Below are 57,671 nucleotides of genomic sequence, written 5' to 3' on the forward strand. Positions count from 1 at the left end.
TTCAAGGCGAAGGTCAAAGTGATCACTCGCAAGAACAGCCCGGTGAACTTGGAGAAGGTCATTGCTGACCTGAATCCGGTGCTTCGCGGCTGGGGCAGCTACTTCCGGATGGCGAACTGCAAAGGTCTGTATCGCGAGTTGGCTAGATGGATTCGGCGACGATTACGGGCCAAGCAACTCGCGTTGTGGAAGAAACCGACGCGTCTGATTCGCCGCTTGCGGCAGGTCGGCGTACGTGGTGACCTCCAGAAGATGCGAATGACCGCGTGGCGTACGTCGCGTAGTTCTTACGCCAGCATGGCCATCAGCAATGGCTTCCTGGCGGAACTTGGCCTGTTTGACTTGACCGAATTGGAGACCGGAGTCCTTCCTGGATTAACCTAGGCAAGTAAAACAGGAGCCGTATACGGACCCGTACGTACGGTTCTGTGAGAGGGCTGAGTCAGCGGTCGCTCCGCTGGCTCACCCTACTCGATTGCTCAAACCTGTCCGTCGACGCATGCCCGGCTCGCGACGATCCGTCCGAGATGCGTGACTGTTGCCGCAGCGCCGGTTGTCGAGGTCGTTTGAAATTCGTGATCACGGCAAAGCCTCGTTATTGTCCAGGTTCATGCAGAGAAGCGTGCCCGCCGTCGGTGACCTTGTAATAATAGGAATTGGGGACAGCCCAAGTTGGCAGTCCTACACCCGCTGGAATATCATGGCGCACCCAACCACGTTCTCAGTCCACGCAAGGTATGACTCTATGTTCCGTCAAATCAGGCTCGATCTGTTTTTCCTCTCGACGGCGACTCTGATCCTTTGCGGTTCGACGCGTACGTTGGCCGAGGACTGGCCGCAGTTTCGTGGTCCCGAATCGCGAGGTGTCTCCGAAGCGATGGAGCTACCGGACCGATGGAGCGAAAGCGAAAATGTCGTTTGGAAAACGCCGATTGCCGGTCGCGGTTGGTCATCGCCAATCGTGGTAGGTGAGCGTGTCTTTTTGACCACAGTGACTCGAAACACGGGTAAGCCGGAGGACGCGAAACCGGGACTTTACTTCGGCGGTAATCGCGAGAAGCCAGCTGACGTGCCGCATGCATGGAAGGCGATCTGCTTGGACCGGAAATCCGGGAAGCCATTATGGGAGAAAACTCTTCACCAGGGAAAACCTGCTACTTCGCGTCATATTAAGAACAGTTACGCATCGGAAACGCCAGTCAGTGATGGCGAACATCTCTATGTGTTATTTGGCGATGTGGGGCTGTACTGCCTGAGTGTCGACGGTGATTTGGTTTGGCAGAAGGAACTGCCGCCATGCAAAACTCGCTTCGACTGGGGTACCGCCGCTTCTCCCGTACTGCACGAAGGACGCCTGTATTTGATAAGCGATAATGAAGATGCGTCCTACCTGGCGGCGTTCGACGCAAAGACGGGAGAGCAAGTCTGGCGGGTCGACCGCGACGAAAAGAGCAACTGGTCCACACCTTTCATCTGGAAGAACGAATTGCGGACCGAGATCATCACGCCTGGAACCGGCCGGATCCGATCGTATGACCTGGACGGCAAGCTGCTTTACGAGCTGAGTGGATGTTCGAGTATCACAATTGCGATGCCATACGCGGCGCATGGACTACTGTATATTTCGTCGGGTTACGTCAATGACGACATGCGGCCCATCTTTGCGATTCGTCCAGGCGCATCGGGCGATATTTCTCTTCGTGGCGAGGCAACGTCCAATGAGTTTATTGCGTGGTGTCAGCCCAAGGCGGCGCCGTACAACCCATCGACCATCGTCTACGGCGACCAGTTGTATGTTCTGCACGATCGGGGCCTGATGGCTTCTTATGATGCGCTCACGGGTGAAGTGATCTACGAAAAGAAACGGATCCCTGGCGGCAGATCATTTACATCATCGCCATGGGCTTATGAGGGAAAGATCTTCTGTCTGAATGAGTTTGGAAAAACGCTGGCCATTGCCGCCGGTCCTGAATTCAAACTTCTGCAGACCAATGAACTCGACAGCACCGAACTTTGCATGACCACGCCCGCGATTGCCGACGGTCAGCTAATTCTGCGCACCGGAGACGCGGTCTATTGCATTGCGAAGCCATAGGTCCCGCGGGGCTTGAGGCTCCGTCGCTGGCTTGTTGATGCAACCTCCCCTGCCCCGGTTCGCAGCGAACCGACGCCAACTAGCAAGACATCGCTGCCGCGCGGCGACGCGATTCGTCGTGCCGTTGGTGGCGAAGGGCTTGGGAACAGTTCAGTCGTTCGCTCGGTACCCGCCAGCGTATTTGCTTGAAACACCGATCCAGCACGGGTACCATTTGCCTACCCACTGGTTGTTTGGGAGTATCCAAACTGGCAGGTTCTGCATCAGCCAGCTAGTTGCCCGTCGATGCGTGCTAGGCAATCGGGGCTGCTTGGCACATGCAGCGTGTCGAGTCGATCGAACTCGCGATCCAAACACTGCTGAAGAACAAACATGATCCGTGCATTCACCAAAGTGATCGAGCAGGCTCGGCAGCGTCTCGCCATGCGGCAATGGGGGATCGCTGCGTTGACGACCTGCTTGTTGGGCGTCGCGTCGGTGAGTCGCGCAGAGAGCGATGAGGACTTCTTCGAAACACACGTCCGGCCGCTGCTGGTCCAGCATTGCATCGAATGCCACGGGACGAAAAAAGAGGAAGGCGGACTGCGACTCGATTCACGCGACGGCTGGATGCGAGGCGGTGATCGCGGGGCAGCGATCGTTGCGGGACAGCCTGATGACAGCCTGCTGATTCAGGCGGTGCGATGCACTGATCCCGATCTGGAAATGCCTCCCACGAAAAAGCTGACAGCGGAGGAGATCGCGGTTCTCGAAGCGTGGATAAAACGGGGCGCGTTTGATCCGCGACGTGAATCCGTTTCGCAAACGACAGTGAAAATGGACCTGCAGTCGGCTCGCAAGTTCTGGTCGTTTCAGCCACTGACAAATCCCGAGCCACCGCAAGACATGGCGGACAACTGGTCGCGAACTGAGATCGATGCGTTCGTCGTTGCTCGGATGAATGAAAACGGCTTGTCCCCCGTGGCCGACACCGATCGCCGGACCCTGATCCGCCGCGCGACGTTTGATCTAACTGGACTGCCACCGACACCAAGCGAGATCGACGCTTTCTTGAGCGATGAATCTCCCGGTGCGTTCGATACGCTTGTAAACCGGCTGCTTGAATCGCCAGCGTACGGGGAGCGTTGGGGACGCCACTGGCTCGACGTGGCTCGGTATGCCGATACCGCGGGGGATGGAGCCGACTATCCAGTCCGCGAGGCCGGTAAGTATCGCGATTGGGTGATCGACGCTTTTAACCATGACAAACCGTTTGATGAATTCATCCGCGAACAGATCGCTGGCGACATCCTCGCACATCACGGTCCGGCGGATGAATACGCCAGTCGTGTGATCGCAACGGGATTTCTCGCGATCGGTAAACGTTACGGATACAAGGCGTCGCCCGATTATCAGTATCTCGACTTCGCCGATGTGATCGATTCGCTGGGCCGTTCTCTCCTGGGGCTCTCGGTGGGTTGCGCACGCTGCCACGATCACAAATACGACCCCATATCCGCCGCAGATTATTATGCCCTTTACGGAATTATGGAAAGCACGAAATGGGCATTTCCTGGCGGCGAATCGCAGAAACGACCGGCTCACTTTCCGGCGCTCGTTCTTCCCGATGAAGTCGCGAAACGGGAGAAGGCGAAAGCGGAAACGCTAGCTCAACTGGACAGTCAAATCGCCGTGTTGAAAGGCAAGAGAGCGGAGTTCGATCCGAACGTCAGAGCCGGTGGCGTCGACCTTGGTTTCGAGGCCCAGAAGTCAGGCAAGTCCCTTGGCAAGCCCTGGGCCGGTGCGGGGCCGATCGAATTGACCGCGGATGCGCAAAGCCCCTTCGAACACATTCATCCCAAAGGGACGTTGGGTGTGCGTCTTGGAAGCGGTAAGGCGTCGGATGGTTTGCGATACGTTTTTGAAAGTGGCTTGCGGGCGACGCCTGGAAAGCAGATGCACTTCACCATCGATTTCCGGCCCGTCGAATCGTCGCAAGAAAGAGGGGCGTTTCGATTCTTCCTCGGTCGCGGTGTTGCCCAGTCGCTGGCCGTCGACTGCAGCGCAACATCGACGGAATTTGCGATCCGCAACGGCTCAAAGTGGGAGACGATTCGAAAGCTCACGCCGGGGACCTGGTACACGCTGCGACTAACGATCGACCCCGACACAAAGACCTTCTCCGGAACCGTTGGCACGCCGGATGACCTCACCGAATTCGATAACAAAGCGACAGGACCAAACTGGGACGGTATCCTCAATTGCTTCATCTGTGATGGCCACGGGCACGTTGAGGGAAGCGCATGTGCCCGAGATCTCGACAACCTCGGACTCCAGGAAACTGCATTCGCCGCCCCGGGAACCGGCCCCGTCGCCCCCGCGATTGTGGACAAGGCTTCACAAGAACAGTTGGCGAAGGTCGATGCGGAGCTCAAGACGCTGGCGGCTCGCCGATTGTCGGTTTCGACTGAGGTTGGTTACCCTGTGGCCTACGCAGTTTCCGAAGGCTCGCCGGTTAACACGCGGTTGCAGTTGCGAGGAGAGCCGCATCGGCTGGGGGACGAAATCCCGCGTCGAAACTTGGAACTGCTGGGGGCCGACGAGGTTGCTGACGGAACCGGCAGCGGGCGGCTCGACCTGGCGAACTGGATCACTCGGCCCACGAACCCGTTGACGGCCCGCGTCTTCGTGAATCGCGTCTGGCAGTGGCATTTCGGTCAAGGGATCGTAGCGACGCCCAGTGACTTCGGATCGCGCGGCGAGCCACCGACGCATCCGGAATTGCTCGACTGGCTGGCATCGGAGTTCATCGCGTCGGGCTGGTCGGTGAAGTCGCTGCATCGATTGATCATGAAGTCGCGGACGTATCAGTTGGCGAGCGTCGATGACGATGCGAGCCTCGCAGCGGACCCGGGCAATCGCTGGCACTGGCGTTACGCACGGCGGTCGCTGGATGCCGAATCGGTCCGCGACGCGATGCTGGCCGCCAGCGGCAAGCTGGACCGAAACGTTCCGCAATCGCACCCGTTTCCGCCGGTGAATACCTGGGCCTTCACCATCCATAGGCCGTTTCACGCCGTCTACGATTCGAATCATCGCAGCGTCTATTTGATGGTGCAGCGGAACCGACGCCATCCTTTCCTGGCTCTGTTTGATGCCGCCGATCCGAACCAGAGCGTCGCTCAGCGTCAACCGACAACAACGCCGACACAGGCACTGTTCCTCATGAATTCACCCTTCGTGCATCAGCAGGCAAGAGGCTTTGCACAGCGAATCATGGCGGTTTCGTCGGACGATCGCGATAGGGCGTTGTGGGCATTCGAAACGGCGCATGGCCGAATTCCAGAACAAGCCATCGTCGACGATGCCGTCGCTTTCGTAGCCTCCTATCAGCAAAAGCTCGCCGACAACGACGCCGATGCTGACAGCGACAATCAGCTTGCGGCATGGTCCGCGCTCGCGCGTGTTCTGTTGACGAGCAATGCGTTTCTCTATGTCGATTAGTAAATGGTCTTGAAGCAATGAATCGATTCCCCACAACGCGTCGCGAGTTCCTGAGCCGTGCGTCGGGCGGCTTTGCAGCCACCGCGCTGGCCGGTCTGTGCGGCGATCTTCAAGCCGCGTCGGACGATCCACTGGCACCGCGCAGCGGTCACCACGCTGCCAAAGCCGAGCGGGTGATCTTCCTCTATTCGACCGGCGGCACCTCGCACGTCGACTCTTTCAACCATCGGCCACAGTTGATCGCGGATCATGGGAAATCGATCACCGCCTCGCGGTGGCTCAACAAATCGGGCGATTTCAAACGGTTCTTGATCAAGCCGCGTTACGCATTCAAGCAATATGGCGAAAGTGGAACGTGGGTCAGCGACCTGTTCCCGCATCTCGGTTCGGTCATCGATGACGTTTGTGTGCTCAACGCGATGCACTGCGAAAGCGACGGTCATGACAAAGCGACTCTTGCGGCCCACACCGGGTCGGCACAATTCGCTCGACCGAGCGCAGGTTCCTGGGTCAGTTACGGCCTAGGAACGGTGAATCAGAACCTGCCATCGTTTATGGTGCTCGCCCCCGCGGCGCCGTATGCCGGCGCGCAAACATGGGCCAGCGATTTTCTGCCCGCCTGTCATCAGGGAACTCACGTAATCCCTGGCAGCGAACCGCTGCCCAATATCCGGCCGCAGGATACCGATGACGCTCTGCAGCAGATGGAACTTGCCCTCCGCCGTAATCTGAATCAAACGCATCTACAGCAACGGGCCGCCGATCAAGCGCTCGACGCTCGCATCCGTTCGTTCGAGACGGCGTTTGGCATGCAACGCGAAGCCCCCGAGGCGTTTGACCTTTCCGATGAGACCCAGGCGACGCTGGAGCTCTATGGAACAGAGCGTGACGCGACTGCGGGGTTCGGCTGGCAATGCCTTGTCGCTCGCCGGCTCGCCGAGCGAGGTGTACGGTTTCTGGAACTGATCGACGTCGGGTCAAACAGCAACTGGGACTCGCACGGCAACATGGGCGATCACCAGCGGCTTGCCAAAGCGATCGACAAACCGATTGCCGGCCTGCTGACCGACCTCAAACAACGAGGCATGTTGGAATCGACGCTTGTCGTTTGGACGACCGAATTCGGTCGCACTCCCTTCCACCAGAACGCAAACCATGCGGGACGCGAACACCACAATCTGTGCTTCTCGTCGTGGATGGCGGGAGGAGGCGTGAAGGGAGGCATCGTTCACGGGCATTCGGATGAATACGGCATTCGAACCGCCGAAGACGCCGTTCACACGCACGACCTGCACGCTACAATGTTGCACTTGTTAGGACTCGACCACGAGCGGTTGACGTATCGCCACGCCGGTCGCGACTACCGCCTGACCGACGTGCATGGCCGCGTGGTCCAAGAGATCCTCACGTAGCGGTGTCTGTTGATTTAATCGCATCCGAGCTTCTTGTATTAGCCGTTTAGGCGTTAGCCTCGGTTCAAGCACTACGGAGTCGGGCTAAGCAGGTTGTGTTGTGTTGTTTCGTTTAACCGCGAGCCCATCGGGCCGCGCGGCCCTCAAAAACGCGGGGCGATGCCCACGCGGTTAAACTGAAAAATCTTGCTCGGGTGTTTGGTTGGTGCTGGTGTTCTCTCTCGCGGTGGTCTGTGGGGTGGGTTGTGCGCGTGGGAATCAGCTAATATGGGAGGCCGATATGTGTGCTGTCTGTTCGACTGCCGGGCTCCTTTTATCTGGATTGCAAGAACGCTTTGACCTCCTTCGCTGACTCCGCTCCCTCTGTGCCGCGCGACGCTGCCGATCGTTTGATCGATCGGTTCGGACGCGCCCATCGTTCGCTGCGGATCAGCGTGATCGATCGCTGCAACATCCGCTGCTTCTATTGCATGCCCGAGCATGTCGACAACTTTCTGCCCCGAGCTGATCTGCTCTCGTTCGATGAGATCGTTCGCGTCGTCGGGCTCTTGGCTACGGCTGGCGTTTCTAAAATTCGGCTGACCGGCGGCGAACCGCTACTGCGACCGAACCTCGACGCGCTGATTGCCCGAATCGCGGCGGTCTCGGGAGTCGAAGAGATCGCCCTGACGACCAATGGGATCCTGTTGCCGTCGTTTGCTCAGTCGTTAAAGGCGGCCGGGCTGCAACGCTTAAACATCAGCCTCGATACGCTGAACGAAGCGACCTTTCAAAGGATCAGTCGACGCAGCGGAGTCGACCGCGTGATCGCTGGGATCGACCACGCGATCGATCTCGGGTTTGAACAGATTCGGCTGAACGCATTGGCGATTCGCGGACTGACCGAAACGGAGATCGTGCCACTTGTCGATTTCGCCCGCCGCCGAAATTTAACGCTACGGTTCATCGAATACATGCCGTTGGATGCCGATCGGGCGTGGCGCGATGGCGATGTTTTAACAGGCGACGCGATTCGCCAACGATTGGAGTCACAATACGGTCCGCTGCTGGAAACCGGCCGCGACGATCCCGCTCAACCGGCGATCGATTACCGATTCGCAGACGGCAGTGGCCGCGTCGGCTTTATCAATCCGGTCTCGAAGCCGTTTTGCATCGCCTGCGATCGGCTGCGGTTAACGGCTGACGGCGGCCTGCGGAACTGTCTGTTCTCCGATCGCAACTGGGATCTTCGATCGCTATTGCGGTCGGGCGCTAGCGACGCAGATCTAATCAACTTGATCACCGAAAGCGTCGCCGCCAAAGAGGCTGGCCATTTGATCTCGCGTCCCGGATTTCAGCAGCCCCAGCGGGCGATGTACCAGATCGGCGGATAACCAGCCGCGGATCATTGGTCTCGGCGGCGATGCGTTTTAGTGCGTCATCGCGTAGGTAACGATATTGATCCCCAGCGGGTAAGCGTATTTGACCGACATCTCTTCGAAATAGTCGGGGCTTTCGGCTTCGCGTTCCCAGCCGTCGCCGAGGTCGGTGTTGTGGCAGATGAAGACCATGATCCGCCCCGCGTCGTCGGTGATCGATCGATAGTTGGGCGTCCGCGTGTCGGGTCCGCGTTCCCAAGTTCGGCTGCCTCGGCCGCCCCAGGCACCGATCGATGGCACCTGCGGTTTGATCTTAAGCGGATAGACGCACTGAAAGATCTCGTGCGACAGCGGCACATCCTCGGGCTCGCGATCGGGAAAGACCCGCTTCATTTGGAAGTAGAGGTTCTGCCATTCCTCATCGCCCCAGAAGTCGTCGATCATTAGGAAGCCGCCGTTTTCCAGGTAGCGCCGCAGCGCGACGACCTCCGGCTGCGTGAACATCAACCGCCCCGGTTCGATGATGTAGATCCAGGGATAATCGAACAGCCGGGGATCGGTCAGTTCCAAGACGATCGGTTCGGGGTTTACGTTCAGCGAGGTCAGTTGATGCAGCCGCAGCGAAAAATTCAGATCGCTGTCGCGGTAGTCGGTATCCCAACCGCCGCCGCGGCCCCAACCCGCCGATTGGTATTTGATCCGTACGAAGGTAAACATGTCGTTCGGGAAATCGGCGTTTGTCTCCCAATCGGGAACATCGCCGCGGCCTGCGCTTTGCCAGTCGCGATTGCGATCGCGACGCCAACGTTGAGCTATCGCCAGCGACGTCACCGCGATCGCCAGCAACAGTCCAGCGATGATCATCGGTTTGCGATTCACGGGGCTTTCTCCTGTTGCGTGTCGACATCGGCCTGGGCGTCCGCTTCCGCGGGATCGTCGTTTGCCGCTGGTTCATCCGGTTCGGCGGGCGGATCGGGATCCGATCGCTTTTCGGCTTCGGCTTCCGATTCGGTTGGCTCGTCGTTTTTTGGTTCTTCTGCCGCGGGCGAAGGTTCGCTGGCAGGCGGCTGGTTCAGCTGTAACAGCAACCGATGGGCGTCGCGGAATCGGGGAGCTTGTTCCAAGGCGATCAGCAGCTGGCGGCGAGCGGACGACGTTTCGCCGACCTCCGCCATCGACTTGGCCAAGCGAAATCGCAGCCCCGCCGGATCGATAGGTTCCATTTCGGTTAGGGCCTGCAACGCGCGAACACTTCGCTGATAGGTCCCCGTCTGTTCCGCAGCACGAGCGATCTGCTCTTGCACTTCGGCGGTCAGCGGATTGACGGCGGCCAGTTGATCGGCGTAGCGAGCGACAGCTTCCCAGTCCTGCTGCTGTTCCGTTAGTTCGATCAACCGGCGATAACTGGCGACGGAATCGGACGACCGGTTGGCGATCGATGTCAGCACCTGCAGCTCCTGATCGGTCGCCTGTTGCTGGCGGTAGACTTCCGCTTCCAGCGACAGCAACGCGATCGGAACGTCGGGCTCTTCGAACAGGTCCCGCGTCTCAGCGATCGTGTCGAGCGCTTCGCTCCAGTTTTTCGCAGCCACCTGAGCCGCGGCTTCCTTTAACTGGACTTCAAATCGCGTCGGCGATGGCTCGTCGACCAAACCGGAAAACGGATCGTCGGGATCGAGCTCGGCAGCTTCCGGTGTCTCTCGTTCCCAGGCTTCCGGCTTGCCGTAATCGTTGGCCAATGTTTTAGCAAAGTCGGCAAACTGTTGGTCGATCACGTCGAGCGACCCGATCGATCGGGTGAGCGCATCGTTGATCGACAGCCCGATCGCTAGGTCCGACAAGATCTTCTTGAGCGTATCGAAGCCGTGCTGTTCGACGATGTAGCGGACCGCCAGCGACGATTCGTAGTAGGCAAACTGCAGATGCATCGCCGATTTGGGCTGCATAAACGCACTGCTCAGATCGCTCATCGGCGTGAAGGAGTCGCCGAGGATCATCTCGCGATAGGTCGGCGTCATCGACTGGCCCCAGCGCCCGTCGCGTTGTAATTCCTCGTAGACCGAGATCCCTTCGCTGAGCCATCGCGGCATCCGGTTCTTTGTTTTTTGCAGCGTGACCACGTGGCAGAACTCATGCCACAGCACCGCCTGCCAATTTGCCGGCGTCTGCGTTTGCGAAGCCGGACTGTTGGCGGTGATCAAGCGACCGAAACAGACGCCCAGGAAACCTGCACCGCCGGGGACGCCGAAGGTCCGGATGGCGAAGTCCTTCTGCTGTGGAAAGATCTCGATGATCGTCGGTTCATCCAATTCGACCGCGTACTTTTCGGTGAGCGTCTGCCGAGCCTGGGCCAGCAGATCGATCACGTCGTCGCCGTAGATCCTCGCCTCGCGGGCGTCCATCCGAATCTGAAACCCTTCGGCTTCGAGCGTCGTGAATTTTCGCAGCACGTCGTGCAGGTTGACCAAGTTGTGTGCGACGACGTTGTAGCCATCCTGTTGGAAAACCTCGTCGGCCATTTTCCAGCCCGCTTCGTCCTGGCCGATTCGCAACAGGTCTTGCGCCAGTTGAAACTTCGCCTCGACAAAGTCCGGCTTCTTCTTCAGCGAACGCTGCTGGTATTCGGCTCCTTCGGCAAACCGATAGTGCCGCGACAGCTTGTTGCCGATCAAATGATCGACCTCTGGATTCGATTCCCAGCGGCATAAGGCGGCTTTGCGAAGCAACCGTTCGGCTTCGAAGTGTCCTTGCAGATGAGCGATCACCGCATGGTAGGCCCAGGCTTGCGGTTGATAGGGATTGATTCGCAGGATCGTCTGCAGGATCTCTTCAGCCTGTTCAAACTGTTCCGCATCGATCGCATCATCGGCCAACGACAGCAGGCTGGGCAGATGGTTTGGGTTCAGCGAGAGGGCTCGGGCTCGCATCGCTTGAGCCCGCTGCGAATCGCTACTCTGCCAAGCTTCGAATTGCAGAAAGGCGATCTGCGGATCGTCCGGCTTCATCTTCGCCGCGCGATCGAGATCTTTGGCCGCCATCGCGTAATCGTGTTTGTCGAGCGCCAGTTCACCGCTGGCGACATAGGCATCGACAAAGTTTGCGTCGGTGTTGCGAACTCGATCGTAGAACAGTTCCAGCACCTTCTTGGCGTCTTCGCCGCGGTGCAGAAAGTAGCGACCGATCGCGATCAGGTTCTCTTTATCGCTGTATCGCCAGGGGGATCGGCGGACGATCTCGAGGATCGCTTCGAGTTCCCGTTCGCCGCGAACCGGATCGTTGTTGAAGCGATAGACATCGCCGCCCAGTTGTCGCAGCGGGATGCTGCTGGAATAGCGCTGCAGCGCGGCTTCGTAGGTCGCTCGAGCTTGAGGGTATTGCCCCAGCAGCAATTGGCACTGGATCAACAACCGCGGCCATCGCTCGTTCCAAACGCCGCGATCGACTTCTGCTTTGGCTGCTGCCAATGCTTGCCGGTACTCGCCTTGGCGGAACTGTTGTTCCGCGTCGCGGACATCGGCCGCCGCCAGCAGGCTGTTGCTGAACAGAACGACGACCAGCGATAGGTGGGAGATCCATTTCACGGCGTGCAGCAACCCATGGGAAGCGTGGTTTAGGAACGCTTCCAGGTTAGCAGCTTCGCAGCGGTCAATCTATCTAACGACCGACGGAGATCCCAAAACTGTAGCCCGATCGTCCGCGAGGCGCGCGGTGATAACTGCGTGGCGGGCCGTAATAGCGTGGGCGGTAGACGACCGGCGGAGGAGATACGTAGTGATACTCTTCGACAACCACGGGTGCGGGCGACCGCACGACAGGCGCCGGGGCCATGCTGGGCGAACCGACAGGAGCGTTCTGCATGGCGCTGATCACCGGTTCGGGGACACCTTGTTGGTGCATCCAAATGATGTCGTTGACTTCGGGACGCTTGATCACGCCATTCTGCTGGATGTGATTGATCACGACCTGGACGCCCAGACCGCTGCGGGTCATTTGAGCGACGTCGTAAGTCGAAACAGCACCCTGCATTCGCTGCTGGTATTGTTGCTGTGCGTAAGCTTCTTGGCGCGCGATATCGTTGTCTTTGGCTTTCCCGACGGTCGCTCCAGTGATCAGGCCAAGCGCACCGCCGATCAAAGCACCGGCTAGCGGTTCGTCGTTGTTTTCGCCGATTGCTGCACCGATTGCGGCCCCAGTGACGCCGCCGACAGCCGCGCCGGAAGTTTGATTGTATTGGGCGAAACTGCTCGTCACCGTGCTGATTACGATCAGCGTCGACAGGGTGATTCGTTGGATGGACATGGATTCAGGTACCTCTCGCATTGTTTCCTCGGCATATAGCCGATCGGGATGCTCGATGTCTATGGCGTCTGCCATGGAATATCGGCGTCGGGGAGGCGATGCGATCAGCCAATCGGCCGGCGGCGAAAGAATCTCCCGCGGCGGCTTAGTAAAACGAGAAATCGGGAAAGGCAAGCCAATCCGAAAATTTTGCCATTGCTAGCGTGTGGAACCATGACGTTCGTAACGATTGTGGGACACCACTGGCCAGGATTCTCTACCAACCGGGCTGATTTCCTGGCTTCATTTGTTGAGAGCTCGCGGTCAGTTGATAGATTTGTACCCAGTGAACGCCCCGCATGTCGCGAGCGCGTCGTCTCGTTTTCGCCTCGATCACCCCCGATCCAAACATGTCATATTCCAATCGACCCACGATGGACGAGGTCGACCAACTGATGCTGAACGCGCAACTGCGCGACGAGCTGGAACCGTACATCGATGAATCGGTCTCACGGATCGATGTTCGCCGCATGCCGCTGTCGCAGGAGAACGAGTTTCTCGCTTCGATGCTCGCTTGGGAACAAGCCCCTGCGATTCCGATCAGCCACTGGTTTGAGCCCGCATTGGCGCTCCCGCATCCCGACGAATTGGATCGCGACGAACTGCACGATTGTCTGTGGAACGCGATCGAACGCTTGCACAGCAAACGAATCATCTTGGAGTGCACCGATCATCTGACCGATCGCGAACTCTATAAGATCATCTTCCGCGATATCTTGCCCTGCCGCGAAAAGAAAGTCGATCTGCCTCGCAATTTCTTGCATTGGCGATGTTTCGACGATGGCGACAACGACACCTGGTTGCGGTTCTACGCCACGCCCAACGAACGCTGGCAATGGGAACAGGAAACGGGCCTCATCGCTCCGCTGGCAGAGAACCCGCCCTACCCTCGTCACATGCCAACGCGTCCGCCACAGGATGGTTGATGCAGCTTCGGTGCGGGGGGCGAGATTAGGCTCCTCAGCACGCTGTAGACAAATAGGCCGGTAAGCAGTCCCCCGCAATCGGCCAAAAAATCTAGCACGTCCGCACTCCGGCCACGCACCAACAACTGGGTCGATTCATCGAAGATCGCATACGCGACTCCAATCCCCAGTGCGACCCAAAGATGCCGCCGCGGATGACGCCGGCTCTTAGGAAGCGCCCAGGCCAGCAGGAAGGCCAGCCCCGTAAACGCAGCAAAGTGATAAGCTTTGTCGGCGTTGCTGAACGAGGGCAGACGGACGCTAGGAATGTGCGTTCCGGTGAAAATCACGCTCCAGTAGGCGACCAGAGTTAGGCTAGCAAGCCGCATTCCTAAGACGGTCGTCGTAATAATCTGTCGCATCGTTTACTAACCGGGTTCCATTGGCACGAGACGGTTTGCCTGAGATTTCTGCACGTTGTGAGACCGATCTTAGCCAAGCCCACGTTTGCAACGATAGTCCGATTGTAGGTCTTGTTGCTCGTAAGGAAATGCAGTTTCCGCTAATTTTTGCCGACCGTCTGACTCTCCAGCCAAGCTTGCATCGCCTCGGCGGGGGGCAGGTCAAAGACGCGGAACTTCTCCATCCGGCCGCTCGAATCGTCGTAAACCAGCATCGACGCGGGACTTAGCCGCCCCGCTTCGGGACTGTCGATCAGCTGAGACGAGTCGCTGATGCTCATCCGCCCCAGGATGTTGATTTCTAGATCGTGTTGCGTTTGCCGCGGCAACCATCGGCCAACCGTCTCGACACTGCCACAGCTGACGATTGCATGCACCGCCGCCGCCGATCCATCCTTTAATATGTTCTGCAACGCCGATCCGCCACTCTGCTTGGGGGCAGCGTCGAGCGAAAAGCTGAACGAGTTCTCCTCTTGCCGCAGATCGCGAAAGCGTTCCAGCGGATCGATCACCACCAGCACTGGCGACTCCTCTTCGGGAGCATCCATTTGATTTCGAGCAGCGACCAGTTCGGCAAGCTCCAGCAGTTTCGCTTCGGCATCGCGCGGCTTGATATGTTCCACCGGCACGCCGCTGGCGATCGCAAACTCCGCCGCCGAATGCGTGTCGTCGCCCGAGCGACGTCCATCGAGCATCACGACGCGCAGCTGTTTCCCTTGAGCCATCGCACCGCCGTAAAGCGACGCGATCGAGACGCCCAAGACATCGCGCGACAGGTCGGCATCGCCGCAGACCATCAACACGTTGCGTCCGGGCTGGGCGGGCAATCGCAATCCGACCGGCGGGCCGATCGCCACCGCTTCGCCCAACAGACCGCCGAAGCCATCGTGAACCGAAGCCGGTTTCTTTTCGTCCCCCGCCAGTGCCGCCTCTGCGATGGCAGCGGACCAACGGGCCGGGCGATTTCCTTCGAAGATCACTGTCGGGCCGTATTCGGTTTCCGCTTCGGGATAACGTTCGGCGAGACCGTTCAAGAGATCGCGGTGGCGATTGTGGTCCAACCATCCGACTTGGAACGGTTGGTTCCCTTCGACCAAGCCCCCGGCGTCGTTGTAGATCGCTTCCCCCGGCCGGCTCAACAAACGCGCGGCGTTGTTGTCTTCGGCCAGGATCACCAACGCGTCCGATTCGCTGCACTGCAGCGCCACGCGAACCGCCATCTGACCGAGCGTGTTGCGAGGCAGCGAATACGCACCGGCCAGCGACTGGCTGCTCAAGATGACGTGCATGCCAAACGATCGTCCCTGCCGGACCAAGCGATCCAACAGCATCGTGCAATCTTGAGCGATCCGGTCGTCGCGGATGAATAGCTCTTGGAACTCGTCGACGACAAGCATGATCCGCGGCATCGCTTGGCCCGATGTGCGGCGGTATTCGCCCACCTCTTGCACGCCGCTGGCTCGGAACAATTCACCGCGACGCTGCAGTTCGCGGTCCAGTCGTTCCAATACACTTTGGCCGAATTCCCGTTCGCTTTCGATCCCGATCACCCGAGCATGCGGCAGTTTCGCGTCGGCGTACAGTTTGAACTCGACCCCTTTTTTGAAGTCCAACAGATAGACATGCAGTTCGTCGGGGCTGTACTTCAGCGCCCCGGCGGTGATGATCGTGTGCAGCAGCGTACTTTTACCCGACCCGGTTTTACCGGCGACCAGCATGTGTTGGCGGACGCCTTCGCCCAATTGCATCCGCAACCGACGCCCTGCCCCTTGCTGGCCCAATGGAATGTCCAGCCCGTCGGACGCGTCGCCATCGTTGTACAGATCCGCTGGCATCACATCGTCGAACGGAATTTCGACGCGGCGGCCATCGATCGCTCCACGACCGATCTTCTCGACAAGTTCCGCCGCCATTCCGTTGGGAGGCGGTTGGATCGGCGAAAACGGCAGCTCGCCCAACAGCGGATCGGTGTGCCGAATCTGCCCCTGCGAATCAACTTGTAAGTGGAGCAGTCGGTCCATCGGCAACGCGGCAAAATCGTGAGGCCAGGCCGCTTCGGAATCGCGGACCAGGACGGTGATGATTCCGCAGCGGCGGCCGTTCTCTAGCAGCACGCGCAGGTTGGCGTAGCCGGCGGGAGTCAGCCCGTTGGGGATGCCGATCGCCGCGACGACCCGATACGGTTCGGCCATCGCACCGGCTTGGGCGTTGTATTGATCGATCGTTTCGTAGTTGTCGCGTAGATAGGTTTGCAGCACGTCTTCCATATGCTGCGTCAGTTCGGCCAAACGGGCTTCGATCTGATTCGGCTGGGTCCAGGCGCGGTGCCCGACCAGCGTGGGATCATGATCCGACAGCGCCATCAGCGAGGCAAAGGTCTGCCCGCGACCGATCGGATCCAACAGCGTCAGCTTCAATTCTCCCGGCGGCAACGCGGCCAACAGTCTCCACAGAACGGCCCGCACCAATTCGATCACCGCTTCGTTGCTGCCTCCAGGACAATCGATCAACAGCCCCGAATGTTCGGCCGCGGTCAACGCGACGGGCAAACGATTTGGCATCGGTTCGGGCAACGTGTCGGCGATCGAGAGCCCATGGCGGACGTAGTCCTTGCCCGCGATGGCGGCCGATCCGTTGTGGGCTGCGCCCGCCGGATCGTGTTCGCTTTTCGAAGCCGCAATCTCGACCGATCGCCGCAAATAATCGGCGACATCGAGATAGCCGACCGGTGCGAGGGAGAGCGAAGAAACCGTTCCCAGGTTTCCGGCGACGACAGATTCCCAATCGGGATGTTGCTGCTGCATCTGGGCGTTGGCGGTGTCGATGTGGCCGAGTCCACGGCGGAGTCCGTCGCGCAGCCGCTGAGCGACCGACTGGTCCTCCGCCTCTTGAGCGGCGGCCAGTTGTTCACGCTTGGCCAGGCGCTGCGTGTTGGCGTCGGCGAGCCGTTGTTTGTGAGCTCGGCTGAGATCGGAGAACTCGCTGCCGTGGCTGTTTTCGACCCCGGCAAACGAATCGTGATAGTTGTTTTCCAACGCGGAGATCCGCTCGCGCAACGTCGACTCGCGCTGCTCCCGTTCCTGCTTTAGCTTCGCTTCCAATGCATCGGTCTGCTGCCGCTTCGTCTCGTCTGCCTGACGCAGGGCTTGCTGGTGTTGGTCTTTGATTTGTTGGGCGAGCGTTTGGGCCGCTTTCGTTGCACACTCCTGGCCATCTTTGACGACGGCGACCGCATCGACGGCGGACTGTTCGATGCCTGGATACCATTGCCGCGTGATCCGTTTTAGCCGCGGAGTGAAGATCGCAAAACAGAGGATCCCTACGACGATCGGCACGCCAAGCCCGGCGGCCAACCACAGCGCCGGCGGTTGGGCTCCCATGAACAACACGCCCAACGACCAGACGATCAGCGACAACAGCATCACGATCGCGGGATAAACCGATTCGAGAAACCGAACCGAAAAGTCATCACCCAGCTGCGCCAGGTTCTCGTCGCAGTCGGCGGTCAATCGATCCAGCGTTTCGATCGCCTGATCGACCGAAGCCGGCGGTTGGTACGATTCGGAGGTCGCTGGCGGATCGCTCAATTGATGCAGCCGTTTCATCGCGATCTCGCGGCCTGTTTCCAGCCGCTGGTGGATCTCGTTCCAGGCGGCGGTCAAACGATTCGTGTCGCGCGTCTTCTGTTGCGCTGGCAGTCCCTTTTTCGATTCGAAGACCTGCGTCGCCTGCTGTTTCGATGCGTCCCACCGCTGACCAATCTCTTGAATCCCCTGGCGATGCCGGCGTTTGAATTCGACCTGCATCCGATTCAATTCGCTGCGTGCCTCGAGCACATCCCGCTCGTACGCCGACGTAACCATCTCATCGGCCTGGTCCCACCGCTTCAGCGACTCCCGCAGCACCGCCTCGGATTCCGCTTGCAGCTGCTGTTTTTCCTGCTGCTGCTGTTGCAGCAACGCCGCTAAACGCTCGGCGTGCTGCGTCCCCAAGCGTTCCCATTGCTCGACTCCCTTGGCGCAACGATCGGCCAAACCGCGCAGCAGCAGTCCTTGACGCTTGGGGGTAAACAATCCTGTTGTCATCGATCGGTGCTCTTTGAGATAGCAAAACAGCGGGCGCAGCGTGGAGCCCGCTGTTAAAGTTTACGCTCTACATCAGTGTACCGGTTTGCACCGACGCTAGCCAAACAGAGCGATCGCGTGTTTGTGTTCAGCCAAACCGGACGCTATCGCGCGGCGGCTGATACCGGCTGTTGAAACACTGCGTTGCCCCGGTTAGACGAAAAAATCGTTTTCCGATTCTTCGTCGCGTAATTCTTGAGAGACCCGGGCGGCGAAGTCGCGAAATTCAGCGATCGCTGCGGACGTTTGGCTCATCACACCTGGCAGCGGTTGCAGGTCTTCCTGTTCGAACTGCCGGCACTTCGCATCGCGCCATTGGTCTTTCGTCTGTTGCCAGACTTCGACAAACGACGTCCAGTCCTTTCGCATCCGAGAATCGATATCGTTGAGAAAGGCAGGATTCATGGCGACGAGGACCCGATCGAATCGATTTTGATTAGAAAAGTATCGCTGGCATTTTTTCAGGCGGCCAGCGAAGCCGCCGTCCGGAGAGCGAAACTCTCCGGACCTATATGTACCCGGGATGTCAGCGAACGCTTAACCCAACGACCAGCCTTCGCGCGGGTTCATCCGTCGCAGGAACCGCTCGCCATCCATGTTGGTGATCTTCATCGCTTCGCTGTCCCACAGGATCTTTTGTCCGGCGCGGAAGGCGACGTTCCCCAAGTGATTCGCTTCGGTCAACGGCCCAGCGTAACTGAACGGGCTGCCGGTCTCGCCCTCACCCTTGCAGGCGTTGATCCATTCTTGATGGTGCCCAGGCGAGTCGGCGATAAATGGTTCGGGACGTTTGAAGTCGGCAAAGTCGGCTTCGGGCAACAGCACATGTTTGCTGTAATCCGACAGCAGCATCCCCTTGTCGCCGATGAACAGCGTGCCGCTGCCCCACTGAGGAATCCCCTTGTCTTTCCAGATCTGCGGCTTGTGCGATCCCTGGTACCAGAAGTGTTTGGCCGCCGGCAGATCGCCGCGGGCTCCGTATTCGTAAACCGCCGACATCGACGCCGGTGCGATCTCCGGATGCGGTTCGTCGCCGAACGCTTCGATCGACGTCGGGGCATCGAACTTCATCGCCCAGTAGGCCAGGTCGTTCCAGTGGCTGCCCAGGTCGCTCATCGTCCCGTTGCCAAAATCCCACCAGCGATACCATTTAGGACCGGGGAAATAGACCTCGTGGAAGGGACGATATTGAGCTGGCCCCAGCCACAGGTCCCAGTTCAGATATTCGGGCGGAGTCATCCCTTCGGTAGGCATTTCCTGCACCGAAACGATGTCGCGATTCGCTTTTGCATCTTCGGGGCTTTGCAGTCCCCAAGCGCGGCCGACCCAGGTGTGGACTTCGCCGACGTTGCCAATTGCACCACTTTGGACCAATTCGACCACGCGGCGATAGTTCGACGTGGCGTGGATCTGCGTTCCCATCTGAGTGACCACGCCCGCATCGGCTGCGGCTTTGGTGATCGCTCGCGATTCGTAGACATTGTGAGTCAGCGGCTTTTCACAATAGACGTGTTTGCCCAATCGCAGCGCCGGCATCGTCGCATACGCGTGAGTGTGCTCGCTGGTCGAAATGACAACCGCATCGATATCGTTGGCATCGTCGTACAGCTTGCGGAAATCTTCAAAGGTCCGCGCCTTGGGATGTTGCGAAGCCGCCTTTTCCAGGTTGCGGCGATTGACGTCGCACAGCGCCACCACGTTCACCGAAGGATCTTTGGCGACCGAATTCAAGTTCCCGCCGCCGCGCCCACCAACCCCGATAAAGGCGATGTTCATTCGATCGTTGGCAGCGGCTCGCAGCTTGATCGGCGAACTGGCGGCGATCGCTGTAACCGCAGCTGCCTGAGTTAAGAATCGACGGCGCGATGGATTGGATTGCGAGGCGGGGAGATGCATATTGGGGATTCCAAGGAGAGGCGGGAGTTGGGGGAAACCGAAGTGAGAGAACCGCCATTGTCGCCCAGGGGGAACCGGATTTCCAGTAGCAACCCAAGATCACCGCCGGTTTTCAAAACACGATCCCGCATCCACCAGTCGCGATTGTCGCAGTCGCCAGCCGCGCGAGCACGCCGACGAACAGTCCCCGGCCAAGCCAATCGGTTTGCCCGATGCCGCGACGGTCACCTTGGATCCAAGCCGCGGACGCGGCTTCGCTCTCGTGTGGACGGCCGGGCCTGTTACCCAGGCCGGCGCTACGCTCGCGGGGCTCGCTGCGCTTGACCTGGGCTATGCAATGGATCGGAGCTTCGCCCCTCAGGCAGGTGGAAGCGATGGAGCTGTCGCTTCGCCAAATCCAGAATCACGCCGTGGGTTCACAGGCACAAGGTTCGCAGGCCACGGTTCACAGGCACAAGGTTCACAGGCCGGAGGCCGACACAGGAACTGCCGGCGGCGTAAGTCGCCGGAAGCCAAGGCGAACATTGAAGATGCAAGGCCGGAGGCCGACACAAGGTTCGACACCGTCGGTAGTCGGTAGCGCATAGGATCCAAGCCGCGGAGCCGGCGATCGCATAAAGCCTGTGACGCGAGCCACAGGATCGCAATCCGCAATCAATGATCAAAGCCCCGGGTAGGGGCGACAGCAGGGATCTGTCGCCCCTAGCCGGGGCTCGCGTGGATTCGTCTTCACCCCGGACCTGCGGTTTGCGCCGCAGGCTTTATGCGGCCGCCGCCTCCGCGGCTTCGCTCTGGGGTGGACGGCCGGTGGTGTTGCCCAGGTCGGCGGTTTGCTCGCGGGGCTCGCTGCGCTTGGCCTGGGCTATGCAAATGTCGGACCTGCGGCCCTTTGCCTTTTATTTGCTCGACGTTTCAGCGGGCTGCGGTTTGGGGGTCGCCCATTGCTTGGCGACTTCACCGGCGATCAGGTTCTCGATCTTTTCCGACCACAGGCCGGGGATGCCGTAGTAGACGTTCGATCCGCCCCCTTCGTAGCCCCCTTCGTTGAGGACGCGGCGCGAGGGGATGTAGGCCATTACGTCGTTGCTGTATCCGGCGACCCAGATCATCGTCGGGCTATCCTCCGGCGTGCCGGCGGCTGTCGATTTCAGTCGCAGCGCGTAATCGACGACGACTTCGCCGCCGAGGAAGACCATCCGAATGTCGTTGCCAATTTTCCAGCTCGCGACGGGATAGGGATAGGTTTCGTCGAGCGCTTTCGCGTCGCCCAGTCGACCCAAAATGTATTCCGCTCGGCCGCGTTCAAACTTGTTTTTTGTTGTCTCACGCGTTTGGATCACTTCTTCAACCGTCGGCACACCGACCAGAGGAAGGTCGAGTTCGGTGTAGCTGGTTTGCAGCGAGGATTCGACTGGGTGGACAAATCCTTCGACGACTTCGGCAACCGCTGTTCCCAATCGCTTGCCGTACTGTTGAGCCAATTCGATCGTACGCCGTGGCAAGGGATTTTGGTCGGCACCGCAGCCCGCCCAGAACATCGCGATCGCTTCGGGGTAACGCTCTTCGACTTCGATCTGAGCGTAGCCGGGATAGTCGCCCGACCATTGATAGATTCCCAGCACGGTGGCGTGACAAGCGTAACCGAAGACGACCGTGCGTAGCTTTTGATCGGCGTCGCGGACCAACAGGACAGGGACGTCGTGGTCGGAGGGTCCGTTCAGTTTTCCCTGGACTCGCAGGGTGGGGACATCGTTCTGAACGTTGTCGCGTCGGTTGACGGCGACGCTGCAGCGGCCGTTGCCCCAGGTGAGCCAGCTGGGCTGGAGCGATTCAAAAGAGGAGTCGACGATCGATACGATCTTCTCGATCAACTGTTGCTCGTAATCGTCCAGTTGCTGCTTCTGCTCTTCCGGCACCTGCACGTAATGCAGTGGTCCCAGGTTCGCACCGACAGCCGGCCCGGTATGCGTGTGAGAGCAGTTGATTGCGATTTGGTCGCGCGACAGATTGTGTTTCTTGCCGATCTGCTCGCAGATTTTTGTCGTGGTATCGCGATGGATGCCGACAAGATCCAGAGTGATCAGGACGGCGGTGTGCCCGGACGCGTCTTGCAGCACCAGCGACTTGGCCCACAGATCAGTCAACTTGCCTTCGGCTGGATGGTCGCGTCCGCCGTAGCCTGCCATCCAGATCGGTTCATCGGGAGTGATCACGATCCGTGCCGAACCAGCTTGCCAGGGCTGAGCCGATGCGGTGAGTGGCAGTAGCGCAAAGATGAAACAAGTGAGCCATTTCATGATGTGGGACCTTTGTGTTTAAGGTAGTGTCGCGTACGGAAATCTGCGACGGCGGGAAAGGAAGGCAGTGCCGCGGGGCGCATTCTGCCGGGAGGTGGGACGGTGAACCGGATGAGATCACCGTGTTTTGGGAGCGGATTCCGCGTCGCCGCGGAATCGCTTCGAGGCACGGCCCGTTGAGGCCAATGCGAGATTAGATGTTGTTTGGGGGTGTCGCGATCCCATCGAGGCGATGGGATCCTTAGGATCAGGTGTCGATGATATCTTCAGCCGAGAAGATCGGCGCTTTGTTCTCTTCGACGTTCTGTTCCTCTCGCCACGGCTTCTTGTTTTTGTAGCTGTCGAGTTCCTCTTGCAGCTGCTTCAGCTGTTCGTGGCCGTCCTCTTTGCCCAGGTCGACAGCTTTCTCGGACCACTCCAACGCTTTGTCGAAGTCGCCCGTTTCGGCGTATGCTGCGGCGAGCGTGCTGAGGATATGAGCCTGTTTGTATTCGGTCAGCTTGGCCGCTTGTTCGGCCATTTCGAGCGAACGAGCGCCGTCGCGGACTCCGTCTTGAGGGCTGGTCGCCATCACCCAAGCCAAGTTGTTGAGGATCCCTGCTTTGCTGTCGTCGATCTCGATTTCGGCTTTCAGAGCCGCTTCGTAGTCGGCGATCGCTTCTTTATGTTCGCCAACGCTCAGCCGCGTGTCGGCTCGGATTCGCAGAGCCCGCCAATTGCCTGGTTCGCGGCGAATCACATCGGTCGTGACATCGATCGCTTTCCGCGGACGGTTGTCCATTTGGTAGAACGAAGCCAATTGGATCGCCCAGGTGGCGTTTTCGGGGAAGCTGCGGACCAACAGTTTCATGTCGTTGATCGCATCGGGCAGCCGTCCCTCTTCAGCCGACAGGTAGGCTCGCAGCAGAACGCCCTGCACGCTGCCGGGATTCAATTCCATCGCTTTGTCCAAGTCGCGACGAGCTGCGGCGGTGTCGTCGCGGCTGAGATAGATCTCGGCGCGGGCGAACAGCGATGCCGGGTCGCGAGGCTGCAGTTCGATCGCTTTGTTGAGGTCGGCGATCGCTTCGTCCAGTTTGTCCTCGTTGCGATAGATCGCCGCTCGCAACTGATACAGCGACGCATCGGGTTTGGCTTTCAGGCCATCGTCGAGGATCTTCTTGGCTTCGTCCAAACGCTTCAGTTCGGCGAGCGCTTTGACAGCTGTCGCGGTGACGCGGGTGTTGGTCGGATCGACTTTCAGGACGTGTTGCAGGTCGGCGACCGCTTCGTCGAACTTCTGTTGTTGGAAATAGAACTGCGATCGAGCTTGATAGGCTTCGATGTTCTCGCTGTTCGTTTCGATCGCTTTATTAATGTCGGCCAGCCGCGCTTCGATGTCGGTTTGCATCAGCGCTCGCAGCATGTAGGCTTCGCTTTGCGCATGGGGATCTTCTTGTAAAGACTCCACGGCTGCGGCGGCCGCTTTCAAGGCTCGCGTGCGATCGCCACCGGGCAATGCGTTCAAGCGTGCGATCAGCGTCTGCGCTTCCGCTAGCGAAGGATCGTTGTCGACAGCGGTCTCGAGGTGCTTGAGCGCTTCGCCACGCAGTTGAGCCAGATTGCCGGCTTGCGGTTGACGGAACATCTGTTGAGCGATCGCCTTGCCTCGCTCGAGCGCCACGCCAGCTAGCATCTGCTTGGCAAAGCCTTCGTTCTCTTTGTCCAATCCCTTGGCGAGAGCCGACTGCAACAGATCGCCGATCTTATTTAAGTCGTCCAGCGTCTTGGCGTCCAACCGCATGACCATCGCTTCGTCCAAATCGGGCTGCCCCTCGCCGTCGGCAAAGGCCAGCGGGGCGGTTCCCCCAAGAATCGATAGCACTGCGAGCAGCAGCGGAACGCGAATAGCGTGGTGGAACAACATAGATCCCTCTCCGTGTGGATTGTGTTTCATCGGTGTTTGGTTCGAATGGATCGCGATGCGAGAATCGACCAGTTTGGCCGGGCGTTTGTAGCAGGAAGCGGCAAGCCTGTGTTTTATTATGGCCTGTTTGGCTAAGCTACGCCAACGGTGATCTCGCCGCTTCTGACCAGAACTCGCCCGAAATTGACTCGATTGCCCAGCTTCGAGTCCCCGCTAGCGGGTAGGATCGGGCAGGTCAGAGGGCGAAACGAACCCCGGTTCCCGCGACTCGCCGACTGGTTCGGTACAATGGCCGGGTGGGGAATTGAGAAAGATCGATTGCCAGGCCTCGTCATTTCGCGTTTTAAAGACTGGCTGTTGTGGTCGATGAGAAGAGACAGAACGAGGGGTTCGATGAGAAATGCTGTTGAGCGACGCCGACAACCACGTGCCAACCGCTCTTTGCCTTGGTGGCGAGTCGGACCCTGTTTGTTAGCAATCGCCGCCTTGGCTTGGTTGCCGTCGTTTGGGACGCCCACTTCGACGGCGACTCCCGTGAGTCAGTCGCCGCCGATCGAAGCGACGCTTGTGGCCCATTGGCAACAGCCGGCGGCCCCTCCGATCTCGCTGCCCGAAATCGATCTGTCGGATCTCGAAGCAGAGGAATCGGGAGATGGGGAACCGCTGTCGGCCGCAGGAATCGAAAAGAACCTGAAGGGTTCGATGACCAAGGAGCAGATCTCAGCCGCCGATCTGGCCGCTGCAAATCAGATGGTCGAACAGCTGACGCCGGTCGATTGGTTGGGGCCGCTGGCACCAGTCGCTTTGTCTCCCTTCTTCGGAATCACGTGTCTGTCGGGGCTGGCGCTGTGGAGTCCCGAGTGGATGCCGGGGAATGGTTTGTTGGACGCCGCGACGCCGCTGAAGAACCCGAACCTTTTCTGGGCCTTCGCCGCGTTGACGATCATCACTTCGCTGCCGCGGTTGTCGAAGGTCAGCAAGCCGATCGCGGTTGCTGTCGACAAGGTAGAGGCTTACGCCGGGATCATCACGTTGATCGCGATTCGCTACATCGCATCGCCAAACGAAGTCTTGGACGAAAGCCCTGAGATCGTCGAGGCGGGGATTGTCTCGGGGACCGTGGGGGCTCTTCTATATGTTGCGATGGTGATCAACGTGTTGGTGATCAACAGCGTGAAATTCTTCTTTGAGTTCTTGATCTGGTTGACGCCGATTCCATTTCTGGACGCCTGTTTCGAATTCGCCAACAAAACGATGTGCGCAGGATTGATGGCTTTGTATGCGCTCAGCCCGACGCTGGCGACGCTGTTGAATCTAGCGGTCTTTGTCGTCTGTTTGCTTGTCTTGCGATGGATCAACCGCCGCGTTCACTTCTACCGGCACATGGTGTTCGATTCGTTGTGGCCGATGTTCCAGAAGACGTACGGGCGGCCGTCGCGGGCTGAACTGGTCGTCTTTCCTAAAACCGATTGGAACGGCTTTCAGGATAAGGCCTGTATCACGCTCTGCCGCCACGATCGGGGATGGACGATGCGGCAGAGGCGTTGGTTTCGAACTCCGTTGACCAGCGATCTGCCTGCGGATGCGAAGCTGAAGATCACGCGCGGTTGGTTGACCAACACGTTGGAGATCAGGACAACCGAACCTGTCGTGATGATCTTCAGCCGTCGATATCACGGCGATTTGCACACTGTTGCCGAATTGATCGGTGCGGAGGTGGAGGTGGTCGAGGAGACGCCGCAGCCGAAGCCGGCGAAAACCGAATTCGCCTGATCCCCTGCCCGGCTTCGCGCATCGCGAACGCCCCTTTATGGTTTACTCTGGGCCGCGACGATGGGAAGTCTATCGGTAACGCTAGGCCTCGGTTTTTCTCGGGACATCGGTGATTCGTGACATATCTTGAGGCGTTGACGATCCGGTTGGCTCAAGGTGCGGCGGAGCTGCCCGAAGCGATGCGGCAGCGACAGGGTGATTGGCTGTTGGCTCAACAGCGACCCGACGGCGGTTTCGCCGGTCGCGAAGGGGGCAGTGATCTCTATTACACCGCCTTTGCTCTGCGGTCGTTGATGATCCTGGGCCTGTTGGATGGCGAACCGGCCGATCGCGCCGCCGAATTCTTGAAACAGCGGTTGCAGGGACGCGAAGCGATCATCGATCTGATCTCGTTGATCATGGCGGCCAAGATGCTGGAGATCTCCTCGGGGATCGATGTGATGCAGTCGGCCAACGGCGGCTGGCAAGATGCGATCGCCGAGCTGTTGGAAACGCTCCGCCGCGAGGACGGAGGGTATGCGAAGAGCCCCGAGGGGCGAGCTGGCAGCACCTATCAAACCTTCCTGACACTGTTGTGTTACGAATTGATCGAACGCTCGCCGCCGGAACCTCGCCAGATCGAAGCCTTCATTCGCGGCCAGGCTCAGGTCGAAGGTGGCTTCTTGGAAATTCGCGTCGGCAAGCGGGCGGGAGTGAATCCGACGGCGGCGGCGATCGGTGCGCTGCGGGTGCTACAGAGACTGGATGAACCGACACAGCTGTTGACGACTGAATTTCTCGCCGAAATGCAGATAAATGATGGCGGCATGACAGCCAACACGCGGATTCCTATTGCCGACTTGTTAAGCACATGTACGGCGATCGTGACCTTAACCGATCTGCAATCGTTGGATCAGATCGATCGGGCCGCTGCCACGCGTTATGTCCATAGCATGGAACGGCCGGGGGGCGGGTTCGCCGGATTCGAAATGGATCCTGCCGAAGACGTTGAATATACCTTTTATGGGCTCGCCGCATGTTCGTTGCTGTCGTTGTGATCTTCTTCGGGTGGCGGGGATGAAGGAATCGACGACCGACACCGAACCGCGAGACGACGCGGCGGTTGCGTCGACGCAGCGGCGTCGCCAAATCGTTTCTTGGCTGGCCGCCGCTTGCTTCTTGATCGGTGTCGTGCTGACCGCCGGTCGCATCGTCTTAGCCTATCAAACCCCTGGCCCGTTCGACCCTTCGCGGCAGGGTTACTGCGACTTTCACAACGGCGTCTATTTTCCGGCACTTGCGTTTCGGCAAGGTGTCTCGCCCTACAGTTCCGCCTATGTCCAGCAGTATCCGGTCGAGCGGTCGATCCCGTTTTATTCCCCCTTGGTCCTCGCACTCCACGCCCCTTTGACCTGGTTGCCGCTGGCGGTTGCCGAAGTTGTGTACTTCATCGTGTCGCTTGGCATGCTGTTGGGAATCGCCTGGCTTTCCGTCCGCTGGACGACTGGCGGTGCCGGTGCGGGATGGCGTTGGGATTGGTTTTGGATCGTTGCGAGCGGCTTGGTTTTCACACGTGGTGGGCAACAGACGCTCTTCACCGGCTACTTCACTTTCGAATTGATCCTGGGAGCTTTGCTTGCTGTCCACTATGGCAAGACGCATCCCTGGCGGAGCGTGTTGGGACTGGTGGTCATCTCGTGCAAGCCGACGTTTGTGCTGCCGATCGCGGGGTTGATGTTGTTTCGCGGCAACATTAAAGCTGTAACGTTGGCCGGAGTGATCTCGTTGGTTCTTGCGGTCGCTTGTTTCGGCTGGTTGATCCAGTCGGGTTCGGCGGCGGAATTGATGTCCGATATCGGCACCAGCCAAGATGTTCACCGGAGCGACGACTACGAACTGCCAGCTAACACGTGGACGCGTATCGACCTCTTAGCGATCGTTGCGAAATGGACCGATTGGGTGCCCGGTGATGCAACTCATTTGGTGTGGATGATCGGGCTGCTGTTGCCCGCCGCGATCGTGTTGATGGTCTATCACCGCCACAATTGCGACGACGGTGCGGCGACGGGACTCAGCGGCGCGATCGTGCTGCTGACCTCCTTGGTCGCCATTTTTCATCAGGTCTACGATGTGATGATTTTGACGCCGGCGATCGTTGCAATTTTGATCGCGTTGCGACCGGCATGGGATGCGTTGAGCTGGCAAATGCGGATGTTTTTGGCGATCTCGATGTTGATGCCCGCTCTGAATTACGCTTCGAGTTTGATGGTCTTAAATCGCTTCCAGATCGATGGTTTTGCGAAGGATGTTGTCACCAGCCTGAACGCGATTTCACTGCTAATCGCCTGCGTGGTGCTGCTGGTTTTGGCCTGGAACCGTTGTGGTGGCAGAGCAAACCGAGCCTCCGTTTAAAGTACTCGCCGGCACGCGCTAGCGTCCGGTTTCTTTGGACCACCGCACGCCATCGCATGCCCATCAATTCGCCTCGATACAAACATTTAATTGCTTTCGTCGAGGGGCGCGATCGGCACTGCAGCACGCCGCCCAGCCGTTTATACTGAGACTCGTATGGCTAGTTCGAATTTGCCCCGTTCACCGAGGAGCTGAGAATGATGAAACTCACGCGTCGCAATCTTTTGCAATCCACGATCGTCGCTGGCGTCGCCGCTTCGAGTGTCACTACCGCAACGACCGTGTCGGCTGCTAATGATTCCAACGTTCAATCGCTTCCCGAGGGCGCGGTGATTCTGTTTCAAGGGGATTCGATTACCGATGCCCGCCGCGATCGCAAGAAACAGACGGCGAATCAATCGGCTGGGCTTGGCGATGGCTATCCGTTTCTGATCGCCGGTGGTTTGTTGGAGTCGCATCCGGCCAAGCGGTTGCAGATCCACAATCGTGGGATCAGTGGAAACAAGGTCCCCGATCTTGCGAAGCGTTGGCAAGCAGATTGTTTGGATCTGAAGCCGAACATCTTGAGCATCCTGGTCGGTGTGAACGACATCTGGCACAAGCTCAACGGCCGCTATGACGGTTCGGTCGCGGTCTACGAAAGTGGCTACCGCGAACTGATAGAGGGAACGTTGTCGGCGCTGCCCGATGTTCGCGTTGTCGTTTGCGAACCGTTTGTGCTGCGATGTGGTGCGGTCAACGACAAGTGGTTCCCCGAATTCGATCAGCGACGCGAGGCGGCGCTTCGCGTTGCCGAGTCGATGAGCCTGACCGTGGTTCCGTTCCAGCAGATGTTCGACAAAGCGATCGACGAAGCCCCGCCGGCCTACTGGGCAGCCGATGGCGTCCATCCAACGCTGGCCGGCCACACGCTGATGGCGAAGACCTGGCGAGAAACCGTCGGCGTCTAAATCGGCATCGACGAAGAGCATCGATAGAGATCGCTTCACCGCGTGGGCATCATCCCACGCGGTTTCTTTTTATAGACGCCGCGTCCGCGCGGGCACGCGGTTGAAGATCGGCTGGCGTTACCCGAGTGGGACGGATGTCCCGTCGGTTAGCCGTCGATCACATCGGCCATTTCGAAGTCTTGTTCGACCGCTTCGTTCTCGGGGAAATCGAACGACTTGATGTAGCTCTTGCCTTCGCCGATCGGCGTCCCGTAGGGAGCGTATTCGGGGTTGGCATCGACGCCGCTGAAGCCCTGGATTGAGACGATCTGAGGCCCGCCGGTGAAGCCTGTTCCGTCGGCTGAGGAATCGAATTTTCCGTCGACGATCGTTGCCGATCCCGCGGCTCCTGAGTTGCCTTTGGAAGCATCCGGTTCAAACATGATCGTGCCATGTTTCACCGGCTGCCCTTGATAGGTCACCGTTCCGGAAATCGGGTAGCGTTCGATGCCCGTGGGGCCACACCCGGTCATCAGTACGATCAAAGGGATGGCTGATGCCAACCGCAGCAGGCGAGATGATGCACCGCAGGCTGGCCGTGCTTTTTGGTTTTGAAATTGCAGATCCATCATGAGTCTAGATTCCTTGCACCTCACCCGAGGCGCGGCTGGCGGCAGCGCGGTAAGTGGTCATGTCGATGGTTTCGGATAGGAAGCGAACCGATCCGTCCATCATTCCCATCATGCATCCGCCGGGGTGTTGGGACCCGTATCCGCCGTTGTTGAAGGTCATCGTGAAGCCGCCGTTAACCGCGGCATTGATTGGCCATTTGTGATTCTTGCTCGACAGCAACGCGACACCGTTGTACCAGTACAATCCGCGGGTCCATGCACGATAGAAACCGTATTTCTGATACGACAGTTCGCCGATCCCGATCGTGTTGGTCGTGCCATCGAGGATGTCGGCGAAGCGAAGGTTGCTGCGCAGTTGGAAAATGCCATCGGTCGCGTATTCGCCAAAGCTTGCGTTCTCCCGCGTCGTGTCTCGCGTGTACGTCTGCCCGGTCTGGCCGTTGGTTCCAACCGGTCCCGAATTTCCATAGTAATGGCTGGTGTAACAGTCGGCTTCGTTGGCTGCGGTGCTGGTCGAATAGAGTTGCGGACCGCTGGGGCACAGCAGCGTGTCGAGGCGGTTGAGCGAAATTGGCAGGTTCTGAACGTAGTTGCCGTCGTAGCGGACCTGGTCGAACATCGCTTGCTGCTCCATGAACGGCAGTAGTCGGACAAAGATCCCGATCTTGCCGTTGCCATCGATGCTGCACGGCGGAAACCGCTTGTTGATGTCGTGGTAGTTGTGCAGCGCGATGCCAAGCTGCTTCATGTTGTTGGAACACTGCATCCGCCGGGCAGCTTCGCGAGCCGCCTGAACCGCCGGCAGCAGCAATCCGACCAGGATGCCGATAATTGCAATCACCACCAATAATTCGACCAGCGTAAAGCCGCGTCGCGGGCCATGAAGAGGATGGATTCGCTTCATGATTTGGCACCTCTCGATAAGAAAAAAAGAATCCCTGCGGCAGGAAACACTGCCTTTCGTCAGGATGCCCAAGGGCGGCAGGGCTGTCCGCCTGGGCTGGATAACGGGCTATCGTAACGCATAGCGGCCCGTGGCGGCAACCAGAATGATGGGCGGAAATGAATCAGATGCGCGTCGTGGTTTGAACTAAGCGAATCGAGTCAGAAGAGCGTGATTGACCTGAGGCTGGATTCGCTTGGACGCGCTGTCGGCGGATTCGATCGACGTGGCGTCCGAAGAGGCATCGGTTGGCTGGCGGTTGCTTATTCGCTCGATTCAAAATCGATCATCGTCTTGGGAACGATCGCCACGCGGAGGGCGTTGAGTACCGCGACGATGTCGATCACTTCTTGGCTGATCGCGCCGGCGACGGGAGGCAAATAGCCGGCCGCGGCGATTGTCATCCCGATGATGCTTAGCGCCATTCCGCCGATCGCACTCTGCATCGCGATCCGCCGCATCCGCCGGCTGATGTGTAAGAATTCATCGATCTTCCGTAGCGAGCTGTCCATCACGACGACATCGGCTGCCGACGTGGTCACATCGCTGTTCTGGCCGAACGCGATCCCCACCGTCGCGGCCATCAGCGCCGGTGCGTCGTTGATCCCATCTCCCACGTAGATGCTGTTCGCCTTGGCGGTCTCGGCGTTGACGATCGCCAGTTTCTGTTCGGGGCTTTGGCTGCTGTAGACGCTCTGGATGCCAACTTGTTCGGCCAGATAAGCGACTTCCGATTCCCGATCGCCCGAGACCAACATAGTTCGCGAGATGTGATGCAAAGGGCCCAAGTGGCCGATGAAACGGGCCCCGTCGGTTCGCGGGGTGTCGCGGAATCGGTAGGTCGCCGCGTACTGTTCATCGATCAAGATCACGCACTCCAGTCCCGCTTGTTGATCGGGAAGTTGTGACGCTAGTTCTGGTTGTTGTTTGAGCAGCTTGTTGCGGCTGGTGACCCGCACCGAAGTCTCGCCGACCTTGCCTCGCAAGCCTGCGCCGGGCCGCTCGCTGACCTCGCCAACGCTTAGTAGCGTGAGCCCGGCGGATTCAGCTGCCGCGACGATCGCCCGCGATAACGGATGTTTGGAATAGACTTCCAGACTGGCAACCCACTGCAAAACGTCGGCTTCCACAAATCCTGACGCCACAACTTGGGATGTCAGATTGGGTTTGCCGTACGTCAGAGTGCCGGTCTTATCGAAGATCAACGTGCGGCAGGTGTCAGCAGTTTCCAGTGCCGAGGGATCGCGGACGATGATCGCTCGCCGCGCGGCCAGCGAGATCGATCCGATGATCGCAACAGGAATTGCGATCAGCAACGGACAGGGTGTAGCGACGACCATCACGGCTAAAAAGCGAACCGGATCGCCCGACATCGCCCAGGCGGCGATCCCGATCGCGACGGCCAACGGTGTGTACCAAGCACCCAGTTTGTCGGCCAGTCGCCGCATCTGCGGCTTGTTCTGTTCGGAGGCCGCCATGACTTCCATGATCTTGGCGTAACGGGAATCGATCGCCAGTTTGTCGGCTCGAATCAGCAGCGCCGTTTCGCCATTGATCGCGCCGGAGAGGACTGCCGAGCCGGGCGTCTTGGACATCATGTAGGGTTCGCCGGTCAGAAACGATTCGTCCATCACGCCGTGCCCTTCCACGACGCTCCCGTCGATCGGGCAGATCTCGTGAGGGAAGACCGAAACGATGTCGCCGATCGCAAGTTCCTGCAGTGGAACGTCGACGACCGATGCTCCCTGTTTGCGATGCGCGACCGATGGCATGCGTTTGCTGAGCGCTCGCAGTACCGACGACGCGCTGCGGACGGCGTAGGCTTCCAACGCTTCGCCACCGGAGAGCATCAACACGACTAACGCCCCCGCCAGATATTCACTCAACAACGCCGATGCGACAATCGAAATTCCCGCCAGCAGGTCGGAGCCAAACTCGCGCCGCAACATCTTCTGCAGCAGGTCGAAGACCAACGGCACACCACCAAAAACGAACACCGCCCAGAGTGGAATGTTTGCCGCCATCGGACTGCTGGCCGTGCCGAACCGCAGTACCAGATGCACGCTGATCATTGCGACGGTAAAGATCGCGATCAGCGTTTCACGCGATTTCCACGTGGCAGGTGCGGGGGATGCTGGCAAGGGAAATCTCGCATTGTGGAAGGGAGCAAATCCGTTGGCGCTTGGGCGATGTGAACCAATGTTTCCATTTGTCGATGCGAGCCCGAGAGATCGCCAGCGCCAAAGGCTAGGACGTTGTTTGGTGGGTCGTTTGCAGCAGACGCTGGCGCAGTTCCGATTCGCCGACGGTCAGTGCGATCTCGATTCCGACAGCTCGCAGCGGCAGGCGGCCGATTCGCGAGGTTCTTAGTTTGACGAGATCCTTGTGCGTGCAGAGGATCGCTTCAGCCGCAGGGTGTTGGTCGACCCAGGCGGTGAGCGTTTCGATATCCTTGCGGTCGAAGCGGTGGTGATCGGGAAAGGTTTTACTGTCGATCAGCGTGGCGCCACAATCGGTGACCGTTTTTGCAAACGCGTCCGGATTGCCGATCGCACTGAAGACCAGCACCTGTTGCCCGCGTAGCGTTTCGATCGGCAACGGATCGGCGGCGTGCGTCAGTAGCGCCGACGGTGCGTGGACCGATTCAACCCAAGTCGCCGTGGCGGCGTACCGTTGCACCGTCTCGCGGATCTGTCGTCGATCCGCGTCCGATGCGGCATCGCTGCGCGTCAGGACCACGACGTCGGCTCGCTTCAAACCTTTTAACGATTCACGCAACATGCCGCGTGGCAGTTGATACCCATATCCAAACGGGCAGCTAGCGTCGATCAAGACGATGTCCAAATCGCGGTGCAGTCGGCGGTGTTGGAAACCATCGTCCAACAGGATGACTTCGGTCTCCAGTTCTTCGACCACAACACGTGCACCCTCGACACGATCGGGATTTTGAACATGAGGCACGTCGGGCAGGCGTTCTTCCAGTTCCAACGCCTCGTCGTTCACTCCGCTTGCATCGGCACCGTAGCCACGACTGACGATCGCCACGCGAAGGCCTTCGTTGCGCAGCACGCGAGCGATCCAGGCGACCATCGGCGACTTGCCCGTTCCGCCGGTCGTGATGTTGCCAACCGAGATCACGGGAACGTCGGCATGTTGGATCAACGAAGCGTCGCGATCGTATTTGCGATTGCGCAGCGTCGTCGCCACGCCGTATGGGATCGCCGCGACGCGAGTCGCCATGCGCAACAAACGAGCCAGCGGATCTCTCCGCTGGCCCGACATGATAGGACGAATATCCATTTACAGCGATTCGATGACCGAGTTGAACGTTGCGCTAGGCCGCATCGCGTTGCTCAGCTTTTCTGGATTGGGCTGATAGTAGCCGCCCAAATCGACAGGTTGGCCTTGAGCATCGCTCAGTTCGGCGACGATCTTCGCTTCCTGATCGGCCAACTGGCTGGCGACGGCTGCAAATCGTTGTTGCAGTTCGGCGTCTTGCGTTTGCGCGGCCAGTGCCTGAGCCCAATAGAGCGTCAGATAGAAGTGGCTGCCACGGTTGTCGATCTCTTTGACTTTTCGCGACGGCGACTTGTCGTTGTCCAGGAATGTTCCCGTCGCGGTGTTCAGCGTTTCCGCCAGAACCAACGCTTTCTTGTTGCCTGTCTTGGTCCCCAGATCTTCCAGCGAGACAGCCAATGCCAAGAATTCGCCTAACGAATCCCAACGCAGGTGCCCCTCTTCGACAAACTGCTGAACATGTTTGGGAGCCGATCCGCCAGCACCGGTTTCGAACAGGCCACCGCCGGCCAGCAGCGGTACGATCGAAAGCATCTTGGCGCTGGTTCCCAGTTCGAGAATTGGGAACAGATCGGTCAGGTAATCTCGCAACACGTTACCGGTAACTGAGATCGTGTCCTTGCCTTCCTTCGCCCGTTGGCAGGCGTGCAGGGTGGCTTCGACAGGTGGCATGATCTGGATGTCCAAGCCTGCGGTATCGTGTTCGGGCAGGTACTTGTTCACCTTGGCGATCAGGTTGGCGTCGTGGGCGCGGTTGGCATCCAACCAGAAGACGGCGGTCGCGCCGGTCGCTCGGGCGCGGGTGACGGCCAGTTTGACCCAGTCGCGGATCGGCGCGTCTTTGGTTTGGCACATCCGCCAGACGTCACCGGCGGCAACTTCGTGTTGCATCAGCGTCTCGCCCTGCCCGTCGACGACGCGGACGGTTCCATCGGCTGGGATTTCAAAGGTCTTATCGTGCGACCCGTACTCTTCGGCCTTCTGTGCCATCAGGCCGACATTCGCGACGCTGCCCATCGTGGTCACGTCGAACGCGCCGTTCTTTTTGCAGAAGTCGATCGTCGCTTGGTAGACGCCCGCGTAGCAGCGGTCGGGGATGACAGCTTTCATGTCGTGCAGCTTGCCATCGGGGCCCCACATGCGACCGGAGGTGCGAATCGCGGCGGGCATCGACGCGTCGATGATCACGTCGCTAGGGACGTGCAGGTTGGTGATCCCTTTGTCCGAATCGACCATCGCCAATTCGGGACGCTTTTCCATTTCGGCAGCGATGGCGGCTTTGATTTCGGCTTGTTTCGCTTCGTCCAGTTTGCCGAGCTTTGCGTACAGATCGCCCAGGCCGTTATTCGGGTTGAAGCCGATTTCGTCGAGCTCCGCAGAATACTTTTCGATCACGTCGCTGAAGAAGACGCGGACGGCGTGTCCGAAGATGATCGGGTCGGAGACCTTCATCATCGTTGCTTTCATGTGCAGCGAGAACAGGACGTTGTTCTGGCGAGCGTCTTCGATTTCTTTGGCGAAGAAGGCTTGAAGTTTGCTGCGGCTGATCCGCGATCCGTCGATGATCTCGCCGGCTTGAATCGGGAAGTCCTTTTTCAGCACGGTCACCGAACCATCGGCTGCGACCAGTTCGATCCGAACGGTGCCGGCGGCGGCCATCTCATGAGATAGTTCGCTGCCGTAGAAGTCACCGTCGTCCATCGACGCCACGTGCGACTTGGAATCGGCTGACCAAGCGCCCATCGAGTGTGGGTTCTTGCGGGCGTACTGCTTTACTGGAGCGGCGACGCGGCGGTCGGAGTTGCCTTCGCGAAGGACGGGATTAACGGCGCTGCCAAGCACTTTGGCGTAGCGGTCGCGAATCTCTTGCTCGGCATCGGTTTTCGGTTCGGCCGGGAAGTGGGGCAGTTCGTAACCGTGCTGTTGCAGTTCGCTGATCGCGGCGTTCAATTGCGGGATCGAAGCGCTGACGTTGGGCAGTTTGATGATGTTCGCTTCGGGAGTCTTGGCGAGTTCGCCGAGTTCCGCCAAGGCATCGGCCTGCTGTTGGTTGGCGGGCAGGCGGTCGGAGAAGTTCGCCAAGATGCGGCCGGCTAGCGAGATATCTTTTGTTTCGACATCGATCCCCGCTGCGGTTGCAAACGCGCGGATGATCGGCAGCAAAGAACCTGTGGCCAGGGCGGGAGCTTCGTCGGTTTGCGTGTAAATGATCTTTGCTTGGGCCATGGATGTTCCTTTGGATGTCGGGCTACGGCAAATACCGTAGTGACCGTTCTGAATAACGTTGAGTGAGTTGTCGTTGGAGGCGAATGGGGACGCAGTTCCTCCGCGGCAAGGGAGGGGCCACGCGTCGAACCTGCAATCGGCATCCGACGCGATTGTAACGGGGAAAGGTCAGCCGATGTAGCCGCCACGTTCCGCCGGGGACGACTTGTCGCAGGGCGAAACCGAACTGCCGAGCTGAGGAATCGTCGATGTTTGTCGATCCGATGACCCAACGTGTCACGCCGGCGAGCGACACTGCGGACGTTGTCATCACGCGTCGGCGTCGGCGGGCGAACTGCCAACTGTGGCAGAGGCTTGCCAGACACGCCGCTGGTTAAAAACATTGGACGATTCGACAGGGAGGCTTCCACAATGGTTCTTGATTCCGCGTTTTCGACAGTTTCGCATTGCCAAAACCAAGTCACATCGTGCGGCTTGGGATTGGCCGATAACTTTGCTCCCGCCGCGGCTGCCGCCGAAGTGCTGGCTGCGGCTCGACTCCAGCCTCGGGCGTATCAGCGGCGGATGGTCGTCGCGGCGCTGCAGATGGTTGCTGGTCGGCAGCGGGCGCCGGACGGGCACTTGGCTCCGGCGGCGGGGCGTGTTTTGGTGGAGAGTCCCGTTGGCAGCGGTAAGACGGTGATCGGACTGGCGATTGCCAGCGCGCTTCAGCGTGCGACCGGATGCCGCGTCGGCTGGGCTGCGATGCGGAGGAACTCGTTGGCTCGCGTGGCTGCGGAAAACGCGTTTCGGGATTTCAACCTGGATCTGCAAACGATCAGCATGTTCGACAAGTCGCCGGCAGACGTCGACCTGTTGGTTGTCGATGAAGTCGCCTGCGGAGGAACGGCGCAGATCGAACGACTGCACCGGCAACTGCATCCCCGGTGGACTCTGGGCCTGGCGGCAAACAGCGATCCGATCAAGGCTTGTTTCGACCGCGTGATCCGCGACGCGGGCGTATCTCAATTGATTGCCGATGGGCATTTGAGTCCGTACCGGCATTACACGCTTGACGAGTATACGCCGGCGGTGGTTGCGAAGCTGTTGATGGAAGAGCCCGATCGATGGGGCCAGTCGTTAGCGTTTTTCCAACGCCGCCAGCAGGGGCTCGCCTGTGCCGGTCTGTTGCAGGAGCAGGGAATCGCTTGCGAGCTGTTGGGGACCGGGGCGCATCGGGAGCGGCAGTTGGACGCGTTTGAACGAGGAAGCGTGCGTGTTTTGATCAGCACCGCAGCGGTGCCCGAATCGATCGATTGCCCCGAGCTGAAAACGGTCTTCTGTCGTCCGGCGGGGCGCAGCAGCATGTTGGACATGGCGGGGCCGGTGTTTTGCAAGTCGGTGGGGCAGCCGATCAAGCAGATCGTGCAATGTCGGCAGGCGGCTTGGCCCATGTGGAAGAGTATTCCGGCGGATGAGCAATTTGTAGGCGGTCAGGGTGGTTGGCGGAGCGTGGCGGTGAATCGGCAGCTGGCGAATATCGTTGCTCCGTCGGATCCGCTTCGGTTGGCGTCGGAGTTCCCACGGCAGGAGGATTTTTTACTTGGGAGGGAGCGGTTGCGGTGTGCCAACGCGAGTCGCAGCGTCAGGTTTTAGGGTGCGTCAATTTAGCATCGAGCCGCTTTTTGATAGCACACCGCCACGGCTGACCTTGCATCGTGGGAAGGAGTTTGGCTATTGAAGCAGGTTGTGGTTGGGATGCTGCGCGTTCGCTTCGTTTTTGGTGCCTTGGTCGTACTGGAAAGCTGGCTGCGTCTGCAGCTTGGATCGACATCCGTCGTTTGACAGAAAACAAAGGTCGCAGATATGTTCGGGCTCACTTTGAGATACGCAACCGTAGGGATTCTGACTTTAATGACGCAGCATGTCTTTGCCCAAATCACCCCCTCTCGAACGAGCCCTGGAACCGCACAAGCGGTCGTTCGTCTAGAAGACCAATTGATCAACGGCTTGCGGGCCACGCGTGATGAACAGCAAGCGTTTCTGAGAAGCGTTGTCGTGCTCAGCGAGCAGGGAAAGTTGGACAAGCGATTGATCAACGCGATTTACGTTTGGGCTCGCCGGCGTCAGCCGCTCTATCCGTTCCCCTTCTTTGAACGGGGGCTTCGGATCGAAGCACAGAAACGTGGGATCGCTTTGCCCGTCGTCAATCTCGTGCAGCGAGTTGGTGGCGTTACGCCCCCTGCCCCGCTACTGCGCTAGCCACCCTCTATCGCCTCACCACAACGGAATCCCCGCCGCCCTAACGCTAAAGGACAAGCATCGCCGTTTTCCCGTCCACCAGCACACAAAGCTAAAGGACAGGCATCGCGAGAATCCAATCCAGAGCAAAAGGACAGGCATCGTCGGGGCGGCAAAGGACAGGCATCGTCGAGTTTCGATCAGGATTCACCCGAATTACCGCTTGGTAAGAGGCGTGGGATCCTGGAGAACGCGTTTCAGGATGGCTGGAGTAGTACCGCTGGGGGCCTCCTGGCTCAGTAGGCCGCTACTTTTTGCCGTCCGTCGACGACACTAGCTGGCGTTGGCTTGAAGATCTTGAAGCTGGAGGCGTTTGAGAAGGTCACGCCGTCGGTTTGAGGGCGAGGCATGATTTGCGATCTGCCCTATCGGCGAGGATCGCCTGGACCGATTGGTTGCCCATTGCGAAGAAGCAGCCTCGGAGGCGGGGAGTATGCAGCATTCGGTCGAGCCGTTTCTGCCAAGTCTCAATGCTCGTCTCTAAACGACAGAAGACGTCTTTTACGGCCGCGTCCATGCTCGCTTTGCCATCGCGAAACATACGTCCGGTGTTCTCGACCAGCAGCAAATAGCTACCCAGCGGGAACGTCTCTAACATTCCCGCTCTGCTGCGTTCGTCTTTGACTCGGCGATCTTCGATTGGGACGAGCCAATGGTCCTGCTCCATCGAACCGGCCAGCTCGCTTGCCTGCACACTGCCTTGGAGTGCCGCGCGGAGCCTGGACAACTGGCCTTTGCAGCGGACGTGATCGATTCGCTGCTTGATCGACGAGTAGCGACTTTCTTCGGGGGTGTCAGCGAGTCCCGCCGCCAGGGGATTCAGGTCGATGTAAGCCGATGTTGCCAGCAGCGCTTCGGTATCAAGAATTGCAATACTTTTGTAGCGTCCTTCCCAAAACGCGCCGCGGCAATGATCGGCTTTGTTCGCCATTCGCGCCAGCGGTTCTTTGAGCGACTTCATGAACCAACCGAGGTTCTTCAGACGTTTTCGAAGCTGAGTCACTCGTTTCTTCTTTTTCGCGTGTTGCCTGATCCAGCCTGCAACCGCTTTGTCGTTGCCAAAATCGAGCTTCTTGGGCGGATAGACTGCGATCCATCGCCGGACCACTTCGCCCGCAGACCACTGGTCGGCATCGTCCGGGGCTAAGCGGCAAAGTACGTGCAAGTGATTGTTTAAGACCGAGAAGCCGCCGACCGAGATAGCAAAGTTCTCGGTCAGTTTTTCTAACCGATCTTCGATCCACTGCTTGCGGTCCTCGCTGCCATCGACCATCAAGAACGCTTGCCGAACGCAGCGGGAAATGCAGTGGTACCAGCGAGTAATCGACGGATCGACCAAGTTCTTTCGAGCCATTGTCATCGGAATGTCTCCCTGAGATGTTCACTGCCTTTGTATTCTATGTGAGGGCGTCCGGTTAAACAAGTTGAAGTGCCTGTCCTTTGGAGCTTTTGGAGCTTCCACTTAAGGTTCCTGCCGAACTCGACCGGTTTGAGGGAGGTGTGAACCTCTGCGATTCAAGCGTGTCTGTGAGCGTGTATTCCGGATCGACGCGCGTCGTCATACATTGGACAATTAGTCAAACCTCAATCCGCCGCATTTCACATCGTTCGGGATCTCAACGCATGGAAGGTCGATACGACGAGGCGCCCGATTCGGATACCAATGGGCAACAACGCTACGAGCGGATGGTGTTGTTCATTTTGGCATCCGTGCAGTTCATCACAATTGTCGACTTCATGATCGTGATGCCGCTGGGACCTCAACTGATGCGGACTCTGCAGATCAACCCGACTCAGTTTGGGCTGATTGTCTCCTCCTACACCTTTGCCGCCGGGGTCGCAGGAATCGTCGCATCTTCGCTCGCCGACAGGTTCGCCCGCCGTACGACATTTCTCGTCCTGTTCGCCGGTTTCCTGCTAGGGACGCTTTGTTGTGGTTTGGCTGCCTCCTATGGGGTGCTACTTTGGGCCCGAGTTGTGACGGGAGCATTTGGCGGCGTTTTGGGAGGAATTACGATGGCGATCATCGGTGACGTCTTTCCCGAGCAACGCCGTGGACGGGCGACCGGCACGTTGATGACCGGATTCGCTTTAGCATCGGTTGCCGGAGTGCCGTTTGGATTGGTTCTCGGCACCAACTTCGGTTGGCAGATTCCGTTTATTGTGTTAGCCGTGGGCGGGGGGCCAATTCTCATCTTGGCGCGTGTCGCATTGCCTCGACTGGATTCTCATATCCACGATGTCCAAACCAATCCGTTGAAGTCGCTCGTTGAAACGTTTGCCCATCGCAACCATTTGAGAGCGTTTGCGTTAATCGTAGCGTTGATGATCGGCAGCTTCACTGTCTTTCCCTATCTGAGTGCCTACCTGGTAAGCAATGTGGGAATGTCGGAGAACCAATTGCCGCTGATCTACATCGTTGGCGGCGCGTTGACGTTTGTTGCGGCGCCGATCGTGGGGCGGTTAGCCGACCACTACGGCAAGCGGAGGATCTACCGAATTGTCGCGCCCGCATCGGCGCTGATGTTGTTTGTTGTCACCCATCTTCCTGCAACTCACGTTGCAATTGCCGTGGCTGCGTTCGGTGGGCTGATGGTTTGCAATGTCGGTAGAATGATTCCGGCGATGGCGATCGTGACCAGCAGTGTGCGACCAGAACGCCGCGGTGCATTTCTAAGTGCCAATTCGTCGGTTCAGCATGTTGCCAGCGGTATCGGAGCCTATCTAGGCGGGTTGATCGTGGTGGAAGCCGGCGACGGAAAGCTGGAAAATTTTGGCACCGTCGGGTGGATTGCTGCTGCGGCGACGCTTGTCACGCTGTGGCTGGTGGGACGCGTGGAAGTCGCGGGCGATATCAACCCGCTGGCAACTCCATCCGCGGCGTCGCTAGCCATCGCTGCCGCAGCAGAAGCTTCTGTCGACGCAGGAGAAGCGTTGGTGGGACTCAGCGGCGAGCATCAAACAGTCAAAGACGTCTCGACTAATGTTCCAGTCGACTGAGTCGCGCTCCGCTGAATTCGGTCAGCGACGCTTCGGTAAACGAGAACGATACTGCCAAACGGGGCCACGCCATGCTGCATCGGTAGGAACGTCGCTTTAGTCCCGAACTGCGTTTGCGGCTCGGTTTGGTGTTCGTCAATGAGAGACGTTTGCACGCCCTATCCTGCCTGGGCTGCGGCATTGAGATTGGTGGGGGGATTGCCGCCCAACCTGATTGCAGAACTCTCCGGTAAAGCTGAGTTTCCAACTCCGCTTACCGCGGTTTGAGCCCGGAAATCTGGCAGCTGACGGGGGCAACGCGGAAGTGCATGTCCTTTGCTGATTTTCCGAGGTACCTGCAATTTCTGGCTGCCCATCCGAGCTAGGGAATTGCAATCAAAGGTACATTCTGCTGAGGGGGAGACCCATTTTGGTTGCCAGTACGCAGGCTCCCGTTCCATTTGCCTGACGTCGGGCCAGCTTGTCCGTTTTCGACGTATCCCCACTTACCGAGGAACTTGCATTCATTCTGCGGAGTTTCGTAGAGTTCCCACTTGAACCATCCCGTTTTCCCAGCGAAATGCCAAAGTCCCTTGATGTAGACGGCATCATTTGGGGTCGCGCCATTATTGGGCGAATTGGGACCCGGGAGCGGCCCGGTGGACGGAATTGGTGGAGTCTGTTGACGGTTCTCAATCTGTTTCCGCACCTGCGTGAATGTACCGTTTCCGAATTGAGTTTCGTACTTTCCGGATCCCAATTGATCCTGGCCGCTCTTCATTAGGGTAACCATTGCGTCAATTTTAGGTCCGCCAGCAGAGTCGTATTTAGAGTGCCATTTCGAGTTGAGTGTCGGGTCCGACTGGGCGGATGCACCGCCAACCAGAACGGCGGTGGCGGCGAATAGCACGATTAAACGCGTGAGGAATCGCATGTCGGTCTCCAGAGGAGGGCAAGAATGGCATCGGAGCCGGCTACATAAACCAACACCGCGCTAGCGGCCGTATTCTATTGGATTCTTGGAGGTCGCGAGTGAATTAGCGATGATTTGGTTGGACGGACTGCAGTTTACCGCTGCGAACGCTTGGAAATCCGGCTACTGTCGGAGCGGCAGCGCAGGTGCCTGTCCTTTCCCGTTTTGAGATTGGTGGGGGGATTGCTGGGCATCCCTGTTTGTTGTGTTCTCAGAAGATGCGGCCGGAGTTTTAGCTCCGCTTTTTTGCTATTTGAGCTTGGAAATATGGCCGCTCCCGGAGTGGCAGCGAGAGTGCCTGTCCTTTCGCATTTTTTTCCCGTTTCGCTGAACAGGGCCCGTGTTTTCGCTTGGGGGACTGCTATTTGAGCCTGGAAAACTGTTTGCAATCAGAGGCGTCGCGAAAGTGCCTGTCCTTTCGGGTTTGGTGGGATGATTGTTGGTGGGGAGGCGTGTGCCGATCGGGGGTGGATGGTGGCGCGACGTTTTGCCTGTCCTTTATCGACTTTCGTCTTTGAGGGTAGAATTTATCGCTTTGCTACGTTCCTTGGCTCCGTTGGGGGCGGTGCGGGCAACGCGTTTCCAACTATGCGGAATTCTGTACCTTGATCACGAAGATTACCGGCAAGCTTGCTTCGCTGAACGATGAGTCGGCGGTTTTGGATATTCCTCCGTTTGAGTACGAGGTCTTTATTCCCGATTTCACGCGGCGACAGTTGCAGGGAAAAATCGGCTCCGATATCGCTTTGCACACGTTGAATTATATCGATGGCAACGCTGCTCAAGGCGGTCGACTGTCACCTCGCCTGGTCGGTTTTATCGCGCCGGTGGAAAAGCAGTTCTTCGAGCTGTTCTGCAGCGTCGACGGTGTCGGCGTCAAGAAAGCGTTGCGGGCGATGGTCCGTCCGGTCAAAGAGATGGCGGTGATGATCGAGCAGCAGGATGCAAAATCTCTGTCCAGCTTGCCTGGGATCGGGCCGGCGACTGCGGAGCGGGTGATCGCTAAGCTTCGTCGCAAGATGCCCCGGTTCGCCCTGCTGGTCGGTCGCGATGCAACTCCCGAAGATGGCGACGATCAATCGGATGTCGTTCGCGATACGTTCGACGCGCTGCTGGCTCTGGGACATGGCGAGGCCGACGCTCGCCAATTGATCGACGAAGCGATGGCAAGCAAGAAGAAGTTCAAAGATACCGAGTCGCTGCTGACGGCGATCTATCAGAAAAGTAGCCAATAGGTTTTGACGTAAACTCGTTGGAGTCGAGGCCTGCATGGACCTCGCGGTTCAGGTCGGCTGAAGCCTTGACTCCAGCGCGTCTGTCGACTGAAGCCTTGACTCCAGCGACTCGGGTGACTCCAGCGCTGTCTTTCTGTTTTCGGCTGCACTAAAATAGCCAGCGGCAGCGAGCGACTGTGGGCGTTGCCACGCGTTTGCTGGAACCGGAGCTCTCCTTGGTGAATCCTCCGATGCTGTCCGAATTTTCCTAGAGAGAGCCGATCATGTTTCGTCAACTGAGCCTCGTGTTCCTATTCGCTGTGATCGCCAGCCCCGTGTGGGCCAAAGAGCCGACGCAGGATCTGCCGTCGACGGAAACGCCCGCGGTGGTGAAGGCTTGGGTCGAAAGCCATCTCGAAAATCTGATCGCCAATTACCGCTGGTTTCACACCCATCCAGAACTCTCGTTCGAGGAACGCGAAACCTCCGCTCGGATTGCGAAACTGTGGCGTGAAGCCGGCTTCGATGTCACAACCGAGGTCGGTGGTTTTGGAGTCGTTGCGATCCTCGAAAATGGCCCCGGTCCTTGCTTGATGTTGCGAACCGATCTGGATGCATTGCCGTTAGTCGAGAAAACGCAATTGGCTTATGCGTCGCAGGTGACGACCCAAAACACCGACGGTACCGACACCGGAGTGATGCACGCCTGTGGCCACGACGTTCACATGACCAACCTCGTTGGCGTCGCTCAATTCCTGGCCGGCCATCGCAATCTGTGGCAGGGCACTCTAATGTTGGTCGGCCAGCCGGCAGAGGAACGTGGGGCGGGAGCCAAGGCGATGCTCGAAGATGGCCTGTTCACTCGTTTTCAAAAGCCCGACTTTGCAATCGCGCTTCATGTGGGAAGCGATGTTGCGGCGGGGAAGGTGGAAACGTTGGCAGGCTTCGCGATGGCAAACGTCGACAGCGTCGATATCACGATGATCGGCCGCGGCGGCCACGGCTCGGCGCCTCACACCACGATTGATCCGATCGTTCAAGCTGCTGCTCTGGTGATGGATCTGCAGACGATCGTCAGCCGCGAAATCAAGCCCTTGGATCCGGCAGTGGTCACCGTCGGATCGATTCACGGTGGGACGAAGCACAATATTATCGGCGACCGCTGCCATCTGCAGCTGACTGTGCGATCGTACGATCCCTTGGTCCGCGAGAAATTACTGGCGGCGATCGAGCGGAAGGCAAAAGCGGTTGCCGTCAGCTTTGCCGCTCCCGAACCGGAGATCAGCATCGCCGAAGGGACACCGTCGTTGAGGAACGACGATCAGCTGGCCGCGCGGATCACCACGGTCTTTCAGAAGTTGTTGGGCGAAGCGAACGTGAGCACGCCGACGCCGTCGATGGGAGGCGAAGACTTCAGTCGCTACGGCCGCGCGGGAGTGCCGATTCTGATGTACCGGCTGGGATCGGTCGAAGCGCGGCGGTTGGAACGCTACGAGGAATTGGGAACCAATCCCCCGTCGCTGCACTCGAGTCTCTACTACCCCGACATCGAACCGACGTTGACGACGGGGCTGCAGACGATGGTTGCGGCCGCGCTTGAAATCCTCGGCAAATAGCACCGGCAGCAAAAGGCTTGCCGGTGTGCGGACCGATCAATCAAACGCTTGCGGACAGCGGCAACTAGATGATGCCGCCGTGAACGCGGACCGGCGTCATATGGCTTGGCTGGTCGAGGAACCAGAAGCGTTCCCATTCATCGACGACCTGGCGAAGGTCTTCGGAGGTGAACAGCAACTGTTTGACACGGTGTTCAGGCCGAGCCGAATAGATTGGCAGAAAGCAGCCGCCCAACGGGCCGAGACATAATGCCAGGGCGGTAATCTGAAATAAACGTCGCATCGCCGTTCCTCCGTGAACGTCTTTGTCTGCCGTGGAAGTCCATTGTCGGGATCCGAGTCTGCTCGGAATCACTACGCAGGAAATCGATCGAACTACATCTCGAAATCTTAATCAGCCAACGGAACGGTCTCCGAAGGCATCGTGTGTTGTCGGGTCGGCGGGCTTGTTCAAACTCTCGTCGGTTCTTCCCAGCGAACCCAATTCGGATTCGGTCTGGTGATTCTCAACAATGCCCGCCGTCAGTTCGGCAACACGCGACTCCATCTCCTTACCTGGCTTGAATGTCACGACATATTTTGCCGGTACACTCACTTGTTTCCCCGTGCGGGGATTCCTGGCCTTTCGGGCAGCCCTTAATTTGACTTCAAAGACACCAAAGTTCCGCAGTTCGATCCGCTCCTCTTTGACAAGCGAATCGATGATTGCATCGAACGTCTTTTGAACGATCTTCTTGGTTTGTTGTTGAGTCAGCCCGACTTCCTCGGAAATCGTTTTGACAATGTCTTTTTTGGTCACAAACTCGATCCCCAAGACGGATGATTCAGCGTTGTAAGTCCTTTGCACGACGCTACTTAGTAAAGCGAAGTGTAGACGCAACCGAACCTGCCGTCAAGATCGACCGATCGCAAGATCGAAACGACCTATACAACCGATACTCTCCGAATCGGCTCTCTAGCCCGTAAACTTCAACAAAGCCGTAAAGATAGTGGTACTAGACGTTGGCTAGCATTTACTAAGCCGATTCCACTTTCGGTTTGTATTTCGCTAGCTCTCACAACTCCCCCGCCGGAATGTCCTGCTTTCCTTTGCTAGCGTCTGCGATACAGCCTGAAAATCGAGCCGTCTCGCTGCACTACAACATGCCGACGGTTTGCGGTTACGCGGTTTTTCGCAAATTGGGGCGAGAGGCTCCCGTTGCGATGGGCTCCTGAAGGGAAGAGCTGCCGAGCGTTCGCTCGACGCCCTCCCCTATCAAAACCTTAGGAGTCCGTCATGAACATCGCCTCAATCGCTTCTCCACCCATCGATCGATCGTCGCTGCGACGCGATCGGAGAACCTCAAACCTCTTCGCCGCCGAGAGTCGACAGTTGGTGGGATTGCTGATCGTCGCAGTTGCTAGCGTTGGAGTTCTCTTTGCCCGGCCAGCCGATGCGGCTGGCATGTTGGTCGCCGACGGCGGGTTGGGGGGCGTGCTGGAGATCAAACAGCAGGATGTCCGCGTGACGATCAACAACGGGATCGCTGTCACGCAGATCGACCAAGTCTTTGTGAATACCGAAAGCCGGATCGTCGAAGCGCTCTACACCTTCCCGGTTCCCCGCGGCGCGAGCGTTTCAAATTTCAGCATGTGGATCAGCGGCAAGGAGATGATCGGAGAGGTCGTCGAAAAGCAGCGGGCTCGCGAGATCTACAACAGCTACAAACGGGTGCGACGCGACCCGGGGCTGCTCGAACAAGTTGATTTCAAGCAGTTCGAAATGCGGATCTTTCCGATCGCCGCCGGTGCGGAACAACGCGTTCGAATCGAATACTACCAGGAACTGCAGCTCGATCACGACTGGGGCACCTACGTCTACCCGCTAGCAACTCAAACCGCAGGCCGCGCGATCGATACGCGGGTGCAGGGCCGGTTTTCGATGAACCTGGAACTTCTCAGCGAGGTGCCGTTGAAGGAACTGCGAAGCGAATCGCACGAGGACGACTTCGTGGTCGTCAACCACACCGAGAGCTATGCTCAGGCGAGCATGGAGCTGACCGAAGGCGATCTTTCCCGCGACATCGTGCTAGCGTTTCAGACCAAACGGCCGCAGACGGGAGTCGATGTTGTCAGCAGTTGGCCCGAGGGAGAAGACGGCTACTTTATGATGACGATCACGCCGGGCGAGGATCTCAGCAGCACGATGGAGGCGATGGATTATGTCTTTCTGTTGGATATCAGTGGATCGATGGCGCGGGATGAGAAGTTGGCGATCAGCCGCCGGAGCGTCGCCGCGTTTATCGAATCGTTGAGCCCCGAGGATCGCTTCGAATGCCTCGCCTTCAACTTGCAACCGACACCGTTGTTTCAAGAAGCTCGCGCCGCGACGGCTGACAATTTGGAAGTCGCCAATGAATTCTTTGCCGCTCAACGCGCCCGCGGCGGGACCGTGCTGGGGCCAGCGCTGAAGATGGCTTACGGATATCGCGATGCCGATCGACCGCTGAACGTTGTCCTGTTGAGCGACGGGCTGACCGAACCGGGCGAGCAATCGGAACTGCTGCGGTTGATCGGAGCCCGACCCGACGGAGTCCGCGTGTTTTGTGTCGGCGTTGGCAACGAAGTGAATCGTCCCTTGTTGGACCAGATCGCGACGCGAGCAGGCGGATTGGCGGCGTTTGTTTCGACCGAGGATAGTTTCCGTCGCCAAGCACATCTGATGCGTCAAAAGCTGGTTCGCCCAGCGATCGCCAACCTGTCGGTCGATTTCGCCGATTCACGAATCAGCGAAGTCGAACCGCAACGACTGGGCAATCTGTTTTACGGCACGCCGCTGCGTCTGTTGGGGCGGTTCTCCTCCGGCGGTCCGACTCAGGTGACGATGAAAGGCGAGATCCAAGGGAGTCCATGGGAACAAACCGTCGAGATCCCTTTGCCGACGGAGCGATCGAAAGCCGACAACAGCCTGATCGAAAGGATGTGGGCGTTCCGCAAGGTCTCGCGGTTGTTGGACGAGGAACGAGGCGGATCGGGATCGCGCCAAGCCGAGATCGTGCGGCTGTGCGAAGGCTATTCGATCGTCTCTCCCTATGCTTCGATGCTGGTTTTGGAGAACGACGCCGAATACAAGCGATGGAAGATCCAGCAACGCAACGCGACGCGGTTGAGCCGCGATCGGGCTTCGCAAAAACAGGTCGCCGATAAACTGGCGGCTCTGCGAAACCGCAGCCAGGAGTACCTTGTATCGACGCCAGCGAAACCGGCGGCCACCGATCCGCCCGCTGCAAATAACCAAGACGCTGCGAATAATCAAAGCATCCCCGCCGGCAACTCGCCGGAACCTGCCGCGCCCGGCCAATCACGCTCGCGTCGCGGAGTCGATCTCGATGTGCGTCCCTTCAGCGGAGGCGGCGGAGGCGCGATCGATCCGATCACCGCCACGTTGGCAATTTCCGCTGCCGGAGCGGCCGCCTGGACACGTCGACGCCGTAACCGACCGGCGAAGGTTTGATACCTGCGGGAAGGGTGGACCGGCAGAAGGAGATGCTGGGACGAAGCCTTGGTAGAACATAAACCGACCCGATGTGGAGCGAATCAGCGATGAAGACGATTCCTGTTCCTGTGACGATCACGATCGTCCTGATATCGATTCTTGCCGCGGTCTTTCCGAGCCTCACGTCGTTGCTGGAGCTCGATTTCCAGCGGGCCGCGCAAGGAGAGATTTGGCGTTGGATCAGCGGACACGTGGTCCATTTTGATTGGAACCACTTCTTTTGGGATGTCAGCATGTTCGCCACGCTATCGGCGATCTGTGAATCGAAGTACCGCTGCGTGTACGCTCCCATCTTGATCGGCAGCATGTTGATAATCTCTCTATCGCTAGCGATCGTGTGTCCAGAGATCCATTGTTATCGTGGGCTCTCGGGAATCGACACGATGTTATTCGGATGGTGGGTGATCGATTGGATACGAACGAACCTGCACGCCAAAGATTTGCCGGCGGCGGGCCTGGGAGGAATGATGTTGCTGGGGCTGGTCGGGAAACTCGGCTACGAAGCGGTCTTTCACCAGACGCTGTTTGTCCAGTCGGATGCCTTCGTGCCGTTGGTCGAAGCCCACATTGCAGGGCTGATCTGTGGTGCGACCGCCGCACTGGGTGTGCCTATCGTTCAGAATTGGACTCGAGTTCGACAGCCGATCTCAGTCTGAACGAGGCCGATCGACCCAGCGATAGGCTTGCTTGGAATTGAGCGAGCAGAAGTTGGCGGTCGCTGTGGCTCCCTTTTCTGCGGCGTATTGCATCGCGATCCGCTGCAGATCTTCGTAAGTGGCTCCGCGATCCGAGACGGGCCAATTGCTGGCGTAGATCACGCGGGAATCTCCAAACGCATTCCAGACGACATCCAGGTAGGGGCGATAGAATTCCAGGTCCGTCGGGGCCGGTTGCTTGCTGTGACGGGCCGCGCTTTCCACGAGACCGGAGATCTTGCAGTAGACGTTTTTGTGATCGGCTGCTGCACGAATCCCGTCGCTCCATCCCTGCGGCGGTCGATCGGCCGTGACCGGGACGTTGCCGATATGATTCTGTACGATCGTCAGGCTGGGCAGTCGACGCGCCAATTTGGCGATCACCGCGGGCGTCTCGGGGCCACCGTTGACGTCGAGCGCCAGGCCGCGGTCGGCGAGAGCTTTGAGTGCCGCGAGGTCGTTGGCTTCCAACAGCTTTTTCAAAAGCCCGACCGAGATCCGGATGCCACGAAACAGCGGGTTGGCGGAGAACCGAGCCAGATGTTTGGCGAAGTCGGGTTGGTCGGGATCGATCCGGCCGACAATCCCTAGGACAAACGGATCGTCCGCTGCCAAGTCGAGCAGCCACGCGTTGTCTTCCACCCAGGCGCTCGCTTCGACGATCACCGTCCCCGTCACCGGCCGGTATTGCTTCAGCTCACGCAGGTGTTTTGGCAAGACGGTTCGGTAGAGCGGCCCCGGGCCGGGCCAAGGCACTCCCTGTGGCCTGCTTGGATCGTAGAAGTGCGTATGGCAATCGATGATCTCCAGCGGCGGATCGCTTTCGGTCGCGTGGCTGGTGCCAAGGCAGAGGCCCGTCAATGCGGCGGCACCGCTCTGCAAACAACCACGGCGCGACAGCGTCGCCGCTTTGGATGACTCGGGAGGATTGGACTTCATGGGGCTCTCGCGATCTAGCGGTTGAACGTGGACTTGGTTGAGTTTAGCAGACTCCAGAGGGTGACTTCGTAAGCGTCATTCTTTTGGTCGCCGAGCAGACTGAGCAAGCGCGGCATTTCTTCGGCCGTCGGACAGCGCCAGAATGTAGTCGTGAACATCTGTTCGGCGATGTCCTCCGACGTTTTGCCATCGGCGTTTGTTGGAGCGGGCAGAGACCGGAGACGATTTGAATTGTACGGAGCCCCTAAAAGAAGCCCTGGGGTGAGCCCAGATGCGATCGGTTAGGTTTCGGCGGAACATCGCGTTAGAAGGTGAGGTCGAGCACTCAGCGAACCGATTGTTCGCAGTCGAATCTCGCCATCGAGACGTTTTGGGAAATCGAACAGGCTTACACCGGGAAACTGCTGTTGTACGCTGCTGGTGTCCGAGTTGGTGTTGTTGTAAGTGGTTTGTCGGTAACGGGTTGCGGCCTTTCTGGTGTTGTTGTTGAGCTGTGTGGGGTCTGAAGCTAAGACTGTAGTCGGTGTCGGTGTTATATTCGCTGAGATTGCTTCGGGTAGCTCCGGGCGATTCGGTGTTTGTGTGGGCGTATCTTGTTGTTATTGCCTGCGCGCTTTAAGCGAATAAGGGCACGCAGGTCGCTCCCGCATGAGGGGGCGTCTTGCTTATTCTGACGACGCTAATCGGCAGTCCCGTCGTCGATCAAAACGATCATTCCGTAGTGTCATTATATGTTCAGCTGTGCATGTATCTGGCGCAGGTGACCGCAGGAGTCCTGATTGCCTGGCGTCGAACGGCGCGGAACTCATCCTTTGGCGATCTGCCTGTAAGGACCGCCGGTGGGCGAGGTGCCGGCAACCGAGTTTTGACACGTTTGCGAACGGGGAAATTGTCGCCGACATTCCATCAGTTCGACAAGCAAACTGCCCCGAACAACGCTAATCATTAGCTATACGGAAAGCCAAAGCGAGTTAATTGAAAATGCGTGCCACCAGGTGGGAACGGATTGGTATTAGAGCTGCCGATCATTCCACTTTTCATACCGTTCGACACTGTTCCATTCAGCAACCGATACTTCTTGGAACCGATAAGGCACGAAACCTGTTCAGGACAGCAGCCTTTCTTTTCATGGCCAACGACCGGAGATCCAGCGAGTTCAGTCATTTCGCCCGCCGGATACCGCCAGCAGTGCGAATTAGATTGCTGAAAATCGATGGATTCAATGCTAGGCAAACCGATACCGCGGAATCACTCGCCGATTCGTTCGTGGTTTGTGACCCCTGGGCCTGCCACCGAAAGACGCAAATTTGATTCGCCGTTGAGATCTCGCAAACGCGATCGGAGCATCATAGAGCAGGATGCAGGCCCTGTGCGGGGCGTGCCCTCGCCATGTGAGGGTTTCGCCGAGCTGGACCTCCTTCGGTGAACGTTCGCCTGCATCCCGAAAAATTGAAATCTGCCCTGCCCCGTACGGATCGGCACTGACTGCGACTTGTTTCCGGGCGTTTTCGGAAGCCGATTCCGTGAGCAAAAAGCACGATTCCAATTCCCGTTGGTGGGATCAGTCGACGGACGAAGCCAAAATGGAGTCGCAAATGCAGTCGGTTTCCGATTCGAGCCTACTCGCGGCGACTGCATCTTTGGTTTGATGAAGTTGGTGAAACGAGAATGCAGCAGGTAATCGATCAGGAGATGTTCGACTCCAGCAAAACGAAGGTCTTCCGTTCCAACTATCGCCAAGCGTGAACCGCGTTTCTTGGGAAAGAGCCTCCGGATCGTCGCGGTTTTGTGCTAACGAAACGATCTAGCGCTAAACCCGTCGCTGATTTTTCAACACACGCTCGGCAAATTGTGGATGAGGCTGGGGATCCGGGGCGGCAGCTCGGCAGTTGATAGCAATAAAGTTCTCTAGGGAGAGTCGCGCTCCGCGCAAAAGTGTTGTTTCAGTGACGCCGACATTTGCCGTGAAAGTGCAAAGGTTTAGGGAATCGCCCGCGGAGGTCGCCGGCTACGCCAGGGTGGAGGAAGTGTAGGCACTATGGTTTTGCCGAATTCCAATGCTGCCGAATCGATTCACTACATTGAGGTGCGATCGGCGCACGAAAAAACCCGCTCGGACTAGTTAAACCCGAGCGGGTAATTGTGATTGCTGAACCGCAACGTCGATCTGCGGTCAATTCGATCGATAGCAAGTATCGAAGCATGATTGCCGATAGGCAGCATGTGAATATCCCACTGATTTCGTTGCGATCAGCGCACGAAAAAACCCGCTCAGGTTGGCGAAAACCTGAACGGGTCTTTGTGACTATTGGTGGTGTGCCTCTTGCGAGGCGACTCTTATTGATAGCTTGAGATCGTTATCCACGGTATGAAATACAAAGGTCACCCTAAGTAAATCAGAAATCCTTAGAAAGGAGGTGATCCAGCCGCAGGTTCCCCTACGGCTACCTTGTTACGACTTAGTCCCAATTGTCGAGCTGACCTTAGACGCCTGCCTCCCTTGCGGGTTAGCTTGGCGGCTTCGGGCCCTCCCAACTTTCGTGGCTTGACGGGCGGTGTGTACAAGGCTCAGGAACACATTCACCGTAGTATGCTGACCTACGATTACTAGCGATTCCGGCTTCATGCAGGCGAGTTGCAGCCTGCAATCCGAACTGAGGTGCACTTTTTGAGATTTGCTCCACCTCGCGGTATTGCTTCTCTTTGTATGCACCATTGTAGGACGTGTGCAGCCCTGGTCATAAAGGCCATGAGGACTTGACGTCATCCCCGCCTTCCTCCGGTTTGACACCGGCAGTCTCTTTAGAGTCCCCGGCATTACCCGCTGGCAACTAAAGACAAGGGTTTCGCTCGTTAAGGGACTTAACCCGACATCTCACGACACGAGCTGACGACAGCCATGCAGCACCTGTGTAAAGGCTCCCCGAAAGGCACCCTCCGCTTTCACAGAGGTTCCTAAACATGTCAAGACCAGGATAAGGTTCTTCGCGTAGCCTCGAATTAAGCCACATCCTCCACCGCTTGTGTGAGCCCCCGTCAATTCCTTTGAGTTTCAGCCTTGCGACCATACTCCCCAGGCGGAGCACTTAACGCTTTCGCTACGGCCGGGAGGATGTGGAAGTCCCCCCAGCCCAGTGCTCATCGTTTACGGCTAGGACTACCGGGGTATCTAATCCCGTTCGCTCCCCTAGCTTTCGTGCCTCAGCGTCAGAAAAAGCCCAGTGTGCCGCTTTCGCCACCGGTGTTCCTGATAATATCAACGCATTTCACCGCTCCACCATCAGTTCCGCACACCCCTGCTTTCCTCAAGCCTCACGGTTTCGGGCGCAGTTCCACGGTTGAGCCGTGGGATTTCACACCCGACCTGCAAGGCCGCCTACGCACGCTTTAAGCCCAGTGATACCGAATAACGTTCGTACGGTTCGTATTACCGCGGCTGCTGGCACGAACTTAGCCCGTACTTCCTCTGAAGATCGGTCAAGCACAAGAGATAACTCAAATGCATTTCCTCCCAACTGACAGCGGTTTACAACCCGAGGGCCTTCATCCCGCACGCGGCGTCGCTTGGTCAGGCTTTCGCCCATTGCCAAAGATTCTCGACTGCAGCCACCCGTAGGTGTCTGGGCAGTGTCTCAGTCCCAGTGAGCCGGGTCATGCTCTCACACCCGGTACCCATCTCAGCCTTGGTGGGCCATTACCCCGCCAACAAGCTAATAGGAAGCAGACTGATCCTTGAGCGGAATCACACCATTTGATCCGAAGATGTTATCCAGTATTACTGCCGGTTTCCCAACGCTATCCTGGTCTCAAGGGCACATATCTACCCGTTACTCTCCCTTTCGCCGCTCCTCCGTCTAGCAAGCTAGACTTGTCGCGCGACTTGCATGCCTAATCCACGCCGCCAACGTTCATTCTGAGCCAGGATCAAACCCTTCAATTGTATGCATAGACCAGAACCGAAGTTCCGATCGTGGCTAACCAAAGTAGTTTAAGCTGAACTCGCCGGGTTGGTCATCCCGGCAAAAACTTTTCGCCATTAGTTAAAAACTAACGGTCTCAAAGCTGAACTCAATAAGAGTTTCACCAACCAAATTGTCAAAGATCAAAGTTTTGTCTCAGTGCTGACTCGCGTGAGTCAGTTGATTCGAATATCTTAGTTGTTACTTAAGTTATCGTCAAGAGCCTGAGGACTCTTGAGTCAAAACTTTCAAGAAAGTTTTGACTCGTGTCTTGTTTTATGTCAGCGAGAGTTAGTAGCTCGGAAGTGATCGTTTCGTGATTCGCTTCTGTGCTGCCCTCGTTGGCATGGCAGAAATTTACAGGGTCTTCGCTGTATGGACAAGGGCCGTTCGAGAGATTTCAGAGAAATTTGTGTGAGAGAGTCGTTTGGGCCTGTAATTTGCCTACCGAACCGTTTTGGAAGTTTCTCCGCGTTGTTTTAAAAAGCTGCTTTCTTGGCGCGCAAGTTGGACAGTTTGGCCCGGCGGGACCGCATAAGTTCTCTGCCGCGGCTTGGTTTGAGGCCGTTTTGCCTTCTTCGGACGCTATATCGGCATCGATCAACGCTCGAATAGCGATCTGCTGACGCTTCGATGGCTCTTCTATATAGATAGCCGTACAGGAAGGTCGCCCCAGTGCCCTGCTCTTCTCTGCGGGGACAAGCGACTGCGCGAATGCTGCTTGGATGATCGGCGTTGGGGGCGGAGGTGGATCGGCCCGTCGTTGCGGTGGCGATTCGCTTCAGTCTCGCCCGGCGGTTTTGGGGCCGGGGCGAATTCGTCGGGTTTCGTTCGGGCGATTCGTGGGAGGAGGCGCTGTTGACGTTTCGCTTTCGGGTTTTCATGCGGGGATGCTGTCAGAAGTGGGGTAAGTGTTTGCTCGGGCCCGGTTCGTGAAGTAGTTTTCGCTGTATCGGTTGTCGGCACGCCGGTAAGGGCCGTTAGACAGGTGTTGGTTGCATGCGGGCGCACCGAGTCCGCGATTGTCAGTTTTGGGAGGGGTACGTGGTGGTTCCAACTGCTAAGCAGCAAGGTTCGGATAGTAAGCTCGATGCACTGTTGGCCAAGATCCACGGACTGTCCGATGGAATGGGGCGTCAGCCGACTCCGCAAGCGGAGCCGATGGACGCAGAACTTGTCACTCCCGAAAAGCCTGTTGTTGCGATTCGGCCTCAGCCGGTGCCGCGAACCGAAGCAGTCGTTGCGGCTCAGCCGGCGCGTCCTGCCGAGGCGAGTTCCTTTGCACCTTGCCGCGATGAGCCTTGGCGGCCGAGCGAGGTCCGCTCGCTCAGCGAATCGCGAATCTCCGAAACGCTGCTCGAACAGATCACGATGCGTTTTCTCTTAAACGCTGGGGAAGCCGATGGGCGCGAGATCGCCGAGCAGTTGAAACTTCCCTTTGGCCTGGTCGAACCGGGGCTGAATCGGATGAAGATGGAGCAGACGGTGGCGTATCGTTCTTCGACCGCCACGGGGGACTATCTATATGTACTGACCGAGAGCGGCCGCGATCTGGCTCGCCGCTATGTCGAGGATTGCACTTATTACGGCGCCTGCCCGGTGCTTCTTTCAGAATATGTCGACAGCGTTCGGCGGCAGACGGTCGAGGGGCAGCGGCCTCAAAAGACCGACCTCTTGAAGGCTTTCTCCGACTTGTTGATCAACCCCAGGATGCTTGAGCGATTGGGGCCGGCGATCAACAGCGGCCGCGGGATGTTCCTGTTTGGGTATCCCGGTAACGGAAAGACGAGTATCGCCGAGCGGGTGACCGCCGCGTTTGGAAAGTACATTTGGATTCCCCGTTCGATCTTTATCGATGGCGAAATCATGCGGGTTTACGATCCGATGAACCACGATCTGGCGATGCCAGAATCGGGGGGCGGGCTGCTGAGCGATTCGGCTTTCGATCGCCGCTGGGTGCGGATCAAACGCCCCACGATTATCGCTGGCGGTGAATTGACGATGGACATGTTGGAGGTTCGCCGGAATCCCGATAGCAACATCAGCGAAGCGTCGATGCAATTGAAGAGTAATTGCGGCACGTTGGTGATCGACGACTTTGGCCGGCAGCGGATGCGAGTCGACGAATTGCTCAACCGCTGGATCATTCCGCTGGAGAAGCGATACGACTTTCTCAATATGGCGAGCGGCAAAAAGATCCAGGTGCCGTTTGATCAGCTGGTGATTTTCAGCACCAATCTGGAGCCGAAGGATCTTGTCGACGACGCTTTTTTGCGGCGTATCCCCTACAAGATCGAGGTCACCAACCCATCGGAAGCTGATTTTCGCAAGCTGTTCGAGATCATGTGCAAGGTCACCAAGATCCCCTACCAGCCCGAACCGATCGACTATCTGATCAAGAACCACTACCTACCGGTGAATCGTCCGTTTCGCAATTGCCAGCCGCGCGACTTGTTGTTGCAGGTCCGCAATTACTGCATGTACCACGGCAAGCCGATCGAACTGTGCAACGAGTACTTCGACTTCGCTGTCGAGAACTACTTCTCGGTGATGTAGCATTCCGCCGCTACCGCTCGACCGGATCCGTAAAGGATCCGTAAAGGACAGGCACTTTGCGTTTCTGGCGCTCCTGACGATTGCGGCCAGCGTTTTCCGCAGCCGCGGCGGTGGCGAGCTCATTTCGTCAGCGTGCAAAATGGCTAATTGAGGCCAATTTCAGCGAGCTGACAGTTGATGGTGTGGGGGCTGTCGCAGCACCGCTTAGGCCTCTTTGCTATTTGGTCGTTCGACGCCAGTTCCTCTACTGAGCCATGGGCTATTTGCTGCTGCCCCCGCCGAGCCATTGCGTATGCAAATTCGTAAAGGACAGGCACTTCGCGGTTTTGTTGGCTCGAGTGATTTTGATTAGCGTTTTCTATAGTCGCAGGAGTGGCGCACTCGCTTCTTTAGCTGTCCAAACCGCCGGGAACGGAGAGTTGAGGAAGCCGCAGTTGGGGCATGCGTTCTTGGATCGGT

The 57,671-nt window shown here is 58.2% G+C and carries 37 protein-coding genes and 1 rRNA gene (1 of these 38 cut by a window edge); 18 read left to right on the forward strand and 20 right to left on the reverse strand.

The window, feature by feature from the left end; all coding sequences use genetic code 11:
- The 5 genes from ltrA to moaA all read left to right on the forward strand — a co-directional run.
- Nucleotides 1–384: the 3' end of a group II intron reverse transcriptase/maturase gene (ltrA, locus tag CA51_RS02675; RefSeq protein ID WP_231745959.1), read on the forward strand. The gene continues 921 nt to the left of window position 1, outside the view; 384 of the gene's 1,305 nt are visible here — the last part of the coding sequence; its start codon lies off the left edge, out of view; the stop codon is at nt 382–384.
- Nucleotides 385–745: 361 nt separating this feature from the next.
- The gene (locus tag CA51_RS02680) at nt 746–2,095 is read left to right on the forward strand and encodes an outer membrane protein assembly factor BamB family protein (protein WP_145117573.1); all 1,350 of its coding nucleotides are present in this window, start codon (nt 746–748) and stop codon (nt 2,093–2,095) included.
- Nucleotides 2,096–2,467: 372 nt separating this feature from the next.
- Nucleotides 2,468–5,578 carry a PSD1 and planctomycete cytochrome C domain-containing protein gene (locus CA51_RS02685; protein ID WP_231745960.1) on the forward strand — a complete coding sequence of 1,037 codons (3,111 nt, stop codon included), beginning with the start codon at nt 2,468–2,470 and terminating at the stop codon, nt 5,576–5,578.
- A 17-nt stretch (nt 5,579–5,595) separates the two neighbouring features.
- Nucleotides 5,596–6,990 (forward strand): DUF1501 domain-containing protein, encoded by a 1,395-nt coding sequence (locus tag CA51_RS02690; RefSeq protein WP_145117574.1) that lies wholly within the window; start codon nt 5,596–5,598, stop codon nt 6,988–6,990.
- A gap of 335 nt (nt 6,991–7,325) precedes the next feature.
- Entirely contained in the window at nt 7,326–8,363 is a 1,038-nt protein-coding gene (gene moaA / locus CA51_RS02695; protein WP_231745961.1) for a GTP 3',8-cyclase MoaA, read from the forward strand.
- A gap of 36 nt (nt 8,364–8,399) precedes the next feature.
- Here the strand turns inward: moaA and CA51_RS02700 are convergent, their stop codons facing one another.
- The 3 genes from CA51_RS02700 to CA51_RS02710 form a co-directional block, all read right to left on the reverse strand.
- Nucleotides 8,400–9,227, reverse strand: coding sequence for a DUF4159 domain-containing protein (locus CA51_RS02700; protein WP_231745962.1), 828 nt, complete (start codon nt 9,225–9,227; stop codon nt 8,400–8,402).
- Nucleotides 9,224–11,929 carry a peptidase MA family metallohydrolase gene (locus CA51_RS02705; RefSeq protein ID WP_231745963.1) on the reverse strand — a complete coding sequence of 902 codons (2,706 nt, stop codon included), beginning with the start codon at nt 11,927–11,929 and terminating at the stop codon, nt 9,224–9,226. The genes CA51_RS02700 and CA51_RS02705 overlap by 4 nt, the downstream gene beginning before the upstream one ends.
- Before the next feature lie 73 nt (nt 11,930–12,002).
- Nucleotides 12,003–12,647 (reverse strand): glycine zipper domain-containing protein, encoded by a 645-nt coding sequence (locus tag CA51_RS02710; protein ID WP_197451540.1) that lies wholly within the window; start codon nt 12,645–12,647, stop codon nt 12,003–12,005.
- Nucleotides 12,648–13,036: 389 nt separating this feature from the next.
- Between CA51_RS02710 and CA51_RS02715 the strand changes: the two genes are divergently transcribed.
- Nucleotides 13,037–13,612 carry a hypothetical protein gene (locus tag CA51_RS02715; protein ID WP_145117576.1) on the forward strand — a complete coding sequence of 192 codons (576 nt, stop codon included), beginning with the start codon at nt 13,037–13,039 and terminating at the stop codon, nt 13,610–13,612.
- Here the strand turns inward: CA51_RS02715 and CA51_RS02720 are convergent.
- The 6 genes from CA51_RS02720 to CA51_RS02745 all read right to left on the reverse strand — a co-directional run bounded on the left by CA51_RS02720 (nt 13,579) and on the right by CA51_RS02745 (nt 24,275).
- Nucleotides 13,579–14,013 carry a VanZ family protein gene (locus CA51_RS02720; protein WP_145117577.1) on the reverse strand — a complete coding sequence of 145 codons (435 nt, stop codon included), beginning with the start codon at nt 14,011–14,013 and terminating at the stop codon, nt 13,579–13,581. The two genes, CA51_RS02715 and CA51_RS02720, sit on opposite strands and share 34 nt — an antisense overlap.
- 140 nt (nt 14,014–14,153) lie before the next feature.
- Nucleotides 14,154–18,137 (reverse strand): FtsK/SpoIIIE domain-containing protein, encoded by a 3,984-nt coding sequence (locus CA51_RS02725; protein WP_145117578.1) that lies wholly within the window; start codon nt 18,135–18,137, stop codon nt 14,154–14,156.
- Nucleotides 18,138–18,329: 192 nt separating this feature from the next.
- Nucleotides 18,330–18,581, reverse strand: a complete 252-nt coding sequence (locus CA51_RS02730) for a hypothetical protein (RefSeq protein ID WP_145090050.1) — start codon at nt 18,579–18,581, stop codon at nt 18,330–18,332.
- Between the two features lie 132 nt (nt 18,582–18,713).
- The gene (locus CA51_RS02735; protein WP_145117579.1) at nt 18,714–20,072 is read right to left on the reverse strand and encodes a Gfo/Idh/MocA family protein; all 1,359 of its coding nucleotides are present in this window, start codon (nt 20,070–20,072) and stop codon (nt 18,714–18,716) included.
- An 896-nt stretch (nt 20,073–20,968) separates the two neighbouring features.
- Nucleotides 20,969–22,369, reverse strand: a complete 1,401-nt coding sequence (locus CA51_RS02740; protein ID WP_145117580.1) for a neutral/alkaline non-lysosomal ceramidase N-terminal domain-containing protein — start codon at nt 22,367–22,369, stop codon at nt 20,969–20,971.
- A 247-nt stretch (nt 22,370–22,616) separates the two neighbouring features.
- Nucleotides 22,617–24,275, reverse strand: coding sequence for a tetratricopeptide repeat protein (locus CA51_RS02745; protein WP_197451541.1), 1,659 nt, complete (start codon nt 24,273–24,275; stop codon nt 22,617–22,619).
- Between the two features lie 468 nt (nt 24,276–24,743).
- Between CA51_RS02745 and CA51_RS02750 the strand changes: the two genes are divergently transcribed.
- The 4 genes from CA51_RS02750 to CA51_RS02765 all read left to right on the forward strand — a co-directional run bounded on the left by CA51_RS02750 (nt 24,744) and on the right by CA51_RS02765 (nt 29,389).
- Nucleotides 24,744–26,048 (forward strand): hypothetical protein, encoded by a 1,305-nt coding sequence (locus CA51_RS02750; protein ID WP_145117582.1) that lies wholly within the window; start codon nt 24,744–24,746, stop codon nt 26,046–26,048.
- Nucleotides 26,049–26,164: 116 nt separating this feature from the next.
- Nucleotides 26,165–27,085 (forward strand): prenyltransferase/squalene oxidase repeat-containing protein, encoded by a 921-nt coding sequence (locus tag CA51_RS02755; protein ID WP_231745964.1) that lies wholly within the window; start codon nt 26,165–26,167, stop codon nt 27,083–27,085.
- Nucleotides 27,086–27,104: 19 nt separating this feature from the next.
- Nucleotides 27,105–28,439 (forward strand): glycosyltransferase family 87 protein, encoded by a 1,335-nt coding sequence (locus tag CA51_RS02760; protein WP_197451543.1) that lies wholly within the window; start codon nt 27,105–27,107, stop codon nt 28,437–28,439.
- 197 nt (nt 28,440–28,636) lie between these two features.
- Entirely contained in the window at nt 28,637–29,389 is a 753-nt protein-coding gene (locus CA51_RS02765; protein WP_145117584.1) for an SGNH/GDSL hydrolase family protein, read from the forward strand.
- 146 nt (nt 29,390–29,535) lie between these two features.
- On the opposite strand, the gene CA51_RS02770 is transcribed toward CA51_RS02765, so the two are convergent.
- From CA51_RS02770 to CA51_RS02790, 5 genes are all read right to left on the reverse strand, one after another.
- Nucleotides 29,536–30,000, reverse strand: a complete 465-nt coding sequence (locus CA51_RS02770; protein ID WP_145117585.1) for a hypothetical protein — start codon at nt 29,998–30,000, stop codon at nt 29,536–29,538.
- 4 nt (nt 30,001–30,004) lie between these two features.
- Nucleotides 30,005–30,904 carry a DUF1559 domain-containing protein gene (locus CA51_RS02775; protein WP_145117586.1) on the reverse strand — a complete coding sequence of 300 codons (900 nt, stop codon included), beginning with the start codon at nt 30,902–30,904 and terminating at the stop codon, nt 30,005–30,007.
- A gap of 302 nt (nt 30,905–31,206) precedes the next feature.
- A complete protein-coding gene (locus CA51_RS02780) occupies nt 31,207–33,015 on the reverse strand; it encodes a heavy metal translocating P-type ATPase (protein ID WP_145123986.1) in 1,809 nt (602 codons plus the stop codon).
- A gap of 175 nt (nt 33,016–33,190) precedes the next feature.
- Entirely contained in the window at nt 33,191–34,243 is a 1,053-nt protein-coding gene (lpxK, locus tag CA51_RS02785) for a tetraacyldisaccharide 4'-kinase (protein WP_231745965.1), read from the reverse strand.
- Nucleotides 34,244–36,466, reverse strand: a complete 2,223-nt coding sequence (locus CA51_RS02790; protein ID WP_145117587.1) for an NADP-dependent isocitrate dehydrogenase — start codon at nt 36,464–36,466, stop codon at nt 34,244–34,246. It abuts the gene before it with no gap.
- A gap of 411 nt (nt 36,467–36,877) precedes the next feature.
- Here CA51_RS02790 and CA51_RS02795 point away from each other — a divergent pair, with 411 nt between their 5' ends.
- The gene (locus CA51_RS02795; protein ID WP_145117588.1) at nt 36,878–38,101 is read left to right on the forward strand and encodes a DEAD/DEAH box helicase; all 1,224 of its coding nucleotides are present in this window, start codon (nt 36,878–36,880) and stop codon (nt 38,099–38,101) included.
- 258 nt (nt 38,102–38,359) lie between these two features.
- On the forward strand, nt 38,360–38,707 hold the full coding sequence (locus CA51_RS02800; RefSeq protein WP_145117589.1) for a hypothetical protein: 348 nt from the start codon (nt 38,360–38,362) through the stop codon (nt 38,705–38,707).
- 361 nt (nt 38,708–39,068) lie between these two features.
- On the opposite strand, the gene CA51_RS02805 is transcribed toward CA51_RS02800, so the two are convergent.
- Nucleotides 39,069–40,106 carry a hypothetical protein gene (locus CA51_RS02805; protein ID WP_145117590.1) on the reverse strand — a complete coding sequence of 346 codons (1,038 nt, stop codon included), beginning with the start codon at nt 40,104–40,106 and terminating at the stop codon, nt 39,069–39,071.
- Nucleotides 40,107–40,369: 263 nt separating this feature from the next.
- On the opposite strand from CA51_RS02805, the gene CA51_RS02810 reads away from it, so the two are divergent.
- Nucleotides 40,370–41,746 carry an MFS transporter gene (locus CA51_RS02810; RefSeq protein ID WP_145117591.1) on the forward strand — a complete coding sequence of 459 codons (1,377 nt, stop codon included), beginning with the start codon at nt 40,370–40,372 and terminating at the stop codon, nt 41,744–41,746.
- A 361-nt stretch (nt 41,747–42,107) separates the two neighbouring features.
- Here CA51_RS02810 and CA51_RS02815 read toward each other — a convergent pair whose 3' ends face one another.
- Nucleotides 42,108–42,659 carry a hypothetical protein gene (locus CA51_RS02815; RefSeq protein ID WP_145117592.1) on the reverse strand — a complete coding sequence of 184 codons (552 nt, stop codon included), beginning with the start codon at nt 42,657–42,659 and terminating at the stop codon, nt 42,108–42,110.
- A 644-nt stretch (nt 42,660–43,303) separates the two neighbouring features.
- Here CA51_RS02815 and ruvA point away from each other — a divergent pair.
- Both ruvA and CA51_RS02825 read left to right on the forward strand, forming a co-directional pair.
- Nucleotides 43,304–43,933: a Holliday junction branch migration protein RuvA gene (gene ruvA, locus CA51_RS02820; RefSeq protein ID WP_145117593.1), complete on the forward strand. Its 630-nt coding sequence runs from the start codon at nt 43,304–43,306 to the stop codon at nt 43,931–43,933.
- A 263-nt stretch (nt 43,934–44,196) separates the two neighbouring features.
- Nucleotides 44,197–45,528: a M20 metallopeptidase family protein gene (locus CA51_RS02825; protein WP_197451544.1), complete on the forward strand. Its 1,332-nt coding sequence runs from the start codon at nt 44,197–44,199 to the stop codon at nt 45,526–45,528.
- A gap of 64 nt (nt 45,529–45,592) precedes the next feature.
- On the opposite strand, the gene CA51_RS02830 is transcribed toward CA51_RS02825, so the two are convergent.
- The gene (locus CA51_RS02830; protein WP_145091328.1) at nt 45,593–45,811 is read right to left on the reverse strand and encodes a hypothetical protein; all 219 of its coding nucleotides are present in this window, start codon (nt 45,809–45,811) and stop codon (nt 45,593–45,595) included.
- Between the two features lie 111 nt (nt 45,812–45,922).
- The gene (locus CA51_RS02835) at nt 45,923–46,327 is read right to left on the reverse strand and encodes an HU family DNA-binding protein (RefSeq protein WP_145117596.1); all 405 of its coding nucleotides are present in this window, start codon (nt 46,325–46,327) and stop codon (nt 45,923–45,925) included.
- Between the two features lie 477 nt (nt 46,328–46,804).
- Between CA51_RS02835 and mprA the strand changes: the two genes are divergently transcribed.
- Together mprA and rrtA are read left to right on the forward strand one after the other, a co-directional pair.
- Nucleotides 46,805–49,021 (forward strand): MprA protease, GlyGly-CTERM protein-sorting domain-containing form, encoded by a 2,217-nt coding sequence (mprA, locus tag CA51_RS02840; protein WP_145117598.1) that lies wholly within the window; start codon nt 46,805–46,807, stop codon nt 49,019–49,021.
- Nucleotides 49,022–49,110: 89 nt separating this feature from the next.
- Nucleotides 49,111–49,719: a rhombosortase gene (gene rrtA / locus CA51_RS02845; protein ID WP_197451545.1), complete on the forward strand. Its 609-nt coding sequence runs from the start codon at nt 49,111–49,113 to the stop codon at nt 49,717–49,719.
- Here rrtA and CA51_RS02850 read toward each other — a convergent pair.
- Nucleotides 49,711–50,697 (reverse strand): amidohydrolase family protein, encoded by a 987-nt coding sequence (locus tag CA51_RS02850; RefSeq protein WP_145117601.1) that lies wholly within the window; start codon nt 50,695–50,697, stop codon nt 49,711–49,713. The two genes, rrtA and CA51_RS02850, sit on opposite strands and share 9 nt — an antisense overlap.
- Nucleotides 50,698–53,107: 2,410 nt before the next feature.
- A 16S ribosomal RNA gene (locus CA51_RS02855) occupies nt 53,108–54,637 on the reverse strand.
- 1,390 nt (nt 54,638–56,027) lie between these two features.
- On the opposite strand from CA51_RS02855, the gene CA51_RS02860 reads away from it, so the two are divergent.
- On the forward strand, nt 56,028–57,212 hold the full coding sequence (locus CA51_RS02860) for an ATP-binding protein (protein WP_145123988.1): 1,185 nt from the start codon (nt 56,028–56,030) through the stop codon (nt 57,210–57,212).
- The last annotated feature ends 459 nt before the right edge of the window (nt 57,213–57,671 follow it).

It is taken from the genome of Rosistilla oblonga, from assembly GCF_007751715.1.
Taxonomy (GTDB): Bacteria; Planctomycetota; Planctomycetia; order Pirellulales; family Pirellulaceae; genus Rosistilla; species Rosistilla oblonga.

Bases quoted from the DNA above. Each gene is read 5' to 3' on its own strand.
- CA51_RS02710 (WP_197451540.1), bottom strand. From the start codon at position 12,647: ATGTCCATCCAACGAATCACCCTGTCGACGCTGATCGTAATCAGCACG.
- CA51_RS02770 (WP_145117585.1), bottom strand. From the start codon at position 30,000: ATGATGGATCTGCAATTTCAAAACCAAAAAGCACGGCCAGCCTGCGGT.
- CA51_RS02775 (WP_145117586.1), bottom strand. From the start codon at position 30,904: ATGAAGCGAATCCATCCTCTTCATGGCCCGCGACGCGGCTTTACGCTG.
- CA51_RS02680 (WP_145117573.1), top strand. From the start codon at position 746: ATGTTCCGTCAAATCAGGCTCGATCTGTTTTTCCTCTCGACGGCGACT.
- CA51_RS02800 (WP_145117589.1), top strand. From the start codon at position 38,360: ATGACGCAGCATGTCTTTGCCCAAATCACCCCCTCTCGAACGAGCCCT.
- CA51_RS02825 (WP_197451544.1), top strand. From the start codon at position 44,197: ATGTTTCGTCAACTGAGCCTCGTGTTCCTATTCGCTGTGATCGCCAGC.
- mprA (WP_145117598.1), top strand. From the start codon at position 46,805: ATGAACATCGCCTCAATCGCTTCTCCACCCATCGATCGATCGTCGCTG.
- CA51_RS02795 (WP_145117588.1), top strand. From the start codon at position 36,878: ATGGTTCTTGATTCCGCGTTTTCGACAGTTTCGCATTGCCAAAACCAA.
- CA51_RS02850 (WP_145117601.1), bottom strand. From the start codon at position 50,697: ATGAAGTCCAATCCTCCCGAGTCATCCAAAGCGGCGACGCTGTCGCGC.
- CA51_RS02730 (WP_145090050.1), bottom strand. From the start codon at position 18,581: ATGAATCCTGCCTTTCTCAACGATATCGATTCTCGGATGCGAAAGGAC.
- CA51_RS02810 (WP_145117591.1), top strand. From the start codon at position 40,370: ATGGAAGGTCGATACGACGAGGCGCCCGATTCGGATACCAATGGGCAA.
- CA51_RS02815 (WP_145117592.1), bottom strand. From the start codon at position 42,659: ATGCGATTCCTCACGCGTTTAATCGTGCTATTCGCCGCCACCGCCGTT.
- CA51_RS02735 (WP_145117579.1), bottom strand. From the start codon at position 20,072: ATGCATCTCCCCGCCTCGCAATCCAATCCATCGCGCCGTCGATTCTTA.
- CA51_RS02690 (WP_145117574.1), top strand. From the start codon at position 5,596: ATGAATCGATTCCCCACAACGCGTCGCGAGTTCCTGAGCCGTGCGTCG.
- CA51_RS02760 (WP_197451543.1), top strand. From the start codon at position 27,105: ATGAAGGAATCGACGACCGACACCGAACCGCGAGACGACGCGGCGGTT.
- CA51_RS02715 (WP_145117576.1), top strand. From the start codon at position 13,037: ATGTCATATTCCAATCGACCCACGATGGACGAGGTCGACCAACTGATG.
- CA51_RS02780 (WP_145123986.1), bottom strand. From the start codon at position 33,015: ATGATCAGCGTGCATCTGGTACTGCGGTTCGGCACGGCCAGCAGTCCG.
- CA51_RS02685 (WP_231745960.1), top strand. From the start codon at position 2,468: ATGATCCGTGCATTCACCAAAGTGATCGAGCAGGCTCGGCAGCGTCTC.
- CA51_RS02725 (WP_145117578.1), bottom strand. From the start codon at position 18,137: ATGACAACAGGATTGTTTACCCCCAAGCGTCAAGGACTGCTGCTGCGC.
- CA51_RS02805 (WP_145117590.1), bottom strand. From the start codon at position 40,106: ATGACAATGGCTCGAAAGAACTTGGTCGATCCGTCGATTACTCGCTGG.
- CA51_RS02745 (WP_197451541.1), bottom strand. From the start codon at position 24,275: ATGTTGTTCCACCACGCTATTCGCGTTCCGCTGCTGCTCGCAGTGCTA.
- rrtA (WP_197451545.1), top strand. From the start codon at position 49,111: ATGAAGACGATTCCTGTTCCTGTGACGATCACGATCGTCCTGATATCG.
- CA51_RS02720 (WP_145117577.1), bottom strand. From the start codon at position 14,013: ATGCGACAGATTATTACGACGACCGTCTTAGGAATGCGGCTTGCTAGC.
- CA51_RS02830 (WP_145091328.1), bottom strand. From the start codon at position 45,811: ATGCGACGTTTATTTCAGATTACCGCCCTGGCATTATGTCTCGGCCCG.
- CA51_RS02740 (WP_145117580.1), bottom strand. From the start codon at position 22,369: ATGAAATGGCTCACTTGTTTCATCTTTGCGCTACTGCCACTCACCGCA.
- lpxK (WP_231745965.1), bottom strand. From the start codon at position 34,243: ATGGATATTCGTCCTATCATGTCGGGCCAGCGGAGAGATCCGCTGGCT.
- CA51_RS02790 (WP_145117587.1), bottom strand. From the start codon at position 36,466: ATGGCCCAAGCAAAGATCATTTACACGCAAACCGACGAAGCTCCCGCC.
- CA51_RS02860 (WP_145123988.1), top strand. From the start codon at position 56,028: ATGCGTTTTCTCTTAAACGCTGGGGAAGCCGATGGGCGCGAGATCGCC.
- CA51_RS02765 (WP_145117584.1), top strand. From the start codon at position 28,637: ATGATGAAACTCACGCGTCGCAATCTTTTGCAATCCACGATCGTCGCT.